50 protein-coding genes, 1 other RNA gene and 1 pseudogene are annotated in these 57,671 nt (G+C 39.7%); 12 read left to right on the forward strand and 40 right to left on the reverse strand.

Going from position 1 to position 57,671, the window contains the following annotated elements:
* Nucleotides 1-506: 506 nt before the first annotated feature.
* The gene (pepP, locus tag Q8W26_RS13285) at nt 507-1,811 is read right to left on the reverse strand and encodes a Xaa-Pro aminopeptidase (RefSeq protein WP_101213995.1); all 1,305 of its coding nucleotides are present in this window, start codon (nt 1,809-1,811) and stop codon (nt 507-509) included.
* On the reverse strand, nt 1,811-2,371 hold the full coding sequence (locus Q8W26_RS13290) for a UPF0149 family protein (RefSeq protein WP_101213994.1): 561 nt from the start codon (nt 2,369-2,371) through the stop codon (nt 1,811-1,813). The genes pepP and Q8W26_RS13290 overlap by 1 nt, the downstream gene beginning before the upstream one ends.
* A 177-nt stretch (nt 2,372-2,548) precedes the next feature.
* On the opposite strand from Q8W26_RS13290, the gene ssrS reads away from it, so the two are divergent.
* A non-coding RNA gene (gene ssrS, locus Q8W26_RS13295) (6S RNA) lies at nt 2,549-2,728 on the forward strand.
* 621 nt (nt 2,729-3,349) lie between these two features.
* On the opposite strand, the gene Q8W26_RS13300 is transcribed toward ssrS, so the two are convergent.
* On the reverse strand, nt 3,350-5,485 hold the full coding sequence (locus Q8W26_RS13300; RefSeq protein WP_101213993.1) for a TonB-dependent receptor: 2,136 nt from the start codon (nt 5,483-5,485) through the stop codon (nt 3,350-3,352).
* A gap of 285 nt (nt 5,486-5,770) precedes the next feature.
* Nucleotides 5,771-6,445 (reverse strand): DUF3365 domain-containing protein, encoded by a 675-nt coding sequence (locus Q8W26_RS13305; RefSeq protein ID WP_305473628.1) that lies wholly within the window; start codon nt 6,443-6,445, stop codon nt 5,771-5,773.
* Between the two features lie 173 nt (nt 6,446-6,618).
* Here Q8W26_RS13305 and Q8W26_RS13310 point away from each other — a divergent pair, with 173 nt between their 5' ends.
* The 3 genes from Q8W26_RS13310 to hrpB (Q8W26_RS13320) are packed head-to-tail and all read left to right on the forward strand — an operon-like array spanning nt 6,619 to nt 10,342.
* The gene (locus Q8W26_RS13310; RefSeq protein WP_101213991.1) at nt 6,619-7,221 is read left to right on the forward strand and encodes a 5-formyltetrahydrofolate cyclo-ligase; all 603 of its coding nucleotides are present in this window, start codon (nt 6,619-6,621) and stop codon (nt 7,219-7,221) included.
* On the forward strand, nt 7,221-7,877 hold the full coding sequence (locus Q8W26_RS13315; RefSeq protein WP_101213990.1) for a triacylglycerol lipase: 657 nt from the start codon (nt 7,221-7,223) through the stop codon (nt 7,875-7,877). Before Q8W26_RS13310 ends, Q8W26_RS13315 begins: the two co-directional genes overlap by 1 nt.
* 8 nt (nt 7,878-7,885) lie before the next feature.
* On the forward strand, nt 7,886-10,342 hold the full coding sequence (hrpB, locus tag Q8W26_RS13320; protein ID WP_101213989.1) for an ATP-dependent helicase HrpB: 2,457 nt from the start codon (nt 7,886-7,888) through the stop codon (nt 10,340-10,342).
* A gap of 182 nt (nt 10,343-10,524) precedes the next feature.
* On the opposite strand, the gene Q8W26_RS13325 is transcribed toward hrpB (Q8W26_RS13320), so the two are convergent.
* From Q8W26_RS13325 to Q8W26_RS13370, 10 genes are all read right to left on the reverse strand, one after another.
* Nucleotides 10,525-11,346 carry a hypothetical protein gene (locus Q8W26_RS13325; protein WP_101213988.1) on the reverse strand — a complete coding sequence of 274 codons (822 nt, stop codon included), beginning with the start codon at nt 11,344-11,346 and terminating at the stop codon, nt 10,525-10,527.
* Nucleotides 11,347-11,348: 2 nt separating this feature from the next.
* Complete coding sequence (locus tag Q8W26_RS13330) at nt 11,349-11,915, reverse strand: hypothetical protein (protein WP_101213987.1); 567 nt, start codon at nt 11,913-11,915, stop codon at nt 11,349-11,351.
* A 2-nt stretch (nt 11,916-11,917) separates the two neighbouring features.
* Complete coding sequence (locus Q8W26_RS13335; RefSeq protein WP_101213986.1) at nt 11,918-12,760, reverse strand: hypothetical protein; 843 nt, start codon at nt 12,758-12,760, stop codon at nt 11,918-11,920.
* A gap of 300 nt (nt 12,761-13,060) precedes the next feature.
* Nucleotides 13,061-13,291, reverse strand: coding sequence for a hypothetical protein (locus tag Q8W26_RS13340; RefSeq protein ID WP_101213985.1), 231 nt, complete (start codon nt 13,289-13,291; stop codon nt 13,061-13,063).
* A gap of 149 nt (nt 13,292-13,440) precedes the next feature.
* Nucleotides 13,441-15,960 (reverse strand): ATP-dependent helicase HrpB, encoded by a 2,520-nt coding sequence (hrpB, locus tag Q8W26_RS13345; protein ID WP_101213984.1) that lies wholly within the window; start codon nt 15,958-15,960, stop codon nt 13,441-13,443.
* Nucleotides 15,961-16,171: 211 nt separating this feature from the next.
* On the reverse strand, nt 16,172-16,588 hold the full coding sequence (locus tag Q8W26_RS13350; protein ID WP_101213983.1) for a hypothetical protein: 417 nt from the start codon (nt 16,586-16,588) through the stop codon (nt 16,172-16,174).
* 63 nt (nt 16,589-16,651) lie between these two features.
* On the reverse strand, nt 16,652-17,077 hold the full coding sequence (locus tag Q8W26_RS13355) for a hypothetical protein (RefSeq protein ID WP_101213982.1): 426 nt from the start codon (nt 17,075-17,077) through the stop codon (nt 16,652-16,654).
* A complete protein-coding gene (locus tag Q8W26_RS13360; RefSeq protein WP_101213981.1) occupies nt 17,074-19,122 on the reverse strand; it encodes an integrase in 2,049 nt (682 codons plus the stop codon). The genes Q8W26_RS13355 and Q8W26_RS13360 overlap by 4 nt, the downstream gene beginning before the upstream one ends.
* A complete protein-coding gene (locus Q8W26_RS13365) occupies nt 19,115-21,073 on the reverse strand; it encodes a hypothetical protein (protein ID WP_101213980.1) in 1,959 nt (652 codons plus the stop codon). The genes Q8W26_RS13360 and Q8W26_RS13365 overlap by 8 nt, the downstream gene beginning before the upstream one ends.
* Before the next feature lie 23 nt (nt 21,074-21,096).
* Nucleotides 21,097-22,518: a tyrosine-type recombinase/integrase gene (locus tag Q8W26_RS13370; RefSeq protein ID WP_305473632.1), complete on the reverse strand. Its 1,422-nt coding sequence runs from the start codon at nt 22,516-22,518 to the stop codon at nt 21,097-21,099.
* Between the two features lie 198 nt (nt 22,519-22,716).
* Between Q8W26_RS13370 and Q8W26_RS13375 the strand changes: the two genes are divergently transcribed.
* Both Q8W26_RS13375 and Q8W26_RS13380 read left to right on the forward strand, forming a co-directional pair.
* Nucleotides 22,717-23,583 carry a WYL domain-containing protein gene (locus tag Q8W26_RS13375; protein WP_305473633.1) on the forward strand — a complete coding sequence of 289 codons (867 nt, stop codon included), beginning with the start codon at nt 22,717-22,719 and terminating at the stop codon, nt 23,581-23,583.
* A gap of 319 nt (nt 23,584-23,902) precedes the next feature.
* Nucleotides 23,903-25,421: pseudogene (locus tag Q8W26_RS13380) on the forward strand (IS3 family transposase).
* 200 nt (nt 25,422-25,621) lie between these two features.
* Here the strand turns inward: Q8W26_RS13380 and Q8W26_RS13385 are convergent.
* From Q8W26_RS13385 to Q8W26_RS13405, 5 genes are all read right to left on the reverse strand, one after another.
* Nucleotides 25,622-26,278 carry a CPBP family intramembrane glutamic endopeptidase gene (locus Q8W26_RS13385; RefSeq protein WP_101213979.1) on the reverse strand — a complete coding sequence of 219 codons (657 nt, stop codon included), beginning with the start codon at nt 26,276-26,278 and terminating at the stop codon, nt 25,622-25,624.
* A gap of 47 nt (nt 26,279-26,325) precedes the next feature.
* The gene (locus tag Q8W26_RS13390) at nt 26,326-26,541 is read right to left on the reverse strand and encodes a hypothetical protein (RefSeq protein WP_101213978.1); all 216 of its coding nucleotides are present in this window, start codon (nt 26,539-26,541) and stop codon (nt 26,326-26,328) included.
* 156 nt (nt 26,542-26,697) lie between these two features.
* Complete coding sequence (gene lanM, locus Q8W26_RS13395) at nt 26,698-29,298, reverse strand: type 2 lanthipeptide synthetase LanM (protein ID WP_101213977.1); 2,601 nt, start codon at nt 29,296-29,298, stop codon at nt 26,698-26,700.
* 46 nt (nt 29,299-29,344) lie between these two features.
* The gene (locus tag Q8W26_RS13400; protein WP_101213976.1) at nt 29,345-31,480 is read right to left on the reverse strand and encodes a peptidase domain-containing ABC transporter; all 2,136 of its coding nucleotides are present in this window, start codon (nt 31,478-31,480) and stop codon (nt 29,345-29,347) included.
* Between the two features lie 26 nt (nt 31,481-31,506).
* Nucleotides 31,507-32,769 (reverse strand): HlyD family secretion protein, encoded by a 1,263-nt coding sequence (locus Q8W26_RS13405; protein WP_305473637.1) that lies wholly within the window; start codon nt 32,767-32,769, stop codon nt 31,507-31,509.
* A gap of 1,274 nt (nt 32,770-34,043) precedes the next feature.
* On the opposite strand from Q8W26_RS13405, the gene Q8W26_RS13410 reads away from it, so the two are divergent.
* Entirely contained in the window at nt 34,044-34,406 is a 363-nt protein-coding gene (locus Q8W26_RS13410; protein WP_101213975.1) for a hypothetical protein, read from the forward strand.
* A 1,167-nt stretch (nt 34,407-35,573) separates the two neighbouring features.
* Nucleotides 35,574-35,888, forward strand: a complete 315-nt coding sequence (locus tag Q8W26_RS13415) for a DUF6172 family protein (protein WP_101213973.1) — start codon at nt 35,574-35,576, stop codon at nt 35,886-35,888.
* Nucleotides 35,889-36,000: 112 nt separating this feature from the next.
* Here the strand turns inward: Q8W26_RS13415 and Q8W26_RS13420 are convergent, their stop codons facing one another.
* The 14 genes from Q8W26_RS13420 to Q8W26_RS13485 all read right to left on the reverse strand — a co-directional run bounded on the left by Q8W26_RS13420 (nt 36,001) and on the right by Q8W26_RS13485 (nt 47,440).
* Nucleotides 36,001-36,531, reverse strand: a complete 531-nt coding sequence (locus Q8W26_RS13420) for a lipocalin family protein (RefSeq protein WP_101214009.1) — start codon at nt 36,529-36,531, stop codon at nt 36,001-36,003.
* A gap of 6 nt (nt 36,532-36,537) precedes the next feature.
* A complete protein-coding gene (locus tag Q8W26_RS13425; protein WP_305473639.1) occupies nt 36,538-37,764 on the reverse strand; it encodes a cyclopropane-fatty-acyl-phospholipid synthase family protein in 1,227 nt (408 codons plus the stop codon).
* Between the two features lie 35 nt (nt 37,765-37,799).
* A complete protein-coding gene (locus Q8W26_RS13430) occupies nt 37,800-38,573 on the reverse strand; it encodes a DUF1365 domain-containing protein (RefSeq protein WP_101213972.1) in 774 nt (257 codons plus the stop codon).
* Nucleotides 38,574-38,583: 10 nt separating this feature from the next.
* Nucleotides 38,584-39,855, reverse strand: a complete 1,272-nt coding sequence (locus Q8W26_RS13435) for an NAD(P)/FAD-dependent oxidoreductase (RefSeq protein ID WP_101214007.1) — start codon at nt 39,853-39,855, stop codon at nt 38,584-38,586.
* Nucleotides 39,856-39,863: 8 nt separating this feature from the next.
* Nucleotides 39,864-40,586 carry an SDR family NAD(P)-dependent oxidoreductase gene (locus tag Q8W26_RS13440; protein ID WP_101213971.1) on the reverse strand — a complete coding sequence of 241 codons (723 nt, stop codon included), beginning with the start codon at nt 40,584-40,586 and terminating at the stop codon, nt 39,864-39,866.
* The gene (locus Q8W26_RS13445; RefSeq protein WP_101213970.1) at nt 40,586-41,044 is read right to left on the reverse strand and encodes a nuclear transport factor 2 family protein; all 459 of its coding nucleotides are present in this window, start codon (nt 41,042-41,044) and stop codon (nt 40,586-40,588) included. Before Q8W26_RS13445 ends, Q8W26_RS13440 begins: the two co-directional genes overlap by 1 nt.
* 58 nt (nt 41,045-41,102) lie before the next feature.
* A complete protein-coding gene (gene phrB / locus Q8W26_RS13450; RefSeq protein ID WP_101213969.1) occupies nt 41,103-42,497 on the reverse strand; it encodes a deoxyribodipyrimidine photo-lyase in 1,395 nt (464 codons plus the stop codon).
* Nucleotides 42,498-42,533: 36 nt separating this feature from the next.
* Nucleotides 42,534-43,493 carry a DUF1722 domain-containing protein gene (locus tag Q8W26_RS13455; RefSeq protein ID WP_101213968.1) on the reverse strand — a complete coding sequence of 320 codons (960 nt, stop codon included), beginning with the start codon at nt 43,491-43,493 and terminating at the stop codon, nt 42,534-42,536.
* Nucleotides 43,494-43,514: 21 nt separating this feature from the next.
* Nucleotides 43,515-44,198 (reverse strand): ChrR family anti-sigma-E factor, encoded by a 684-nt coding sequence (locus tag Q8W26_RS13460; RefSeq protein ID WP_101213967.1) that lies wholly within the window; start codon nt 44,196-44,198, stop codon nt 43,515-43,517.
* Nucleotides 44,191-44,823, reverse strand: a complete 633-nt coding sequence (locus Q8W26_RS13465) for a sigma-70 family RNA polymerase sigma factor (RefSeq protein WP_101213966.1) — start codon at nt 44,821-44,823, stop codon at nt 44,191-44,193. Before Q8W26_RS13465 ends, Q8W26_RS13460 begins: the two co-directional genes overlap by 8 nt.
* A 72-nt stretch (nt 44,824-44,895) precedes the next feature.
* Nucleotides 44,896-45,486 (reverse strand): LON peptidase substrate-binding domain-containing protein, encoded by a 591-nt coding sequence (locus Q8W26_RS13470; RefSeq protein WP_101213965.1) that lies wholly within the window; start codon nt 45,484-45,486, stop codon nt 44,896-44,898.
* Between the two features lie 329 nt (nt 45,487-45,815).
* The gene (locus Q8W26_RS13475; protein ID WP_101213964.1) at nt 45,816-46,379 is read right to left on the reverse strand and encodes a DUF3833 domain-containing protein; all 564 of its coding nucleotides are present in this window, start codon (nt 46,377-46,379) and stop codon (nt 45,816-45,818) included.
* Nucleotides 46,372-46,944: a chalcone isomerase family protein gene (locus Q8W26_RS13480; RefSeq protein WP_101213963.1), complete on the reverse strand. Its 573-nt coding sequence runs from the start codon at nt 46,942-46,944 to the stop codon at nt 46,372-46,374. Before Q8W26_RS13480 ends, Q8W26_RS13475 begins: the two co-directional genes overlap by 8 nt.
* Nucleotides 46,937-47,440, reverse strand: a complete 504-nt coding sequence (locus Q8W26_RS13485) for a DUF2878 domain-containing protein (RefSeq protein WP_101213962.1) — start codon at nt 47,438-47,440, stop codon at nt 46,937-46,939. Before Q8W26_RS13485 ends, Q8W26_RS13480 begins: the two co-directional genes overlap by 8 nt.
* Nucleotides 47,441-47,553: 113 nt before the next feature.
* On the opposite strand from Q8W26_RS13485, the gene Q8W26_RS13490 reads away from it, so the two are divergent.
* Together Q8W26_RS13490 and Q8W26_RS13495 are read left to right on the forward strand one after the other, a co-directional pair.
* Complete coding sequence (locus tag Q8W26_RS13490) at nt 47,554-48,279, forward strand: glutathione S-transferase family protein (protein ID WP_370694284.1); 726 nt, start codon at nt 47,554-47,556, stop codon at nt 48,277-48,279.
* 24 nt (nt 48,280-48,303) lie between these two features.
* A complete protein-coding gene (locus Q8W26_RS13495) occupies nt 48,304-48,966 on the forward strand; it encodes a hypothetical protein (RefSeq protein WP_101213961.1) in 663 nt (220 codons plus the stop codon).
* Here Q8W26_RS13495 and Q8W26_RS17940 read toward each other — a convergent pair.
* The 4 genes from Q8W26_RS17940 to Q8W26_RS13510 all read right to left on the reverse strand — a co-directional run bounded on the left by Q8W26_RS17940 (nt 48,879) and on the right by Q8W26_RS13510 (nt 50,977).
* Nucleotides 48,879-49,097 carry a type II CAAX prenyl endopeptidase Rce1 family protein gene (locus Q8W26_RS17940; RefSeq protein ID WP_153071480.1) on the reverse strand — a complete coding sequence of 73 codons (219 nt, stop codon included), beginning with the start codon at nt 49,095-49,097 and terminating at the stop codon, nt 48,879-48,881. The two genes, Q8W26_RS13495 and Q8W26_RS17940, sit on opposite strands and share 88 nt — an antisense overlap.
* Nucleotides 49,098-49,355: 258 nt before the next feature.
* Complete coding sequence (locus tag Q8W26_RS13500; RefSeq protein ID WP_101213960.1) at nt 49,356-49,643, reverse strand: hypothetical protein; 288 nt, start codon at nt 49,641-49,643, stop codon at nt 49,356-49,358.
* Between the two features lie 135 nt (nt 49,644-49,778).
* Nucleotides 49,779-50,738 carry a rhomboid family intramembrane serine protease gene (locus Q8W26_RS13505; protein ID WP_101213959.1) on the reverse strand — a complete coding sequence of 320 codons (960 nt, stop codon included), beginning with the start codon at nt 50,736-50,738 and terminating at the stop codon, nt 49,779-49,781.
* Between the two features lie 65 nt (nt 50,739-50,803).
* Nucleotides 50,804-50,977 (reverse strand): hypothetical protein, encoded by a 174-nt coding sequence (locus Q8W26_RS13510; protein WP_305473647.1) that lies wholly within the window; start codon nt 50,975-50,977, stop codon nt 50,804-50,806.
* A gap of 378 nt (nt 50,978-51,355) precedes the next feature.
* Here Q8W26_RS13510 and mrcB point away from each other — a divergent pair, with 378 nt between their 5' ends.
* Nucleotides 51,356-53,701, forward strand: a complete 2,346-nt coding sequence (mrcB, locus tag Q8W26_RS13515) for a penicillin-binding protein 1B (protein ID WP_101213958.1) — start codon at nt 51,356-51,358, stop codon at nt 53,699-53,701.
* Between the two features lie 190 nt (nt 53,702-53,891).
* Here mrcB and Q8W26_RS13520 read toward each other — a convergent pair whose 3' ends face one another.
* The 3 genes from Q8W26_RS13520 to rsgA form a co-directional block, all read right to left on the reverse strand.
* A complete protein-coding gene (locus Q8W26_RS13520; protein ID WP_101213957.1) occupies nt 53,892-54,773 on the reverse strand; it encodes a DMT family transporter in 882 nt (293 codons plus the stop codon).
* An 8-nt stretch (nt 54,774-54,781) separates the two neighbouring features.
* Nucleotides 54,782-55,660 (reverse strand): archaetidylserine decarboxylase, encoded by an 879-nt coding sequence (gene asd, locus Q8W26_RS13525; RefSeq protein ID WP_101214005.1) that lies wholly within the window; start codon nt 55,658-55,660, stop codon nt 54,782-54,784.
* Between the two features lie 79 nt (nt 55,661-55,739).
* Entirely contained in the window at nt 55,740-56,792 is a 1,053-nt protein-coding gene (rsgA, locus tag Q8W26_RS13530) for a small ribosomal subunit biogenesis GTPase RsgA (RefSeq protein WP_101213956.1), read from the reverse strand.
* Between the two features lie 202 nt (nt 56,793-56,994).
* Between rsgA and orn the strand changes: the two genes are divergently transcribed.
* On the forward strand, nt 56,995-57,549 hold the full coding sequence (gene orn / locus Q8W26_RS13535) for an oligoribonuclease (RefSeq protein ID WP_101213955.1): 555 nt from the start codon (nt 56,995-56,997) through the stop codon (nt 57,547-57,549).
* Nucleotides 57,550-57,671: the final 122 nt, after the last annotated feature.

Below are 57,671 nucleotides of genomic sequence, written 5' to 3' on the forward strand. Positions count from 1 at the left end.
CTCTACCGTAACAAAAACGAGATCCCGGCTAAAAGCATGCCGGGATGACGCATACTTGTTACTAACAGCGTCGCCCTTGTGGTGTTTTAATCCAGAGCCCTTGGTTACTTCATGAGGTTCTGGATAACAGCCTTCCAGAACGACGAACTTGGTGTCGTCCTGAACCTGTTTTATTCAGGCCTCGCTCTACCGTAACAAAAACGAGATCCCGGCTAAAAGCATGCCGGGATGACGCATACTTGTTACTAACAGCGTCGCCCTGAACGTGTTTTAATCCAGAGCCCTTGGTTACTTCATGAGGTTCTGGATAACAGCGTTCCAGAACGACGAACTTGGTGTCGTCCTGAACCTGTTTTATTCAGGCCTCGCTCTACTGTAACAAAAACGAGATCCCGGCTAAAAGCATGCCGGGATGACGCATACTAGTTACTAACAGCGTTCCAGAACGACGAACTTGGCGTCGTCCTGAACGTGTTTTATTCAGGACCTCGCTTTACAGTATCGAGTTACGCCATCACCGCTTCGATTTCATCAACGGTTTTAACCACATCTTTGGTTAATACTTCATTGCCATCAACGGTGACCAATAAGTCATCTTCGATACGAACACCAATGCCACGCCATTTTTCGTCAACGCCGCTATCTTCGCTGATGTAGATACCCGGCTCAATGGTTAACACCATGCCAGGTTCTAATACACGAGTACGTTCGCTGGTGCAGTAATCACCAACATCATGGACATCAATACCGATCCAATGGCCTAAGCCGTGCATGTAGAAGTCTTTATAAATTTCTTCTTCCATCAGTTGCTCAAAGTCACCTGAAATTACACCTAAATCCAATAAGCCTTGTGTAACAATTCGAATCACTTCATCGTTTGCGGCTTTCACTGTACTACTTGGCTTAATCAGTTTAATCGCAGCAAGTTGTGCTTCAAGCACTAGATTGTAAATTGCTTTTTGCTCCTCACTAAACTTGCCGTTCACTGGGAACGTGCGGGTAATATCAGCTGCATAGCCTTGATATTCGCAACCGGCATCGATTAACACTAAGTCACCGTCATTTAGCACTGACTCGTTTTCGGTGTAATGGAGGATACAAGCATTATCTCCGCCGCCAACAATGCTGTTATAGGCGGCAAAGCGTGCGCCACGGCTAGCGAACTCATGCATAATTTCCGCTTCAAGTTGGTATTCAAATTGACCCGGCTCGACAAACCTCATCGCACGCGTATGTGCATCACTGCTGATACGTGCCGCTTTTCGCATCACTTCAACTTCGGCGTTTTGCTTGAATAAACGCATATCATCAAGGATCAAACGTAAATCAATTTGCACACTTGGCGCGCGCCAGTTCTTTTTCATGCCTTGGCGTAACGCTGTCATGGTTTCGGTGAGCTGTTGTTCACCTCGCATTGACTCGCCATGACAACTATAAAGCGTTTCACAACCGTTGATGAATGGCGGTAATGCCGCGCTTAACTCATTAATCGACAACGCTTGGTCAATATCAAAGTTCTTAAGCGCTTGTGCCTGACCTAAACGGCGACCGTGCCAGATCTCTTGTACCTTGTCTTTATCACGGTTAAACAAAATCGTTTCTTGACCGTGATCTTTCTTGATTAATAACAACACAGCATCCGGCTCATTAAAGCCAGTCAGGTAATAAAAGTAGCTGTTTTGTCTGAAGTGGTATTCAGTATCTGCACTACGCGTTTTTTCATCGGCAGCGAAAATAACGGCTGCACTGTTCATCTCTAATTGTTCGAATAGGGCTTTGCGTCGACCGCTAAAAAATTGTTCATTTAACATTAGTGAATCTTCTTATCGTTTTTTTCAGGCTTTGGTTGTTGGCCTAACTCAGCAAAACATACCATTGAGGTCATGCGCACATATTCAGCAACTTGCTCGAAGAATTGTTCTGATTCTTCATCATCACTGATTTGAGTATCAATTTGACTGATCTGGCTTAAATCTTGTAGCGCTTCTTTAATTTCTTTTGATAGTTTCTTACCGCTTTCATTGCCAATAGCAAAACCGGCCATAAAGCTTTCGGTCCATTGCGCTAAAGCTTGTGCACGCTCAGCAAGGGGCTGTCCATCATCCGGTAATAATAGTTTAACTTGGTAGTCACCAGAGAGAAATTCATTACAGGCTTGAGCAAACAGTTGTTGCAAGCTTTGTTTTAGATCGACAGGTAACGCCAGACCATCGTTCATTAGGTCATTAAAGCCACCATACCAGCTGCCATCTTCAAGATTAACGCCACCACAAATAAGACCACAAATAATACCGTGTGATTCGCTTGCCGTTGCGCCAAGCTCAGCCATAGATAGATTTTTATTCAGTTGTTGCCATGAAATTTGCGTCATTATATTTGCCTTGTAAAACTAACGTAGTGGGTATTCTAGCAGTTGCGTCGGATGCTTAGAAATCAAAAATTTAAATTCGCTGATAAATTCAACATTTAGTCGAAGATCAGTCGTAAACGAGTAATAAAACGTCACATAGCCATTGAACATCTGTCAGCTTCTCGCATATACTGAGGTTACTTCCTGGGGTGTTCGTGAGTGTTCTGTGTTCCCGAGCCAATATACATACCAAGGGTGTTAATTCCTTTACTATTGCGCAAGCCCGGCATGCACCGGGAAGCCTGCGGTAATAATTAACTCCCGCCTTGAACCGTCTGGTTCGAGGGCCAATGTTCACAGCGGCACTTTGGGAATATTAATCTTTTCTATAGATGGCTCTACTGCTCATCAAGCAATATCAACTTCTTAGTCTCTGATTTTTCTCTACCATAAAAAAAACTCCCAGTACCATTTGATACTGAGAGCAAGCAAAACTTTTTCAATAAAATTAATTGCACTTTATTGCTTATCCAAAGCGAGATCCTGAATAAAACATTTTCAGGATGACGATGTGTGGGGCATCAGGCATAAACAACGCCGCCATTCCGGCATGCTGGTAGCCGGAATCTCATCCCTTGATAGCACATTCCTTGATAACAACACGAGATCCTGAATAAAACATTTTCAGGACGACGATGTGTGGGACATGAGACATAAGCAACGCCGCCATTCCGGCATGCTGGTAGCCGGAATCTCATCCCTTGATAACACATTCCTTGATAACACATTCCTTGAAAACAATACGAGATCCTGAATAAAACATTTTCAGGATGACGATGTGTGGGGCATCAGGCATAAGCAACGCCGTCATTCCCACAGTCTTTTGAGCGGGAATCTCATGAGATAATCAGCACCATCATCGGAGTAACAACCATCAATAGATCTCGGCTTAAACCACTACAGGGATGACACAATAGGAGAGTCCTGTTTAACACGCGACTAAAAGCTATAACTTAGCCCAGTGTAGAAGCGGCGACCTGCTGCTGGCGCATACTTTTCTTTGCCATAAGATATCGACGCTTGTTGCGCATAGTACTTATCGGTCAGGTTGGTAACTCGGCCATGCAATCTTAATTTATCACTCAATTGATAGTTAAATTTAAGGTTAGCTGTCGTGGTACCACCATACATTTTAGTGTTCTGGTCATCCATGTAGTAATCACCCATTGATTTTACTTCGATGACGCCTGTGAATTCGCTCAACACTTGTGGTGTGTAAACCAAGCGTAGGTTAGCGATATGTTCAGGGGCAAGTTTTAGCTTGTTGCCTGAGTTATCAACTTCTTTGCTATTACCGTTACGATCAACACGCCCGGCATCAATAATGTATTCATCATATTCATGTACCGATTTACTCAAGGCTAATGAGACCTCTAAGTCGTTGGTAACCTGACTGTTGATACTAAATTCAATACCTTTGTGAATCACGCGACCAGCATTGGTTTGATAAGCAAAACCTTCTTCATTGTATGCACGCACGAGAGCATCGTCTAAATCCATGTAATACATTGCGACTTGCGCATTAAAAACATCATGGTTAATCTTGTAACCCAATTCATACGTATCAGATGTTTCCACATCAACACCACCGATTAAGCTGTCAGTACTGCCTGAGCTAATGTGATACAAAGACCCTGCTGTTGGAATACGAAAGCTATTGGCATAACGGGCATACACGGAGCTTTGTTCATCGAGTAAGTAGTTAAGCGACATTTTCGGGCTAAAGTGATTAAAGCTATCTTCGCGATCCGCTAAACGGCGCTTACCGTAACCATCATCAGCAAGCGGAGCTAAAAAGTTATCAAAGTCATAGTTGTTATAGTCATAGCGACCACCGAACGCCACGGTTAACTGGTCGGTTAACTCATGTTGATATTGAAAGTATGGTGATATGCCAGTGTAAGTTGTTTCATCATCGTAGAACTGATGCCCTGCAATGAATGTGTTACCTCCCCAACCTGTAGTCGTAATGGTTTGAGGTTGGTATGACAATGACTCACCTTTAGAACGTTCAACGTCTAAGCCTACAATTAATTCTCCCTCATCGCTGGGTTCAAATGATAGGTAAGCGAGCAAGCCTAGCGTGGTCACTGTGCTTTCTTGTTTTGGCATGTTGTTATTCCACGTTGCCGTGTAGTCATTGGTGCGCTGGCGTAGATATGGGACCAAGCTAACGCGGTAATCATCTTGGGTGATTTTTTCCCATGTTGTACTTAAGCGATAGTATTTGCTGTTACGTAATGGATCTGACGCCAACACTTGATCGGTTAAACCAGATGACTTTGGATTATTTTCAAAATCATCAATCAATAAGCTTGTTGCCATCTCCTGCTCTAAGTCTGAAGCGACAAAACTCGTGGTGAGAGTTTCATCATCGCCAAGAATATACTTATGCTTTACATGAATTTCCCCACGCTCAGATGCTGTGTGGTCACGATAGCCTTCATTTGTTTGCAGCGAGCCTGAGATAGCAATCCCTTGGCTTTCATCAATTGCATTTGAGTAATAAGCTTTTGCTTTAGCATAACCGTATTCGCCTAGTGTTAAACCGATATGGCCTGACGGCGTCATGGTGACATCTTCACTTAGCGTATTAATGGTCGCAGCAATGGCACCCGAGCCGTGTAATGAAGTGCCCGCCCCTTTTATCACTTCAATACGTTTAATAGTTGAGTTAAAACTGCTCCACCACAAGGCATTGTGATTAAAGAACGCAGCTGACTGTAGCGGAATATTATCTTGTAAATACAAGTAATAACCGGAGTAGTTAATTGGCATTCGTATAGCGGCGTTATGTCCGTGGCCGCCTTGTAATTGATTAAGCATCACACCAGAAACCGTATTTAATGACTCACTGATGTGCTGCCCGTTGTCTTGATCAAGCACAGATTTACCAACAAACTCCACCGCAATCGCTTGTTCGATATCTTTTTTAGCAATTCGGCTGGCAGAAATAGTAATACGTTCAATTTCTTGTTGGCTTTTCTCAACTTGCGCTGCTAATTGTTCAGCAATAAGAGTAGTAGGTAGCATCAACGAAGAGATGCTTAAAGCGACTAGCGACATACGTGTCATAGTATAAAATCCACATCAGTAAAATATGGTGCAGAATATACGCTTGTCGCAGACACTTCGGAATGTGACATATTGTCGCAGGGAGGGATGTAAAGGTGACTACAGTGTCAGAAGTCGATACCCCAATGACGTAGCCCTGAAGGTCTTTTTATTCAGGGCTTCGCACTACACTCAACAACTGAGATCCCGACTAAAAGCATACCAAGAGGACTACTGTAGGGCTGACATCATGCGTCACTCTGAAATACTGTTATTCAACATCTCTGTTATTTCAGGAGGTCGATTTTATTCACTGGCCAAATTACGCTTAAACCAATCGGAACTTAACGGCTGACTAATAGTAAAAGCGCCGCGTATATCCCCCTCGTGATAGCCCGTGGCTTTATCTTGTGGATAGAGCATTTTTATTTTAGCAGCGACGTGAGGCTTGATATTCGAACCATGACAGGCAAGACAAGGTTTTTGGGCCGTTGGAATTGCTTTGATGTAACGCAGCGTTGGCTGCCCATTAAAGTTGACCACTTCAGCGTATTCAAGTTGAGAGAATGCGACATTTTGGGCTTTTTTCTGCTCCAACTTATTAAGCACTGCACTTTCCCATGCATCGGGAGCGTTATCTGGATTTCTAGCTTTCAAGCTTGTACGGCCCACACGCCAGCCCGTTTGTTGCTCAAATTGCTGAGCTAGCTTAGGAGCAACCTCATTACATACGTTAATGGCAGCAACAGGCCCTTGCCCCTTTAATGCTGGTTTGAGTGTTCCTTGAAGATTACCTGCAAACTCCTTAACCAATAAACGGCTGGCTTGCACACGTTGCTCAAACTCTTGCTTACTCAGTGTTATAGTTTTCTCGTTCGCCACAACTGGCTGAGCTGTCGTTAAGCCAACAGCCACCGTACTAACGATTGCAAGGCCACGTTTAGATAGCTTGGCGGTTGAAAAAATCTTTTTGAATTTCATAATCACAGCATCCATTTTTATTAACCAATAAAGATTAGATAAATCTAATTTAACATAACGCAATTAATATAGCACTTTTTTCATTGCTCGCTAATGCAATGCATTGTTCTTTATCTTAGTCGTTAAACTCTCTAAACTAGGAGCAATTATGATTTTAAAAATGCTTAATCGCTATGATCCATCGTGACCGTCAGCAGCTACGTCAGTTTATTCGTATAAAACGACAACAGTTATCCGTAATCGAGCAACAGCAAGCCAGTGAGCAGCTAGCCGCTCAATTAGTTTCACAGCTAGACTCTACCGTCAAACAGGTTGCAATCTACCTTGCCAATGACGGTGAAATCGACCCAATGCCATTTATAAAAATGCTGTGGCAATGCGATATCGAGGTTTATCTGCCCGTCGTTCATCCTTTTTGTCCCGGTTATTTGTTATTTTTGCGCTATCAAGTTGATAGTGAATTAATTAATAATAAATACGGTATTCCAGAACCACGTTTAAATGTGTCGACGGTTTGTCCAGTCAGTGAACTAGATGTTGTTTACACTCCGTTGGTTGCTTTTGATCATAAAGGCAACCGCATGGGCATGGGTGGCGGTTATTATGATAGAACGCTAGCTAATCATCAGAATGTCATCACTATAGGTTTGGCTCATGACTGCCAAGAAGTAAATCAATTACCGATTGAGCGCTGGGACGTGCCACTGAACTGTATTGTTACACCAAATAAAATCATCACCGCAACCAGCAATAACATGCTACAGGATGAACAATAATGGCAGCGAGATCGAATGAGTATGTGATCTTATTACACGGCTGGGGCCGCAGTGAAAAATCAATGTTATTAATCAGCCACCAACTAAAAAAAGCTGGTTATGGCATCGTCAACATCAATTATCCATCCAATGATAAACCCATTGCAGAGCTGGCTGATTTAGCGGTTGCACAAGGCATTGCAGAGTGTGAAGCTCGTGATGCCAAAGTCATTCATTTTGTAACGCATTCGCTTGGCGGTATTTTAGTACGTCATTACTTCGAAGATCGCGAACTAGATACACTGGGGCGAGTGGTTATGCTCGGCACACCAAACCATGGCAGTGAAGTCGTCGATGCCTATAAAAAACTGTATTTATTTAGACAGCTTGCTGGTCCCGCGGGCTTGGCCCTTGGCACCAGTGAACAAGATGTCCCGAACCAGTTAGGCGCAGTTAGTTTTGAGTTGGGCGTCATAGCAGGCTCAAAAAGTATCAACCCGTTTTTATCTTTGCTGCTACCCGGTGATGATGATGGCAAAGTCTCGGTTGAGTCGACTAAAGTGGAGGGGATGACCGACTTTATTACCCTGCCCACAACTCACCCCACCATGCTGATTAGTCCTGCGGTGATCAAGCAGGTCATTCACTTTTTACGCCACGGTAACTTTAATAATTAGGCTTTTTTGTGCAAAAACTTCCAATCAGTGATGTTCTAGAGACCTTACATCAAGCAATTAATAACACAGCTCAAGTGATCCTCCAAGCACCGCCAGGAGCTGGTAAATCGACCTTTTTACCATTACAACTTTTACTAAAAGCCGAGCAACTTCACCCCAATTTTGCGGGAAAGAAAATTCTAATGCTGGAACCGCGGCGTTTAGCGGCACGTAATATTGCGCGGTATATTGCATCACAGCTCAATGAGCCCGTAGGAAAAACCGTCGGTTATCGTGTACGTGGCGAGCATAAGGTGTCTAATGACACCCGCCTAGAGATCATTACCGAAGGGATCTTAACGCGAATGATCCAGCAGGATCCTGAACTAAGCGATGTCGCTCTGGTGATTTTTGATGAATATCACGAGCGCAGTATTCATGCTGATACGGCCCTCGCCTTATGTTTAGAAATTCAAGATGCATTACGCGATGACCTATGCTTACTGGTCATGTCTGCGACACTAAACAGTGAACAGCTCACGCAGTTATTACCCGAGGCGCAGGTGATTACTTCACAGGGGCGTTGTTATCCGGTGGATATTTACTATCGACCGCGCAACCCAAAGCTCCCTCTGCCCGGTCAAGTATCAGGGTTAATCGAACAAGCGTTACAAGACTATGACGGTAATATTTTAGTCTTTTTACCCGGCGCATCTGAAATTAATAAAGTCGCCTCACAGCTAAACCACTTACCTGCTAATACGCATGTTTGTCCTTTATATGGTCAGCTGAAACAGCAGGCTCAAGATCAAGCGATAGCGCCAACGACTAACGGTGAGCGCAAGGTGGTGTTAGCGACTAATATCGCAGAGACCTCATTAACCATTGAGGGCATTTCACTGGTTATCGATAGTGGCTTAGTTAATATGGCGAGCTTTAATCGCAATAATGGAGTCACTAAGCTAAGCAAAGAACCAATCTCGCAAGCATCGAGCGAGCAACGCGCGGGTCGTGCCGGTCGTGTTCAAGCAGGTCATTGCTGGCGCATGTGGCCACAAGAGCAACAATCGCGCTTAGCAAAATTCGATCAACCAGAAATTGAGCGCAGTGATCTATTACCGCTTGCGTTAGAGCTAGCCAAATGGGGCGTGCAAGATGTTAATCAGCTCGCTTGGTTAAACCCGCCACCAGCCCATAACCTACAACAAGCTCGTGACTTATTAATCGAGTATGACGCGATGGATAGTCACGGTCAGCTGACTAGGCATGGCGAAGCTATGTATCAATTTGGCAGCAACCCTCGCCTAGGTCACATGATGTTATGGGCCAAAGAACACGATTCAGCCTTGTGTGCCACCGCAACGCTATTAAGTGCGATGCTTGAGCAAACCAACGCATTAACCAAAGAAATAGATATTGAGAATCAGCTTAATTTTTTAGCTCACCAACGTAGCTTGAATGCGAGCCAGCAGCAAATCATTAATCAGGCTAAAAAGTATTGCCAAAACTTAGGCGTATCCTACGGTCAGTTTGATAGTGGTGAGTGCGGTTTATTACTCGCCCAAGCCTACCCTGACCGCATCGCCAAACAACGCGCTAACAGTGATAAATATCAAATGGCCAATGGCTATGGAGTTAATTTACCTGAAGGGTATCATGCAAAACACCCCTATATTGTGGTGGCAGACCTAATGAGCTTTAGCGGTAATCGACAGGCGAGCTCGCAAAATGAAGGGCGGATATTTTTAGCCGCACCTGTGGATATTGAACAATTAGAACAACGCAGCCCCGAGCATTTTAAATCACAACAACTACTGCAATGGGATGATCGCAGTGACAAAGTCATTGCCTTAACACAACTTAAATTACGCCAGCTGATAATTAAAGAGCAGCCGCTAAGTAAGCCAGATTTATCCATGCTCAATCAAGCACTCAGTGATGGCTTGCGCGCTAAAGGGCTAAGCTACCTTAATCTGTCCAAAACAGAAACCCAGTTATTACAACGCTTACAGTTTGCGCATAACAACGAGCCAGAGTTGTGGCCAGATTATAGTGAAGCGGCTTTATTGCATGAACTCAGTGAGTGGCTAGAGCCGTTTTATGATGGCGCGAAAAAGCTCACTGCATTAAAACAGATTAATTTATCCGATGCATTACTGTCGCGTCTTGATTGGCCACAGCAACAGCAACTTGCTCAGCTCTATCCAACCCACTTAACGGTGGCCAGTGGCTCCAATATTCGCCTCGATTACAGTGATGGCGAACAAGTAAAACTCTCAGTGCGGATACAAGAGCTTTTTGGCACCATGGTTAATCCAAGCGTTGGGCGAAATCAACTCCCGGTGTTAGTTGAAATGTTATCCCCGGCGCAGCGCCCGATTCAGCTGACCAAAGATTTAGTGAGCTTTTGGCACGGCAGCTATGATGAAGTCAAAAAGGATATGAAGGGGCGTTACCCGAAACTACAATGGGGTATTCAACATTGACAAGGCACAAGAGGTGATACTCGTAGTTTGACACCAAGTGCATTTTTTCAAAGTACAATTAAAAAGAAAAGAAGCTTTTGATGGCTTAGGGATTAACTTTTATCTAAGATATGCTAAAAGGTCAATGCGGCTTTATTGGGTCTCAATATAATATTCATCCCCAGTTTTGGCATGATGACCGATTAAAAATCTTCAGAGTAAATAGTTCTAAACCTTTGATACTCAGAAATATACTCCCTATTTTTATTAATGTTATTTGCTTCTCCATTTATTTCCTGATAATACTTTGAAAGTTCATTCATGCGATTGGAAGCTTCAATCCAATGACGATAACGTCGTGATTTTGTAAATGGATCCCATGCTAGACAATCAAGAGCTGCAAATAAAGGATGTGAATCGGTAAACTCCTCCAAAATATATTTCAGTAATAAGTTTCCATCATAAAAGCTTGCATGTTCGATATACCCAGAAATGAAATTCGAGTCGATTACTCCACAATCATTCATTTTCAATAACTTTTCAAAGTTTTCTGTCAGCGTTGTATACATAACTTTTCTTCGATCAATTATTCTTTTTGAGAGACTTTTCATTAGCCCACTTTCAGCAATTAAAGAAAGCTCTTCTTCATTTAGAGAATACTCTGTTAAATATAGAAAAATATCGGAGTCATCTGCAATGTTTATTATTTCTTTCAACATCCTAAATTCAATTGCTAGCGCAATACCTAATTGTTTAGTAGCCCCTTCATTAATATATTCATCAACACAATGCTCTTCAAAGCTATGTGATACGATTTTTAGGGTAACTCTTGTTTCTTTTTCTTCACTTTGCTCGAACACCTTTACCAACTCTTCGGTTGTAGGAATACCTTTAGGTTCCTTCCCATAAAGAGACTTATAAGCATCATATACGTCATACTTTGAAATATACCTTCGCGTCTTAAAAAGCCAAGATACATCATTCATGTCTTTTGTACGCGGAACCACAGGTAAGGAAATAGCCATAATTAAACCTTCAAATAATCAATTTTATTAAATACTAATTTGTCGTAATAAGTAGAGATATTGTTAAGCATGAACTTGTCAGATATTTCTATGATACCTATATAATCATCAAACCTTTGGCCTATTGATCCCCCAATAAAAAAGACTCTAATCATTGCCCCCTTACTCCAGTATATATAATATCTATCATGCATTGATTCTTTCGAGTGGATTAATTCAATACTTCCAAACAACCCATTTTTTATTAGATACTCCTTTCGGTCATTGATTTTTATTTTTCTATCTACCTTCTCCTCCTCACCACTTACAGAATTGAATTTTGATAGTATCTCTAGGTTTATCTTGCGACTTCCTCCAAATAAAGACGTGAGATTATCTAAGTCTATTGGCTTAACATAAGGATCGATAATTGATATTTTTTCTACTTCGGGCAAGTTATTTATACTGTTCTTAAAAAGGCTCACAGCATACTCAAAAGGCGCTTCACTTAACGTTTTTGGAATGCATGAATTAGAGCGGCTCACTAATAAATTACGCCTATCGGCTACCCTTTCTCTTAAACTAGACACTACTATTCACCTACATTCACGTTTAGTTCACTATACTTTGCAACCTTCGATCCGTTCTCCAAAGTTACGGTATCACCAATAACCTTTCCCTGAACTTTTATACTTCTTAAAAAACCGTGTCTGCTATTATAAATAGTCTCTCCTTGGTCAATAACTTTTACTTCGACTTCATCGGGGCTTTCATCAAAATTAACTATGACCTCGCCTTCTGAGATTTTGCCTTCTTTTACTTGAGGTTCCCTATCTTCAAAATACCCAAATAATATGTAACTTGCTTTAGTGTGAGCATAAAACTCATCATAGAATTTCACTTTTAATTTAGTAGGTAAACGCTTCTCATCAGGAGCAGGTCTATCAATGAATCGACAGTTCACAACAATACGGGTAGGCTCGTAATAGGTGTAAGTATTTATTAGCTCTGGACGACTTAGAAGGTCAAGACCAAATTTTATTTTTATTTCTTCCAGTAGTTTTTTGTGTTCATCAACCCAACACTGATATGTATTACTTGCCATTTCATGACCGACAAACATTTTTAGCTTACTGCAACGATCAATTAATGGGCTAAACATTACCTCATCAGATCGCCGAGTAATGAAATCATTATATTCGTCTGCGTAGTGGAGTGAAATATCTTTACAAATTAAGACTTTTCTTTGCTCTGGATTAGTTAAATCTATTCGCTTGTCAGACACGATGAACCTAGCTTTGTATTTTTTATTGAGGCTAATCGTTACATCCCTCGACTTATTTGAATCGAACTCTCCACAGCGCCAATTGATACACTCTCCGTAAATGATATGCTTATTACGATCATAGATAAGAAAGTATTTGTAACTATTCATAAAGCTCCTACTAGAAAATAAACGGTGTTTAATGCGTAGACCTTATAGCTGTAACCTATAGGTAAAGCTATTAGGGCTACACGCTTTAAAGCAATAATTTAGCACCAAAAAACTGGCGTAACAATTAATCTTTAATAGTTTAGTTTTAAATATAAATTTGATAAATAAGAAAAAAATATGGTGATCTTTCTAGCGAGCAAGCCTTCCTCGCTAGAGTTAACAAAGGAATTAAGTCATCAATTATTAGATTAAATCACATTAAAATTGGAGAGAACACAGTTAGGCGCGAGCTAGAAAAGATCACTCTTCAACAAAGGTTTCTGTAGCAACAAAGCCACCATCTTTATACTCACCGATAGCCACTAAATCACCATGGCTGTTGTACTTAAAAATATGATTAGGGTGTTGCTTTGAAACACCAAATCCACCATTATTTTCTTTGAGAAGCTGCTTTCTTAACTCAGCTTTCTTAATAGGGCAGTTCACTTCGGCAAAAATTGCTTCTGGGGATATGGATTTTTCATCAATCATCAGGTCGACTCCACTTACTTATTATTAGGGTAATTTTATCACAAATTTAAATGGTGCTTCGAAAATATAATATATGACTAGTACGTTGAACACTGCCCCAGATTTCATGCTGCAAGTTCATTTTCTTGCAACATCACCATAGAACATTATTAGCCGCGATAGTTGCTTGTTCTTTTGATTGAGCGACCAGGTACTTCCTCAAGTGGTTTTTCCGGCCATCGGTGTTTAGGGTATTTTCCACGCATGTCTTTTGCTACATCGAAGTATGATGACTTCCAGAAATTACCTAGATCACTGGTGGTTTGAATAGGCCTTCTTGCGGGGGAAAGAAGCTCAAAACGTAAGGGAACTTTATTTTGTGCCAATAAAGGCGACTCTAGCTGTCCGAACATTTCTTGTAATATAACCGCCACGGTTGGACCCTGGTGTTGGTCATACCTTACTGCCACTCTCTTTTTACTGGGCGTTATATAGTACTCAGGGGCCTGCTCGGCAAGAAGCTGTTGTTGGTCCCATGAAAAATTAGCGATCAGCAAGTCATAAATATTTAATTTTCTAAGTTGTTTTATTGATTTGACGTTCGATATGTATGGCAACAACCAACAGTCGAGTTGATTGATTAGGCTAACTTCTGAAATGCTCGGGAAGTCCTCTACAATGCCACTCAACCACTTAGCTCTAGAGAACCAAGAGTCACATTTATCGGACCAATTAAGAAACTTTAAACCTTCTTCACTCAATATATCTTTAATACACAGTTCAAACTCCTCTTTCGGAATTGAACTTAAAATATTATCTTCAACAACCAATGACTTGTAAGAGAGCTGTCGTCTGCCTGTTACTTTTTCTTTTTTGCTATCTAGGGAGTAATGCGTTGCTTCAGAAAGCTGCTGTTTTAAAGCATTTTTAACATCCTCAATGGAAATTGCAGCGCTTACGAATACTAAACCATCTTTATTCTTACCATCACAATCACAGACAACAAGCCAAGGTTCACCTTGAATTGAATCCGACTCTCTTAGAGTGACCCCTCTACCATTGGCTAGCAAATATCGGCTAGTTCCTTTACCACGCACCTGAGCTAAACGTTCAGGGTATGCTTTTAGAAGTAATGGACCTACATAAGCTTGTAGGTCGCTTAACGCGATAGAGTCTCCCAAATTTGAGACACCAGTCAAACGTGCAAAAGATTTAGCCAGAGTTATTGCTTGTTCCAATGCACCGAAGTTAACTTTATGGCTTGCCTTAAATGATTTTCTATTCTTCAAGTAATCGTTAAATATTAATACTCTTTCAATCACATCAGAACTATCAGCATTCACAATGATATCCCGCTCTGATAATAGCGCAGCTAAAATGCAGCTAACCTGCTTCTCATTCTGTGTATCACAACTAAGCAACATACTAGCGAGTCTAGGCTCAAGACCCAGTTTAAGGGCCTTCAATCCACGTTGAGAGATCTTATTGTTGCTACCAAATAAACCTAAAGCATAGTTAAGCTCACAAGCCACTTCGAAGTGATATTTAGGAGGCGCAGTCAACCAATTAACTGCTTCAAATGTAGTGATTCCCCACGCTGATAAATCTAAAGTGAGACTAGCTAAATTTGATGTAGTAATTTCATCTGCTTGAAAGTCGCTAAATGCATTATGTTCAGTCTCACTCCAAAGCCGAATACATCGACCGCTTTGTAACCTACCAGCACGACCAGCTCTTTGAGTTGCAGAAGCTTTTGAAATATACGAGGTCTCCAACCTAGATAACCCACTTTTTATATCAAAAGAAAGTACCTTTTCTAGTCCAGAATCTATTACGCAAGTAATGCCTTCAATCGTTAAGCTAGTTTCTGCAATATTGGTGGAAAAAATAACTCTACGATGATTATTAACTTTTTTACTTAGCACTAACTCCTGCTGTGGTAACGGTAGTCCGCCGTAGAGTGGTAAAAATTCAATATTAGAATGGTATTGCTCTTGTGCGGACTGCATACAACGCTTAATGTCTGCTTGGCCGGGTAAAAATACTAGTATATCGCCGTCCATATCGTTTTCTAATAAAGAACTAAGAGCTTTCATTACCTGCACAGATAAATGAGTTTTTGTTCGACCTAAATATTCAACTTCAACTGGGTAAGTCCTACCAGGACATCTCATTATTGGTGCTTGGCCTAAATAGCGAGAGATTTGCTCAGTGTCTATAGTTGCAGACATCACAAGTAACTTTAGATCTTCTCGGTAAGCTTCTTGTACTTCAAGCGACAACATTAAAGCTAAATCAGCATGGATAGAGCGCTCATGGAATTCATCAAAGATAATAAGACCTACACCGCTTAGTTCAGGGTCGTTTTGCAACCTGCGAGTAAGTACACCCTCTGTCACTATCTCAAGAATAGTATCTTGGGATGTTTTTCGTTCATTACGTATTTGATAACCTATTCGCTGCCCAACTTTTTCACCTAATAGCTTGGCTAGGTAAAAAGCTATCGACTTAACCGCGACTCTACGCGGTTCTAGCATGATTATCTTTTTACCATTAAGGATATTAGCTTTTAACAGACTAAGGGGCACAGCTGTTGATTTACCAGCCCCAGGCTCAGCTTGAAGAACTAAGCTTTGACCTTGCTGTAACTTAGAAGTAATTTCGGGTAAGTACTTTTCAATAGGTAACAAGTTTTAGCTGCGCTTTTCGTTGGTGTGTAATGCTGATTATATCAGACGTGTTTTCATTACGTTATAAGGGGCAAATATTTTATGGCTCAAAAGAGCCAACTATTTGAGCCATAAATCGCATTTATTGATTCATACAATGCAATACATTAACTTTCTCATCGCAAATTTTGCAAGCTATCGGCACACAAGACGTTACGTTTCAATCAAAACGTTACAAGTCTTCTCTCAAGTATTCATCAAAAGATTTACTCGACGTTCTATAAAGATTGATATACAAATTTTTATAGCAATTATAATATCTCATAACTGCTACTTTTGAGAACGGTTGTCCCCTAGTTGTAAGCAAATCATGACTATTGAGTAAATCGGCTTGTTTTTGATATGACCATTCAAGTGCATTATATTTGGCTAATAAAAAACACATCTCTCTAGCTTTTTCTTCTTTTAAATCTGTGCGTTTATAATTAGCAAGTTTACGATTGCCCGTAAGTTTTAAAAGTAGTTTGTCATTACACCGATTACAGCAAAGAAGAGTTTTAGCATCTTCCCAAACGGTAACTTCTTTCATCATCGTTTTCGATGAGTAGAAATCGTCACACAACGAGCATTCAAAATATTGTTCCATCATATCGTTACCTTTCAGTCGTAACGTTACCAGTTACAAAATTTTTAAGGATAGGGATTTGTAACTTCAAGTACTGAGCCTCGTAATATTGGTCTGCACAGCAAGCTTCTCTTTTAACTCAATTAACTCTAGCTCAACCTCTTTCAAGCGATTATACATCTGTAGTTCTCGCCCTAACGATGCTTCAAGTTTGGCTTTCTCAAGATCTAAAGCTGTCTTAGCATCTTGCGCTTTATTTTTTTCTCTGCTGATCGCCGCTCCTTTGCCCATTGTGATCTTCTTATGGTCTTTTACATGTAAGGCGATCATTGATAGTAAGGGTATGTGCAGTGGACGTTTTTTTTTCAAATAGCCACTGTCATGACCCGCTTCCTGACTGACTTTTGAAGCTGTGATGTCTTTTTGTAATAAGCCTTTAAATTTTTCAAGCCTAGGGCTTTCATCTTTAAGCCTCTCAAAGGCGTCATAGCACTTTTTCAATTCTGGATTCATATTAGCTCCTCAGTCTCATTGTGTGACATTCTATGTTTCTTGTATTTCACAAGTGCAGCAAGCTCCGCCGACATGATTTGATGCTCACCTTCACCTTCCTCAAAGTAACTTAACTGCTCCTTTAGTTCCTCGATCTGTGAATCAACCTTTGATGCTTTAATAATTGCTTCGTCACAAGGTAAGCATTCAGTTATTACACCAAGCATCGCACTATCACATTTACCAACTTTCATGCAGCCACCCAGTAACGTATTGCGATAACTAAGTTCACCTTTATCAACTCGCCTGAGGGTCTCCGCTCGTACTTCTTCAATCAATATTTCGCCATCACGCAGTTTGCCACGTTGACGCTCAATATAGCCGCCTGTTTTGCCATGCAATTGCTGCTTACTATTCAATACATCATCAACAAGCATATCCGCCACGCTGGTTACCACCCCAGCTTGGCATTCCCAAATGATATGCTCGCTCGGTAAGTCAAACTCTTTGGTTTCTTTGTTATAAAAGCCAAAGATAGTTTTAATATTTTCGAAATTGCGTGAATAATATCGTGCCATCGCCAACGTCAAGTGCTTAAATTGACGTTTCAGTGTAGGTAACTTTACAAAACCCGAACTAGCGGCATAGAAAGCGAGAGAGCGTCTAAATTGATGGCTCCGTATCGGCCAAATACTTCCTATTTGAAACTCCTCATCCAGATGGAAATCTCGTGAGGGATCTGAAGCCTGTAATTCATTAAAGTCTTCTTGTAAAATCGTCAACTCTTTAATCCAAGACTTTTTATCTTTAATTTTTTTAAAATCTACAATGCTAACTTGCGCTCCAGGTTTTGAAATAACCGACGGATTTAAAAATAGATCACACCCCTTAGTCTCTACGCCATATAGCTTTGCTAACCCCCTAGCTATCAATTGTAATATTCGGATAGCCTTAACTGCTTCTGGTGCTGCATACCAGGATTCAGATTCCCGATATCCAGTAAATTTAGTTGTAGTCGAGATTAATTTTACTATACGCTTTTTAACTATCGTCACTCCTTCATCATCTTTAAACTCTTCTGTAATCGTTTTATTACAAAGGCATTGATAAGACAATCTCATTACTTCTTGATCACGCATCCCCGTATACAAGTGGAGAACTAAGCGCATCCGGTATTGAATCATCTTTAGCGCAGTGATTAACTTTGAGGCATTATCAACATAAAAATCGTCGATAAAGTTACTATCAAGTCCATAAGACAATAACGCCTCCTGCATATTAGGTCGCAGGTCTCTTAGGCGTACCTTTTTACCTTTTTGCGTCGAATATGCTCGTCCATAGTTGCAATCATTGAATTCACTCAAGAAGTTAGCCAACTTATCAAACTTTCCATCCAAAAATTCAACGTCATTGGTTAATTGCGAAATTAATGCCAAATAGAGGCGTGTAGGTATAACTGGAGTTTGCTGACTCTTTTTAACGCTAATCCTTAGCCTGGATACAGCAGCAAAACCAACTTTATCTTGTCCGATATAACTAAGACGTTTGCAGATAGCACGAGCTCGTACTTTAAAACTTTTACCACTTTTTACCGTTAAAAAATTTGCAAGGTAATTCTTATTGGTAAATAGATCTTTGAGGGTAATGATACCAATAAATTGGTTTTTATTGAGCGAAATACAAAATTCAATTGCATTGCGAAATATCGAGTAATAGTTTCCTAAAGTAGACGCCGTTAGCGTTCCAGCATGCCCTCCTTGAGAAAAAAACTGAATACAAAACAGGAGATATTTCGCCTCATCTACTAACATTCTTCGTTCCGCTTTAAATTCTCCTTGGAGCAATTTATCAAACCGGAATCTACTTATTTTTACTGCACTTAACCGATAAGGATTATAATTCCAGATATCTTGTCCATAGACGGCAGTCGCTTTGCCGTCTTTATCTCGACATAGTACAAAACTAGGAGAGGGATGCCGTCCTTCAGTACAAAAATAGGAGTCCGGAGGCGTACCAAATTTAGATTTTTTACCATCAAATACGCGACAATCATTCACATTATCCATTAATTATCACCCCCATCTGTTCGTAACGCTGTAATCGATATTCCCAGAAAGGTGTTAGCAAACCACTCCCCATTACTTCTTGTTTAATATTCTCGATAACTGACTGAATATTTTTATATTTCTTTTCCATTAGTTGCAATACCAGATGAATACGCATACTAAGCTCCAATAACAACGCATCTGAGTGACTATAATCTGTTGCCATATTTCTTACTGCATTAATGACATAAAGTAAGCTATATAGCTTTCGAATATCTTCTTCGTCCGCATGGCATACATAATGTTCACAGTACAAACACCCTATTTGACTATTGCAGTCTGGCGAAATCGGTGTCTCGATTTGCATTGGTTGTGGATGCTTAAAATCATCACAATGGCCTGATGCAGTACTAATGCTTCCTGAATCATTTTCGTTAACTAACTTGATAGTAATGCGTTGCGAAGCAGCATTCGCTGACTCCCAAAATAGGGCAAATTCTTCCTGTTGTTTATTTGGATTAGAAACTGCGTAATAATTATGATTGGTCTTGAGGCTATGGTTTAATGAATTGGCTATGACTCGTTGTGCAATATCAATCTCATTCCACACTACGGTTTTATATTTACGCACCTTCCGGGCCGTAATTGCTTCAAATGATATCGGTAAGAACTTACCACTAAGGCTTCGGTAATACTTGTACACATAGTCAGCCTTCATTTTCTGATATTTCTTTGTACCCTCACTATTCCTTTTCATGGTAAAAAAAAGAAAGCGGCAATCCTCTCCATCCAATACCCAGTTTCTGAGCTGAATATACTCTTTAAAAATCTCTAGCCCTTTTCGATTGCCCAAGCTATAAACCACTTCACGCCCAGCAGCACGCATCTTGATTGCGCGAAAATCATTCTTAAGCAGGTCTTTTTCTAATGTAAAGCTGGCATCGTACTCAAGCTGAACAAGCTCAGAAGGATAAATCCCAGTCATCAACACAAATACCTGCATGTAGCTATTCAACGCTAAAGAAGCGTAGTTTAAGCGATTGACATCCCTTACATTAGAATTAATCGCAATTAAGTTAGCTTTAGAAGACTCAATTTCTTTAGTTGCACTCCCTATCCCGATCCTGCGGGGACATTTCGCCATATACTCCTCAGGTGTCGAAATCCGGCCGGCTTCATAGTGATAGGAATAATTTTTAGTGTTTGTATAAGGTGTTACACAAGCATTAGCGTTACTTGGGAACACATAACATTCATAATCACTCATATTAAGCAAATAAGGGAATGCTTTATTCTTCATAATAAAGCTTGAAAACCCCCTAGCTAGATGTAAAAACGTTCGAGTGGCAAACCTCACATTGCGTTCATCAGGAGCAACCCCTCCATTGTTCTTATATTTGATTAAAGGTATTTCACGAATAATTACCTGAGCAACTTCATGCCCCCAAAGAAGACTTAGTAATTTAATTATTTCATGTTGGTATTCATTTGCCGCTTTAGGAGTTAGTTGATTTAGATCGACGGATTTAATTTGATGATTGAGTTCCGATACATAAGCGCAGTAACCTTGTCTTGCTACAGTTTGCGTATTTGAAAAAAGACTATATCCGTTATCATCTAGCCAAGTTATTATTCTGATAAAGTGACTCAAATGAAAATATACTGTTTTATCAGTATTTCCCGTAGTTGCAACATAGTCATGCAGTACAATTAACAACTTTCGCCTGGCCAGCATAAAACTGCTTTCGTCAACGTAGTAAGGTAAGCCTGCTAAATACGTGTTCCTTTGAGGCTGGCGAGTTGTATAGGCTAATGCACCGAGATCTAATGGATTTACTCTTGTTTTTCTATCTAATTGCAACCGGACTTTTTCCGGATGCAAAAAGTCTTCAGATATTTGCTTGCGTGTTACCACTATAGTGTCGCGGAGAGTCAGCTTTTCTCGCTCTTGGGCAATACCTACCCCTTTCATGAAGAATCCTTATTTTCGTACATCTAAAAAGTGATACCTTCGAAAAGTCGCTCTTCGTAGGCTTCTTGAGCGGCCATTTTTTCATTGATATTAGTAAACAACTTCAAATAATTTTCTGTCGTCTCTCTTTTGGTATGATGTAGACGTTGCTGAACCCTAGTAATCTCATTACCGAGCTTTAATTTTCCATCTGCAACAAGAGAAACCAAGTACTCGTGATACATCAAAGCGTATGTGGCTCTTAGCCAGTGAAATGTGAAATCCTTGGGAAAATCGGATGAAACAAATTTGAGTAGTTTTTGCTTTAAATAATTAGTATGCTCGCCTTTTGGACGGGATTTTACTTGACGGTAACGCGGATCATTCTTTGCCATATAATGGCAATTTCCGTGCGTGCTGATAAACAAGTACATGTCATCTTCATTTAAGATGTCGCCATGCTTCAGGCTAAAAAGGCTTCGCCGTTCTTTAGCTAATTTTGAATTTGCATAAACCTTTAACTGATCAGCTAAATCCCTCGGGAAATACAATGTTTGAGATTTCCCAAATTTGGTATCTATTCCTGTTCTAGGTCCAGCTTTTAATCTATAACTGCCATCGCTAGTTAAATTGGCCTCGTTTAACAGCTTTAGATGCTTAACTCGCATCGTAAAAACACTCTGTTTACGAGCACCGGTGTTGAGAGTAATAGAATGAATCAAGCGTTCATCAACTGAAAACTTCCTACTCAACACATCAATGAACTCGTCGCACTGCTCATTTGTTAACGGCCTAAGGTCCTCACCATCATCTCTAACATAACCAAGAGGAACTTCTTTTGCTTGGTTATTTACTCTTACTGTTTGAGATCTTATTTCGACTTTTTTACTATAGCCATTGCTAAATCTTATGAAAGCCTCTCTTGCACTTTCAACTAGGGTAATATCAATATTGAAGCCTGGAATTTCGGTAATAAATTTATAAAAATCATAGACAACCAAAGTTCGTTTATTTAAGTTTTTTCGTGATACTGCATCTTTAGATAATAGATCTTGGAAATACCTGTAAGATGGCCTACTGCCTGGTCGGCCAGCGCTAAAATCTAAATAATCAAGACCTTCATCTTCACAAAACAGTTTGTAATCAAGCAGCATAGACGCTCTGATACGCAGCTCATCTGTCGTTTCATAGCCAGTAAGTTTATCAATCGACTGACGATAAAAGAACAAATTACCTTCATACCATGGAGTACCATCGGCATTGAATAAAAATGGAATGTGGTATACCGAATCATCAGGGATAGTTAAAGAATATTCTTTTCCGATGTAATAGGACTCATCTTTATCACTCTTCTCCAACGGCACTCGTATTGGGTGGCTCTCTAAATTTGAAATAGTTGTTAACTCTCCGGCGTTATAGTCTAGTCGCCTTAATGTTATTGACCGCTCTTTCTTTCGCTTATCCATAATTACCTATCTTCATTTTCCACTCTAGCCAACCACACGTGATATCATAATGATACTATCAATATGATGAGTTATAGCTTAATAAGGATGTAATTTCAACCTTAAGTGAATTAAAATGGTATTATCTTTTTGATTGCATCATGTGTGGTGTGAGCGTATATTGCCAGAACATTAATTATTGATATATTAAGTAGAACCGTGCTTGATGAAATGAATTACGCACAGCGGGAACGCTTGGCCTATATAGACTTTTGCTTGGAATACCACGGCCAGATAGGCCGTGCAGACTTAATCCAAAGATTTAAAACCGGCTTAGCTTCTTGCTCAAGGGACTTATCCCTTTATCGTGAATTAGCCCCTAACAATGCTGTGTTAACACACGAAACCAAGAAATATTTACGTTCAAATAATTTTCTGCCTATTTTTAATCATGACCCAGACTCAGTATTGCAGGCCTTGTCCAGAGGGTTTGGCGATGGTATTTCTCAAGAGGTTGAAACGTCCAACATTTGTTTTAATGCAATAGGGCTCATTAACCCTCAACCTGAAATAGTCGGCGCTTTAATGAGAGCTATACACGGTGGCTCTACGATTAGTTGCAAATATGAGTCATTAACCTCAGGGGCAACACAAAGAACGCTAATTCCTCATGCCATTGTTAACAACGGTCACCGTTGGCACGTGCGAGCTTATGATAGAAAAACAAAGAGTTTCAGAGACTTCGTCTGCACTAGGTTTAGCAAAGTGGACCTTGTTGAAAATAAGATGAAAGAAACAGAACTAGCCAAATCTGACGATGAATGGGATAAAATCCTAGAGCTCAAAATTGTGGTACATCCCAGTATTAAACACAACCGAGCTATAGAGATGGATTATGGTATGACAAACGGCGTGCTGAAATTAGAAGTTAGAGCCGCACTGGTTGGTTACTTACTCCGCCAGTGGAATGTGGATTGTTCTGAGCACGCATCGATTTCAGGTGCTGAATATCAACTCTATTTACAAAATAAACAAACTCTTTTGGGTACTAAAAACTTAACAATAGCACCTAGATATCACGAATAAAAAACCGATTGGTCAACCAGAATTGCGGATAGGGTAATACAGTCAACCACTCTGATTGCACTAGACAACCAATTTTGAAGCGATACATTTGCGCTTAACTCAGAAAAACTTATAAAAATTTCAATGCAACACTCGGCATGTTCCTGTGCCCTATTGTATAGTTCATTTTTAAAGTCAAAGATATCTTGTCTAGATGTATCATCAGAGTACAAATAATAAAAAGATCTTCCTTGGCTTCTTTTACATATTCCCCCTGTGTCAGGATAGTTGTCGCCTCAAATAATCTTATAAATAAACAGGGAGCGGTAAGTTAAAGTCAGTGGATTACCAACGGTATTCAAGTTCATTTAAAGAAGCCATTTTAAATAAACTCAGTCAAAGCGGCTTATCAGTACGAAAATTTGCCCTGCAAGAAGGCATTAATGTTTCAACCCTGTATAGTTGGAAGAAGCAATTTAAAGTATCAGGGTTTAATGTGTCAAAAGTGAGTTCGCCAGATAACTGGTCAAGTGAAGAGAAGTTCGCTGTTGTTTTAGAAACCTCAACATTGTCGGAAGTTGAGTTAAGTGAATATTGCCGAGCTAATGGCCTATACCCAGAACAAATCAAGTCCTGGAAACAAGCGTGTATCGCAGGGAACACAACAAAATCGGACAAACGAACGAAACAAACACCAGAGCAAAAGGCAGACAAAAAGCGTATTAAAGAGCTAGAACGCGAGCTACGCAGGAAAGAAAAGGCCTTGGCTGAAAGTGCGGCATTGCTCGTGTTAGGAAAAAAGTTCGATGCCTATTGGGAGGGAAAAGAGGACAGTTAATTACGCTGACCGATAGGCAAAAGCATGCAGATTTAATCAATGAAGCCGTCGCGTCAGGAGCAAGGCAAGATGAAGCCTGCAAGATGGTCGGCTTATCGATAAGAACGTTGCAGCGTTGGCGTGTGGGCGGTGAAATTAGCGACGATAAAAGACCGACAGCAACGAGGCCAGCGCCGCTAAACAAGCTAAATTCACAAGAACGGCAGGCTGTTATTGACGTGTGTAATGAAGAGGAGTTTGCTTCTTTACCGCCAAGCCAAATCGTCCCTATATTGGCAGATAGAGGGGAGTATATTGCTTGTGAGTCGACTTTTTATCGCATATTGAAAGCTGAAAACATGCTGACTCATCGAGGCAAAGCAAAGCCTAGGAATAGCCACCCGAAACCGACTAGTTTTACGGCTAAAAAGGCGAATGAGGTTTGGAGCTGGGATATCAGTTATATGCCAACAAGAGTGATTGGACAGCATTATTATCTTTACATGATTGAAGATATTTACAGCCGTAAAATCGTTGGTTGGGAAGTCCATGAGTGCGAGACAGGAGAGCTGGCAGCAGAGCTTCTCGAACGTAGTGTGTGGAGTGAAAAGTGCCGAAAGCAAGACTTGGTATTGCACTCCGATAATGGCGCACCAATGAAGAGTTTAACAATGCGAGCAAAAATGTATGACCTAGGTGTTGTAACCTCTCGCAGTCGGCCTAGGGTAAGTAATGACAATCCTTATTCAGAGTCACTATTTAGGACGGTTAAGTACCATCCACGCTGGCCAAGTGAAGGCTTTGAGTCTTTAGAGAAAGCGCGAGAGTGGGTTAAAAGCTTTACTGACTGGTACAACAACGAACATCGTCATAGTCGAATTCGGTTTGTAACGCCAAATCAACGGCATGAAGGGCTTGATACTGAGGTATTAATCAACGAAAGAGAAATGAACACCCAGAACGGTGGTCAAAAAGCGAAAGAAACTGGCAGCCAGTGGGTGTTGTGGAGCTAAACCCAGAACAACACAAGCAAGCCGCTTAACATTTTAGGCGACAACTACCTTGAAAAACGCCGTGGCTTGCAGCAGCGAAAATGACGCTAGCTTGGTTGTAGTCGTCAAGTTTAACCCGGTTTGGCTGTTCGGGTCTTTCTAATTAGCTGGCGAAACATGCGGTTCAACCTGCCAGCCAATGTCCCTTTAGGCGCTGATGTTTAGCTTCTCGTTTACGATAATTTTATTACTATGCTTTTTTAGAGCAGAATTTATCGAAATGATCATATGATTTTTTTAAAGTATTATTTATATTTTGGCTCAAATAAATACTACCGTTCTTGAATAAGTTAAGGTTTAAGCAGCATATAACTATACAAGTGATGAATACAGAAAAAATCAGTGACGTTGCGCCTAGAGGCCCTAAACTGGTCAAAAATTCTGTATAACCGTCTATGTAATAATTTAAAGTATCTGAATTTTCGTTCCAATCTAGCACTGTTAAAGCTGAGTTATGTAACATGTGAACGAGAATTGGCATCCACAGGCTTTTGCTTGCATATGCCAAATAGCAATATAATAACGAAATTAAAAATATTCCTGGAATGGCAAGTGTTGGGTGCAATATGGAAAAAGTCACACTGATGATAACTGCGATAGTGACTGGTTTGTTAATGCGAAAACGAAATAAAATCAACAGAAATATACCACGAAATAATACTTCTTCTATAACAGGGGCAACTACCATTACCAAAAAAGCTGATGCTGCTAAATCATCAGCTCTTGAATCAAGTTCTTCGGCATAAGGTTTGTCAAGATTTAATCCCTCAATTAATAAAACATAGTTGATGGACATTAACAATTGGAGCGCTGTTATAATGCCCACAGTAAGTATAAGATTTTTCATAATATTTAACCTTTTAAAGGGCCCAAGGGCCCTTATTGTGTGACAGGTTACGCTGACATACAGATATGGTCACATGAATCATGTTCAGTACACTGATATGTATCAGCAGAAGTAACAGTTTCGGTCACAGCACAGAGCCAGCGTGACCACTTCTGTCTACCTCCGTTTACACTAGTGAGTTCTTCAGTTGTTAATTCAACAACTTCACTGCCTGCTTTATTTTCAATAGTGCGGTTTTTTGGGTTTCTTTGATTAATATTCAAAATGATATCCTTATAAAATGTAGTTATTAATTGTAGTAAAACTCCCTCACACATCTCTGTGCAAGAACATACACACAACACAAAACTTTGTTGTATTATGCATAATTTATTGTCGCCAACTCATACTTTTTGAGCAGTGAATTGGCGAGAAACTTTTTAGTTTAAAAAAAGTGGTGAACTGTAATCATTAAACTCTTTGGCATACTTGATTAAATATTCGGATGTCACCCCGTTGAACAGCCCAACAGAATACAACCCTTTATAGTTCCCGGTTACAAACTTTTCTTGGTCGTTATATTTGACTGCTTGGAGTGAAATATTCTGAATATTTTGGTGTGCTTGCAATTCACCGATTATCATATTAGCTCCATTTAATCCATGACAAAGACTGCTATCACTCACATGCACTTTAAGTTCGTTTGCTAAGACAGTTGAATTCAACAAAGCAAGAACTTCGGTGTTGTTTTCTTGGTCTTCTAACGCCACTTTTATTCGACTTAGAATCCCTTTGCACCAGGAGCCATTTGCTGGTATTTTTTGTTCAGATAATATGTAGTCTACTACTCTATTCAGTAAAGGTTCATGCCCCGGAATCTCAATGCCCGTCTTATTTTTAAATAAAGCACTACAATATAGTAACGAACTCAAACCATGTGAGAACGACAAGTCTTGATTATTTAAATGGAGGTTATAAAGTTTAGTAAGTTTTTCATGGATAACATTGTCGTCATAAGTCTTGGAGTTTAATAAAGCAGCAATTGTACCTGTGACACCGCGGACAAAGTCCACCTCTTCGGTGTTGAGAATTTCAGGTGTAATTTGGCTACAAAGCTGTGATAGTTGACTTTTGTAATATGGTTCAGAAGTTAATTTATTAAGTCTATTTAAATACCAAATATACCCACCTAAACCTGTTATACCATGTAACATAACGGTTGTTTCTTTAATATTTTTGATAAATGCATCAGAAGAGATTTTTTGACTTTTTCGTAGAATAGCTAATTCATTGGTGTATTGCTCGTTAGTTACTTGTAGTTTTTCGTTAAGTTCTAGCGCATAGTGGATTCCAGTATTTCCGTCAAATAAATTTTCTCCCACCGTTTGTAGAATAACATAGGTATCTTTGGTTGATAATTGAGGCCACTGAATATTTTCAGGATAAAAATTATTATTACTTTTTAATATATTAGGTATATCTGATTTACCAATCAGCTCGTGCACCCTATTATTACTTTCAAGCTTCAGTTGAGATAGACTAAGCCGTATTAAATGCTGCTGATAGTTGATATGTTTAGTGTTTGATAAGTTATCTAACTTTTCAAAAAAAGAATCTTTTCCTGTTATAGCTATATCTGAATTTTGGCTATTACTAGATATTATGTATTTATCATTCACACCTACTCTAAAGAATGGAACGTCTCCATTTATTAACTGCTCAATCTCACTTTTGTACACATCGTTGGTGAAGCAATCAATAGCCGGTATTTTTTTAAATAAATTGCTTCGCGTATTCTCTTTGAAAAAATAATCAGGGTGATAGGATAGGGACAAAAATTTTACATAGGTTTGTGTATTTCGCAGTACTAGTCTTGATGAAAGGTTAGGCTCAAGTCTATAGAATAAACTTTTTATGTTATCTTTATTTTCATTAACAATATGTATTGTTTCTCTAAATCCCGCTAGTACATCTTCAATAAAATCATAAGGGCAAGATTCTTTGTTATTAATTATAGGAAGGAGCGTCTGATTGTTCTCTATAACATTTTTGTACTTTATTGTGACATCATCATCTGAGAAATAAGCGACTTTGTCGTGAAAATCCATATCTTTTGATTTTAAAGGGCTTTTATCACTATAATGACCCTCTTCGTTTACTGATATTCTTGGGAGGAGGCCTATGGCATTAACGTCCATTGGTGGTATATCTGTGTCATACCTGTACTCAGGAAGCAAGAGAACTTCTAAGTCTATGATAAATGGGGTGGAGCCCATCAGTATAATGTTTTCGTAATGCATATCGCTTGCATTAATTGTGTAGCATAATGCGATTAGTTTGCCGTAGCGAAAATAGAAGTTCTTTACATCACTAACTAGAACTTCCTCTTGTGCTTTTTTTTCTATGAATTTGTGCCAAGAGTAGTCCGTTTTATCTATAAAAGAGTATGGGTTGTTTGTTTGTTCGAAATAATTAATAACGGTTAGTAGTTCGACAAAAAATAGGTCATTTATAGCTGCTCTAGGCTTGTATACTAACTTCCCGCAATTTGTTTCAATCATGCAAGTTGTTTGACCATTATTGTGCCTGTCACCAACAGATGATATGTGGGTTATCTTAATTTCCATATTCTTTAATGCAAATAATTGCTCACTAATTACAGCACTATCTTCTTTAAATCGTTTTAAGACTTTTATTACGAGTAATTCGAACTGGTGAATTAGCCGATCTACAAATTTAGGTAACTCTGGGAAATTTTCTTGAATTATCCTTTTTAACTCAACAGTGTTATTACAAGATACAAACGAATCTAATGTACCGCTTTGTTCATGTTTGTAAATTTCAAATTCCTGTATTAACGTTCTAGTATAAACACGTGAAAAAAATGAAAAATATTGGTGCTTCATGCACGCTGTGAATTCTTTTCTTTCGGTGATACTTAATAGTTTTTCCTTATCTAGCGTTTGCATGAAGCTAGACAGTTTTTCGTCCTGCTCTTGACTAAATACGTTGACTAATTTAATTCTATTATTATCTTTCATTTCCTTTTCACCTTATTTGGACGTCCTTAAACTTGGGTAATCATTATTATGCTTTGTGAGCATCGAGCTTTACGGATTCAAGCTGGCCTCCACAAAGCACGTAGACTTTATTTGCTCTATTTATTGTTTCAGGTCTGTGTGCGACAATAACCCGGGTCATTTTAAGCTGGCATATTAGTTTTGATATTCTTGCTTCATTATTGATGTCCAAGTGACTAGTTGCTTCATCCATAAATAAGACTGTTGGGGATTTATAAAGCGCCCTAGCTAATAGTATTCGTTGTTTTTGCCCTCCCGATAGGTTTGACCCCATATCTCCGACAAGGGCATTATAACCCATGCTCATTTTGTCTATATCTTGATTAATAGCAGCAAGTTGTGCGCATTTCTCAATTTGTAGATAGTTGGGTTGAGGATCAAAAAAACTGATGTTATCAGCAACGGAGCCGGCTAATAATGTGTCTTCTTGCATCACAGCAGCAACTCTAGATCTGTATTCTTTTAGCCCAATGTGTGTTATGTCATAACCATCGATCAATATTTCCCCTGAAGTTGGACACAATAAACCGAGCATTATTTTAACTAAAGTTGTCTTTCCGGACCCTGATTCGCCAGTTATCGCTATCGAATCCCCTGCATTTATAGTTAGGTTTATATTATGTAAAATGTCGCATTCATCTTTTGCATGGCTAAAACACACATCCTTCAATATGAGTTGGCCCTTTAACTTTTGTGATGTTAGTGAAATGAGTGTATTACCTTCACGATTTTCTTCTTGTGGGTGTAAAGCAATATCAGAGATACGTTCGAGGTGAAGGCGCATTACCTTGAATTGAATCATTTGCTCTACTAAATTGGAGTATCGCTCAGTGAATTGTCTTTTATAGGCTATGAACGCTAGCATCATGCCAATTGATAAGTTTCCTTCCATTATAATTATCGCAGCAAAATAAATGACAATGGTGTTCTCTAAACCAAACAACAATTTATTAAATGAATCAAAACTTATTCGTAATTTTCCTAAACGAATATCAGAATTAATGACTTCTGCATAACGATTTTGCCATATTTCTTGTCGCTGAGTTTCATTACCAAAAAGCTTAATAGTTTGAATGCCCCTAACATTTTCTAAAAAGTTAGATTGTTCTTTCGCTTTGTTTTGTATTGACTCTTCAGTTGCCTGATGTAATGGGCGATACAGGGCCAAACGTACAAAAACATAAAATATGCTAGCAGCTAATACTATCGCAGCTAGTTTGAAGCTATATAGGAACATCATTACCAATAAAGTTAGAGACATGATTCCATCTACCGTCGCCTCTACTAAACCTGTGGTAATACGTTCTCTGACTTGATCCATTGAGCTAAATCTAGAAGTGATGTCACCAATATGTCGAGATTCAAAATAGTGCATTGGCAACTTGAGCGTATGATTTAACAAGTTAACACCCATTTGCATATTTAGCAGACTAGATAAACGTAAAATTAACCAACTTCTTAAGGCTGTCGTCAATACACTAAAAATACTTAATAACGCAAAGCCAATAGCTAACACAATTAACAGTGACTGATCTCTGCTTATTAATACTTCATCTACCACCCATTGCATATAATATGGTGAGGATAGAGCGAAGAGTTGTAATATTATTGACAGGGCAAATAACTTCAATAAAGCGGTTTTTAATCCAGAAATTTTGCTCCAAAGCTGTGACAGCTTCATTTGCTGCTTTTCATTCTTTTTTTCGAATTTTACTGTAGGAGTAAGTTCGAGTGAAACTCCAGTATAATGTTTACTAAAATCGTGTACTGATAAAGTACGCTTGCCTACTGCGGGATCGTTTATTGAATAAGTTGTATTACTAACCTTTGTTAGTACAACAAAATGGTCCATATCCCAATGTAAAATGCAGGGAAGGTTTAGCTTATTTACATCTCCTAGAGGACATTTTAGCGCTCGGCTTGCCAAACCTAAGCTATCGCCTAATTCAATGAGTTGCTGAAAGTTCATTCCATTTAAGTTCGTTGAAAATCGTTTACGCATGGCGGGCATGTCAAGTTGGTGACCATAAAAAGAGGCTACCATTGCCATAGATGCTAATCCGCACTCTGCGATTTCTGACTGCAATATTAACGGTACACGTTTGGCCCCAGTAAACTCTAATAAACTCGCGCTATTTTCCATAGTCTGATTCTCCGTTACATGAGGCATTAGTTAATTTTTCCATTTAAACTATAGATTGGGTCGAGCATCCATTGTAATAAGGTACGACGATCGAGGATGATGTCAGCCTCGAATAACATTCCGCTTTTTAAATTAAACTCTTTGCCATACCCAGTAATTTGCTGTTTGCTCAACCTAGCTTGTAGTCTGTATATAGGTTCTGTTAATTGAATTGGGAAATTAGCTTCACTTTGGGTAATTATCGATTGATCAATTTGTGTTATTTTGCTTTTAAGATAACCAAATCGTTGATGAGGAAAAGCTTGAAAACGCAACCTGGCAATATCCCCAATCTGCACAAAGCCGGCACTACGAGTAGGCAATAAAAGTTCGGCTATCAACTCAGCGCCTTGAGGTAGTAGAGTTAATAAGAGACGAGTGGAATTTAGAGTTTCACCCTCAACGACCTGTATGGCTGTGACCACCCCTGAGTGTGTTGCTTCAATCACGTAGTTGTAATTATTCTTCGTTTCACTAAACTGACGACTCAAATCTGACTGACGTCGTTTAATGTCGCGGTGTTTAAGTTGATATTGCTCAGGAATATTTTTGTATTCGAAGGCTAGTTGCTGTATATCATACTGCTGTAGTAATAACACTCGCTCCAGAGATTCAACTTCTTGTCTAATGTTAAGGTGGTTCTCTTGTTTCTTCTGAAACTCTAGTTCAGATATAAATCCTTTGTCATGTAGTTTTGTATATTGGATTTGCTGTTGCTCTAGCAATTGGAGTTTTTCATTAAGTAAAGCTTTCTGATTCTTTATTATCGTTTGGGAGTTTTCCAATATATTTATTCGCTGTGTAATACGAGATAGCTCCTGTGATTCTATGCGTAAGTATTGTTCCGCCTCTTCCACTAATAAATCTTGTTGTATGTTGATTTCTTCGATTAATTTATCACCAAGTTCTTCCCCCGTACTCATACTTTGCCGAGTAACTATACTAACCAAAGGTGAACCTTTCTCTACAAAATCACCTTCAGAAATATATATTTTCTTGATTGTTCCAGTGCGATTGGAGTAACTTTTTATTAAGCCTTTGTCTGGGCGGAGGTAACCTTGAACCGTTTCTTTTCTAGAGTAGTGAGCACTTGAAATAAACATCAGAGAAGAAGCAACAATGGCTACAATGATAAGTGTGGCGATTGTAATTGATAATGGTTGAGCTAATATTACAGAGCCAGTTAATCGTTGCGATTGCTCAGCTATTACTTCTTTCCTGAAAAGGTCAGTCTCAATTCCTTTTGACAAACTACATCTCCATGTTTTAGGGGGGGGTACGCAAATCCATAAGCGTTAATGGTGTTGAAATATCCAGCAATCAATAACTTGTGTCAATAGAAATTATTAAAAGTTGATTTTATGCTTATAATTCCACTACTCCCTTAGTAGCTTACAAGTAAGCGCTTTAGACAATACAAAAGATAGTCTAAAAGACACTGTTCCATTGTCTTTCACGGTGATTGCTGTAAATGATTAGATGTTGGGATTGTTATTATAAAAAACGTCACGACATAACAGTGAACTACGACTAATTGACTAGGCACTTTCTAGCCGTTCGTAGTGTTTCTAACTATATTCTCCAGGTGATAACAGTCATTGGAGTTATATCTCCGTTTTGTGATGTAAGCATTTCAACGTAATTAGATATATCTAATTACGTTGAGTAAATTTATTCTTGTTTAAACTTTAAGAAAAAACCTTAAAAAACAGCACTATAATAGCAACACCTTCTATAATTCATTCTGCTTTCTAATCCGTGAAAGCACAGTAATGATTCCCAACTACGGATTGTACATTGTATATTTTTCTCGCAGTGTTTTGTTGCTTACTCAACGCTTACGTCTAAGCAATTGAAACAATTATTTTCAATTGCGAGTATTTAGTGGCTAAAAATGAGCTATCTAAAATTGGTTAATTTCGGCATGCCTGAAAAGTCTATACGTGGAGTGACCTTTCCCTCCCCCCCGAATTCGTAGGCATTTGATATTTAGAATAATGAAATAAAAAGAGATGCTATGAACAAAAATAAATATCCCTTTGTAAAATAAACGTATGGTTCGCCCCCAGTTTCCTTGACACTTTCTAGGAAACTGAGGGCGAACCAGTATCAAGCCTTTACAAAGATAACTTTACGCGTTCCTTTACATAGCTACTATCATCCTTTGAAACATTTACATTAACTGCAAGACTGTAAATCTAATGGTCGTTTAATTTACATCAGATATGATCTGATTATTTGAGTTAACCATATATTGAGAGTGAATATTTTTATTTAGAATTAACTGTTAGTAACATTCAAGTATGCGACAAGCAAAGACTAAATGCTGCTCAATCAGGCTTACGGGTATATCAACGCGCATTATTAAAAGGTAAGATTGCTCTTGTTATATAAGAACTTTCAAGGTCGTGATGGCGGCCAGTGACCACAAAAACGAAGCGAAAGCCCATCCTTAATTAGATTGCTACTTATTTCTGATGTATCGAAAATGCTGTGGATTTTTCGGTGCTTTTGGAGATTCGTAGTGCCTGAAGAAAATTCTCAATCCGTAAAGATATTAAAGAAGCAAGCAAGAAGGTTAGCCAACCTTACAGGCTGCAAACTAAATCAAGCTCAAAGAACCATTGCCATAGACTTTTATAATTATAAGTCGTGGGACCTTTTGAAAAGAGCAGCCGATTCAGGCTCACTTACGGAGGAGTCAAAACAATTAATTGAGTTATCTAATCCAGTTGAAGTAGCAATCACAATCCAATCGAACTGGGATAGATGGAACATAACAATAAGTGCAATCGAATACTTGAAGAGCTTTGATACTCAAACAGTAGTTTCGACTTTACTCAATATTCCAGAAAATGATCTAAAGAAAATTATCGACAATCTTTAGATTTAATTGAAATACTATTAAACTAGTCGCTATCTTAAAGTTTTATATTTTTTGGCTGTGCGGACAGCCTGTGCCTACCCAAGATACGACGAAGCCGAGCATCCGTGACAATTTGTAATGATTAATAGCAACAAGGCGTTTGGTGGGCCTTTGATTGCCTGGAGATTATTATGCATTGTTCTTTCTGTAGCGTTAGGCATTCTGCCGATTTATTATCACTAAACATTAGTCTAGCTTCTTCTCAAAGTTCCCCTATAACTTGCTCTGAATGTAACTCTTTGATGAATGAAGTGTATGACACAGTATACTTTTATTCAGGACATTCAGTATGCGACATTGCGGAAATTCATCAATTGGAAGTCCAGAAGGTTATCGACTTTTTATCTTGTATTGATGGGGAAAGCTCCGAATTTCCCTCACAGTTTAAAAACACCCAACTACTAGCAAAGCCCCTTCATCTACTACAGGTAACGCCTTTTGGAAGCTTAAGTCTTCAAAAGGAGTCACAATTACGAGGGGTGTTAAAAACATACATAGAACATTTTGAATGTATCAGTTTGGCGGAACTGTCAAGTGAGTGTTTTATTGAACACCATGAGATGCTCAATTTGTTTACTTCTCTAATAGACAGCCTTAATGGATATACTAAAGAGGAGCTCATATTGATACCCGATGAAGACCTATTTGAAATAATAAAAATAAGTAATTATTGGACTAACTTCAAGCAGACTAACATTATTAGCTTAGTGCCAAAATAAGATTAGAAATCAGCTGATACCTTAACTATTAGAAACACTTATGAACAAGACTCGAACTGTTAAACGAGCTAGATATGGAATAATGTGTCAATCTACTAGTTAAGTATGTCAATATTAGGGCTCTTTTTGTCAAACTACATGGGCCATATCAACTGTCAATCATGATTCATTATTTTTCACCTAAACATGTTGTTATAGAAGACTTAATTGAGCGTCAATATACTATACAACCTATTATTACAAATCATTACTGGCCGGAAGACCCTAGCATCGCCCAGCCAACCACCCGAACGAAAAAGAAGATGAATCAATCATAAATTCGGTATAATGAGCTTTAGACATCAACCTTTCCTGAAGGCTGAATGTAATCGCAGTATTCATAAAATTTAAATAAGTAGAATCGTAATAGATGAAAAAGACCTTTGTATTATCCCACCCTAAATTAAACCTCGCCCGTTTGGTGGAGTCGATTAAATATGACATCAAAAAGTACATCAAGCGTGAGCGTAATAAGAAGTTACCCGAAGGTGTCGATTATTGGGACTTTGATTGTAAATATGGTGTGGACGAAACTCAGGCTGAGCCTATTCATATCTCAACAATTAACAAGCATATCGATGAAGCTGAGCGGTTGGAGCTTGAATCATTCTATATCGAAATTATGGTTAAACCGGCTGTACGTAACCGCATAGTACGAGAAGAAGCTGAAGACCACCAAGAATAGCCTTAAAATAAATCGCTTCAGATCTTCACTGAAGCGATTGACTAAATACTTTCATCGCTTAACGTCTTCCCCTTCCAGTCTCGTCGTTTTCTCGGCCTTCATTCATCTAATCTTACTTATCCGACAAGGGTAAGGGGTGCGCTGGATAAATAAGTTTATCCACGTCAAAGCCTAACGCCGACGCTTGAGTGATAAATTGTTGCATCACTTTAGGAGGTGGTGTTGTAGTACGAGATAAAAACCATAAATACGAGGTATCCGGCCCGGAAACAAAGGCGTGTTGGTAGTCATCATCAAGACCAAAGATAATATAAGAACCATAAAAGGGCCTAAAAAATGAAACTTTGAGATAACCAATATCGCTAGTTTCAACAAACTTAGCCACCCCTGTTGCTTGTTGCCATTGCTTATCTGCTGTTGAAAAACCTCGATTAATCACTTCAACATCACCGTTTTGCTTTATTGTGTATTGTGCAGTAATTTGTTCAAGGCCACGCTCGAATGAATGATCAAGTCGTGCAATCTCAAACCATTTTCCTTGATACTTCTCAAGGTTGAAGTTCTTTACCGGACTCACCCCATCGGGAAGCCCAGTACAACCAACAAGACTGACTAAAAACAACAGTGACATTAATGCTTTAATCATCATCTATTTCCTTGCTACAAGGTGAACCGTACTGGTCGAGCGCTCTAAAAATGCCCCTTCACAGTAAGCGAGATAATATAACCACAGACGTTTAAAAGTCTCGTCATAACCAAGCGTTACCAACTCTGGCCAAGCGGCTAGAAACTTCTCGCGCCAATGAGCGAGGGTTTTAGCATAATCCAGGCCAATGTCATCTATACTTTCAATCACTAATTCACTGTGCTGTGTTAGGTGATTATTAAGCACATTGATTGAGGGTAGAAAACCGCCAGGGAAAATATAACGCTGAATGAAATCAACATTATTTTTATAATAGTCAAAGCGTTGGTCAGCGATGGTAATTGATTGAATTAACAATTTTCCGCCTTTAACCAATCGGTCGTTACACTGTTTAAAAAAGCTTGGTAAAAACTCGTAGCCAACAGCTTCAATCATTTCAATCGATACTACCTTGTCAAAGTGACCAGTGAGTTCACGGTAATCTTTTTTGAGCAAAGTGATTTGTTCTTTCAAGCCTAATTTTTCAATACGCTCCTTGGCATAAGCATGCTGCGCATCAGAAATTGTTGTTGTGGTCACGCGGCAACCATAACGCTGAGCAGCAAAAATGGCTAAACCACCCCACCCCGTGCCTATTTCCAGCAGGTGATCCGACTCTTTTAATGACAGGCGCTGACAAATGGTTTCTAGCTTATGAAGCTGCGCTTGGTCCAGTGTTGCTTCTTCGGTAGGGTAGATAGCGGATGAGTACATCATTTGAGGATCTAAAAAGCGCTGATAAAGCTCATTGCCTAAATCGTAGTGGGCTAAAATATTTCGTTTTGACCCTGATTGTGTATTTCTGTTTTGCCAATGACTAATGACATTCTTGAATCGATTAAGTAAGGTTCTTTTCGCTTCTAAACGGTCTGTTTCTTGTTGGGCTTTAGCAAAAATTCGGATAACTTGAGTTAAATTTCCACTCGTCCACTTCCCTGCAATATATGCTTCAGCGGCACCGATACTGCCCCCTTTAATAAAATCGCGATACATAGTGATATCATGCACATGGATTTTTGCTTTAATTTGAGTCGAATCCGAGTTTTCAGGAAGAAAGGTATGGGTTGTGCCTTCAACAATTTCCAACTGACCGTAAGGTAGGTTAGCTAACACCGAATGCACCATGGCTCTGCTGCGCTTGTCTATCCAACTAGCGGTATTTAATACATTGATTGTTTGTGCTTGTTCCATAATAAATTCCTAATATTCTTATGATACCTGAATGATTAACTTGCTTTTTGATAGCCAATAAAGGGAACGCGTTTTATCAATAACTTTAATGCTTGCCAATAGATGCTAGCGACCACTTTTAGGGTCATCAATGGCAGTTGGCACCATACGCGAAAGAGGTTTTTCCGAGTAAACGCTTGTTGCTTCATGACCAAGCTAGCATCAAATAGTTTTGTCATTGATGCGTCGCCAACCTCTGCCCGTTTATTTTCAATTTTAACCATTAATTTACCATCCGGTGATGGCGGTTTAACTTGCCAAAAATACGCCATGTTTAAGTCCATAAAAGGTGACACTTGAAATACTTTATCCGTCACTTTTTCTTTATCATCACTGCGTAAGTCGACTAAATAATAATGCCGCTCATTCCAAGGGGTGTTGCTCACTTCAGCCAACATCTGGCTGCATTGATTATTGCTGTCATAACAAAAGTAAAAGTTGACTGGGCTAAAATAAATCCCAAAACATCTGACTTGAACCAGCATGACAATTTTTGCGATATCCTTGTGCCCTTGGAGTTGCTGCACTTTATTCTTAATACGTTGACTTAACGAAAAAGGTTCACCGTTAACATAATCTTTTTCAACAAAACGTAATGGATGGAATAAGTTAAACCCAAACAAGCCTAACCCCTTTGTTGCTCCTTCAACATCATCCACGTCCAAGCCCAACATATATAATGAGTAATCAAAGCGATGCTTTTTAGGGGTAAAGCGCTGGTGAAATACACGCCCGACATAAATCTGACTATTAGCAAATAGGGCTGACATAATGACCTCTCTATCCCTTTGGTCGTTGTGCTAAGAAGCAGTCAAAGCGTTCGGCCACTTCAACAGCGCTACGAACACCGTCTTCATGAAACCCATTGTGCCAGTATGCACCTGCGAAATGGGTACGATTGTGACCACAAATTAACGATCGTTTTTGCTGCGCCTTAATCGATTGCTCGGAAAATATTGGGTGATGATAAGTAAATTCCCGTAAAATACTGTCTGGGTTTATCGCCTCCTTCTGATTTAACGTAACACAGAAAGTATCATTGCTTTCAATTCCTTGTAGAATATTCATATTGTATGTGACACTGGCGGCTTTAGCCCGGTCTTCACTCAGTTGATAATTCCAGCTCGCCCACGCTTTTTTACGCACTGGCAATAAACTATCATCAGTATGAAGAACCACTGAATTAGTGCTGTAAGGCATGGCAGAAAGCACTTGTTGTTCATCCTCACTTGCATCTCTTAGTAAACCTAGTGCTTGGTCCGAATGACAAGCTAATACAACCTCATCAAATATTTGCGTTGAACCGTCGTTAAAGCTGAGGGTGACACTGTCGGCTTGACGCTCAATATGGCTAATATCTGCATTTAAATGAATATTGTCTTTGAACGGCTGACACAATGGGGCTAAATAGCTACGCGATCCTTGAGGGATCACATACCATTGCGGGCGGTCCGCAATATTCAATAGGCCGTGGTTATGGAAAAACTGCACAAAGAATCGAAATTCAAAGCCTTCCATTTCGGTCAACGAGCTTGACCAAATTGCCGCTCCCATGGGTAAGATATAATGCTCAGCAAAGAAGTCACTAAAGCCATTGTCTTTTAAAAAAGCCCCTAACGTATAATCGACCTTATAACTGTTTTGACTAAATATCGCCTTGCAAGCTTTGTTAAACCTTAGTATCTCTTTGACCAACATCCAAAATTTAGGGTTTAAGATATTACGGCGCTGAGCGAATAGTGTATTTAAATTGTGTCCGTTATATTCTAAACCAGTGTTGCAGTTATGCACTGAAAAGCTCATCTCTGTCGCTTGTTTTCCAATACCAATCTCAGATAAAAGCGCCAAAAAATTAGGATAGGTTTTGTTATTAAACACGATAAAGCCAGTATCTATCGCATAAGTGCGACCAGACTTTTCAACATCAACGGTGGCGGTGTGTCCGCCGATATAATCATTTTTTTCAAACACACTGACCTGATACTTTTTTGAGAGCAGATAAGCCGTTGTTAGTCCCGAAATTCCAGAGCCAATGATGGCAATTTTCTTCATGGATTGTGTCATGGGTTATTCCTAATAATTAATTTTTGCCAAAGCCCCGCAGGGAGTATTGAAAAGAACTTTAAAAGCCAAGTTAACCGCTTGGGGAAATGGAGATACGCTTTGCGTTGGTTCACGCCCTTCACTATGCGCTTAGCCGCCTCTTGGCTGGTGATCATAAATGGCATATCAAAGGTGTTTTTATCGGTTAAAGGAGTACTAACAAAGCCTGGGTGAACTAAGGTCACACCGATATCGTGTTCAAGTAAGTCTAGGCGCAGGCTATTGGCCAAGTAATCCGCCCCAGCTTTTGAAGCGCCATAAGCCTCGCTACGAGGAAAAGGTAAAATAGTCGCGCTAGAGCTCACAAACACAACTTGCCCTCCGCGCTTTACCTTAGGTAGAAAGGCTGCCAACAAGGTTCCGAGCGCGGTTAGATTAGTGGCAATGATTGCGCTAAACGCCTGATGGTCAAACTTGATCACATCGTCGATGTAGCGGCAATCGCCCGCGTTTAAGATTAAAATATCAAGCGTTGCAACCTCACTCGCAACCTGTGCGACTGCATCAGAGTCTGTGATATCAAATAAGCATTGCTGATACACTCGAGTGTCCAGTGCTGCCATTTTTTGCTGACTTCGTCCACAAGCTATCACTTTATCACTCTTAGCAAGGTATTCATCTACTAAGGCCGCTCCGATACCCGATGTTGCTCCGGTAATTAACACCATATTATCAGCCATTACTTCACCGCCTTAGCTTTTATCCATTGAATAACTCGACCAATGACAGGTAGTTGCTCATAAAGCATCGCGCCTACGTCGAGATAGTCTTGATGATGAATGACTTTATTATTTTTACCTTTGATACGAGACGTTCCTGTAACAACCACCTCTCGCCCACCATTTAGTGAGCGGTGTGTATACGTCATCTGCCAATAGAGCGCCGCTTGATCACCATCAACAATGGCATCTGTGATAAGAAAGTCACATTGAGATAAGTTCTGATAAAGGTTTGAAAAATACTGCTGTAGGTTATCTAGACCATTAACTTGATGAATTGGATCAAGGAAAGTGACATCCTTATGGTAAATAGACCCGAGCAACTCCAGATTATCGGTTGAGAGGACTTGATAAACATCAATAAAATTTTTTAACCAAAAAGGCCACTCTGCTTGTTGGTTTATTCTTCTCGGAGTCATTGTATCTACCTACCCTACACATTAAGTCCATTATCATTGTGAGAAAAACGCTAAGTCACTATTTATAAAAAGCGAGTGCGTTTAACCTAGCTTCTTTATGCTCGACAATCGCTGGCCAATAGGCTGTTAAATTGTACTTTTCTAAATAAGCATGTGGAAAGTGTATCGCCTTATTAGGGATATCTTTCAGTTCTGGTAAATACATACGAATGAAATCTCCATTAGGATCAAATCTTTCGCTCTGTCTTATCGGATTAAAAATGCGAAAATAAGGTTGAGCATCACACCCTGTGCTTGCAGCCCATTGCCAGCCACCATTATTGGCTGCTAAATCACCATCGATAAGCTGCTCCATAAAGTATTGCTCTCCCCAGCGCCAATCAATTAATAAATGCTTGGTTAGAAAGCTTGCTACCACCATTCTTAAACGATTATGCATCCAACCGGTTTGATTAAGTTGCCGCATAGCAGCATCAACCAAAGGATACCCCGTCCTTCCACATTTCCACGCTTGGAAATGCGCAGCATTATTATGCCACTGAGTATGCTGATATTTTTGATTAAAGGATTGATGCTTACACAGTCGTGGCTCATGAAATAACAGGTGTCGATAAAATTCACGCCAAATCAGTTCATTTAACCACGCGAAATTAGCGCTGTCGGGGGCCGACAATATGTCAGGGTCTGTGTTGAGTAGCTGCATTAACACATAACGTGGACTGATGAGGCCTGCGGCTAGATAGGGAGAAAGACCAGAAGTGCCTTTTACAGACGGAATATCTCGTTGCGCACTGTAATTAGCTAACTTGTCATTGAAAAATGTCGGCATTACAGTCTGCTCAACTGTAGGCGCTAATGGCCACGCATTGGATTGCCCCTCACTTAAGCTATCTACATTCGATGAGTCGCTGGCAAGTAAGCTTGTTGGCATCGCTGTCGATTGTGTCTTACCAAGATACTCAAATCCCTGTTGATTTAGGTGTTTTAGCCAAGCTCGCTTAAAAGGAGTGAACACTTTAAACATCTGTCCAGCTTGATTAAGGATGCGCCCTTTGGGCACAATAACATCAGCTTCAAACAAACGTAAATTGACACCAGCTTGTGCTATTGTCCAATCGCGTTGCTGCTCATTAAATTCAACTTCACTATTAGCAACGACTTCATCAATCCCGTCTTTTTGTGCTGCACTAATGATGTACTGCACTTGATCGGAAAAAGTATCAAGATGAACTAATGTCAGCTCAATCCCCAAGGTAGCTAATTCATCAACTAAGGCAGAGGCGTGCCTGATGATCAAATCCATTTTTATCGCTGACCAATGATGTTGCTGCCATTGCTTTTTTGAAATAAAAAAAACAGCCTTCCCAGGTTTTTTAGCGTGCTGTACGCTTAAAAAATAATGTAAGGCTGGATTATCATGAGTTCGTAAATCATTTCTAAACCACAGTAACAAGAGTACTCCTTGGGGATCTATATCGTTTAGATAGAACTAATACGCGTATCTTAATCTCAACCTGTCTGGGTACGGTGATAAATAGGACTGTTGAGCTAAATATGCTTTGGGGTATTGCAATAAGTAATGCTTAATCAATGTCAGCGGTGCCATTAAAGGGACGAGCCCTTGGCGATAGGCATTGATTTGTTCACACAGCTCTTGTCGTTCATTAGCCCCAAGGTGTTTAGAGAAGTAGCCTTGAATGTGCGATAGTGTATTAGCATGTTTTTTTCTTGTCGCAATAATTTTTAACGCCGTCATTAGACCTAAAATATATTGCTGCGCAACGTCCTCTAGGGCCATATCAGAACGAGCCAGTAAGCGCCCTAAGTTTTTATAGGCCACTAAATCATGACTCATTACAGTGTATTTATATTGGCTGTGAAAGGTGGTGAGCTTGTGTTTGGTTAATCCCGACGCATTAAGGTTTTGCCAGTGTTTGTAAGCGTAAACACGTGCGACGAAATTTTCTCGAATAAGTGGATCGTTTAAGCGTCCATTCTCTTCACACGGTAGTAACGGATTAGCCTCCATAATTTCTTTAGCAAAGGTGCCCACGCCATTTGACACTAACGAGTTCCCCTCGCTGTTATAAATCTTGACCCGCTCCATGCCACAACTTGGACTTTTTGCACAAAAAACATAACCACTTAAATGCTTGGTCATTGACGCCACTTTTTTTCCATAAGCTTTGAGTGCCTCAGTGACATCACCTGTACCATCAGGGCGAGCAACTTTGATTATATCATCTTGCTTAATTTGCCTAATTGTCGGTCTTGGGATCGGTAAACCGATAGCTACTTCTGGGCAAAATGATTGATAAGTCACATGCTGACCAAAATCATTAATACAGAAATTCGATGGTTTACTACTGCGATCAAATCGCACTTTTTCACCCACTAAGCACGCACTAATACCAATTTTTAAATCTTTTTTGTTCACTTGGTGAATCATAGTCAATTCCTTAAAAAATCGTTAATAGATAAACGTGCCTATTGGGTTTAACAACTTATTAATACCCTGAGTAAAACGCAGTGCGTCATTAGCCACGGTGTAGCATAAACAGCCCTCTGTGGAGATCGGGTTATGTTGATGACGACCATCAAGCATAATGAAATCTCCTTTAACGTATTTACCTTGTTCATCTTCAAATGAACCATCTAGGAGTAACGTTAATTCGAACCCTTTGTGAGTATGCTCTGGCACACCACCACCGGGCTCAATGTGAAGTAAACTGGTATGAATCTCTTCTTCATTTAGTTGTACGCGCGCCCGAGAAAGTTTGCCAATATTGGTACTCTTGCCTACGACCATATTGTTTAACGCTAACGGTAATGGATAAGTTTTATTATTAAATGTTATCGTTTTTTCCACTGGCGCTTTTAACTCTTCTCGCGCTGTTGAGGCTGTAATGTCACCGATCATTTGCTCAAAATCGAAGGTTTCACTATCAAAATCATGATCATCACGTTCAGTTGTAACTGATGGTGAAAAATCGGCTTCAAGGACAGATGCCGCCTCATCGGTTAACAGCGCAATTTGCTGTTGGCAGTGTGAGCACATTTGCGCATGCATCGCGATTCCCGCGGACAGGGATGCTGGTAAGTCTCCTGCAACGTATGATTTTAATAACTCAAAAGTAGGGTGATGTTTAATCATGATCTTCTCCTAACTGCACTTTGAGTTTGGAAAGCGCTAAACGTAATCGAGATTTAATGGTACCAAGGGGTAGATTTAATTGCTGCGCCAATTGCTCTTGCGACATTTCCATCAAGTAGAAGCCCTTGACCACAGCTTGTTGTGGCGCAGGTAACTCTTCAATAGCGCTGAGTAAGTTCTGGTTTTCTAAGTGATCATCATATATTTCTTCATCGCTGGCTTGCCCTTCCGCTAGCGGCCAGATGTCATCACTTAAGTTGTCTTCCTTGTTTCCTTTGATTTTACGCAGCATATCAAAGGTGACGTTACGCATGATGGTATAAATCCATGTTGTCGCAGCCCCTTTGTCAGCGTTGAACAGGTGGGCTTTACGCCACACGTTACTCATGGTTTCTTGAACGACTTCGTTTGCTTGCGCTTCATTGGGAAACTTACTGCGGGCAATGCGTAATATTTTAGGTGCAAAAAGCTTAAACAAATGCGTGAACGCTTGCTTGTCTCTTTGTTCTGCTACGCTGTTCAGCCATTGGCAAAGCTGTGGGTGATCTATTTCATCATTCATCTTAATAGATTTAACACTAGCGTCTTTGCATGGCAAGTTTGTTTGTATCACTTTACACACCATTGAATTATCCACTTGAGTATTAATACGGTTGTAAAGAACATAAGATCACTTAATTTTAAATTTATTGTGATTTTATTTATAAACAATTGATTCAATAAATTCTTTTGTCTGCTCTAGATTGTTCATATGGATGAATGAGTTTTTAACCTTCAAGCTAATAGGTAAGAGTTCAAGCCATCGTGCAACCACCCAATGGGCACATCTCAGCTCTTTCACGCGGTATAAGTCACTGAGTATCTCGTGTTGCGAAATGATGCTATCAAGTACACTACCTAGCGTTGAGATTGGTAAACTAGTCTGATGAAACTGTGACCAATGAGAGAACTTGGTCATCATTGCAAGGGACAAGCCCTGCTCATCAACTTTTTCTTGGCCAATATGCACTAATGACTGGCAATAGATATCAATTTCCAAAATACCATCCGGCCCTTGATTGAAGTCTTTTATCTCGACTAAGCTCCCCCACTTAACATGAGAGAGCCCCTGTTCAGGTGACGTGAGTTGGATGACGAAACCGCCTAGCTCTGAAGCCATACTGACCATTGATAAATATTTAGCTTCAAATATTCGCAAGCGCATTCTGCCATGAGGTAGAAGAAATACAGGCAATGGAAATATTGGTAAATTAAAATTATTCATTGTCGCTTCTTGTTTGTCATTCATACACAGTCATACGCTATCAACGCTTGGTGCGATCAGTGTGAGTTCAAATAAAACCGACTGAATGAACTAATTTAATCATTAGCGTTTGTATTTCACACACTCAAAGTGACAAAGGAGTGCCTTAATGAGCTCTCTCATTTGGGCAACACAGAGTTTATTGGTCGACAGCTCGAGGCTGCAGCTCCTACCTGAGCGTTAATCAAAAAGGCTTAATTTCACCACAAACAATAATGGTGTGTATGGGTAAGGTGCCGATAGCAAGGCGCAAAATAAAACGGATAAGTAAAGATAGTGAACACAATACAATGCCCTCAATTGAGGGCTTACGATTAAATAACTGAGCGTTTACAGCGCTTATTTTGCTGTTCCTTATCAAAAAACAAGGTGACATCCGCCACTTTAACGCCAAACTTATGCATCGATGTTTTGTTCATCACCCGATACTCATCTAGCTGATACATCCAATCATCCATCGCGACTTTGTACGTTGTCTCATCGAGTGTTAACAACAGATCGTAGTTAAATTGAAAGGCGAATCCTTGGTGGACCCCTTTGGCCACACCGTCAACATCACCGGCAGTGCCAGAATAACTACCATCTTCTAATTTGGTTAATTGCCAATTTCGGTAGCTCACCTCACCGTCATTAAAATAAAACACTTCTGCTAAGGTGCCTTGGTTTTCTTGCCATGTACCAACAATTTCAACACAAAAGCGCCGATTCACTTTATTGGTATAGTCTTGAACCATTCCCCACCCTGTCACCGACTGATTAAAGTAAGTCTTGATATCAAAGGGCTGCTGAACGGATTCATAATCGCCAATATCTGTAGAGCACCCTAATGCACTCACACTTAATAGTAATACACCCACATTCCGTTTAAATTTAATCATTATTATCTCCTAATAATTCTGCGCGAAGTTTAGGCTGACTTGTATTCTCTGATAACCAAATATCAATAAACAATTGACCAAACTGGGCATCATTTATCGCCCCGACACGCTTGCCGTTAAAGAAGAACGTGCTGCGCTGTTCGGTCATTAGTAAAGCTAAATTGTCACCATCGACAATATCAGGCCAAATCGTTTTTAGTGGTGCTAAATAAGGAGTATAAACTTCAGGTGATATATTGAGGTGTTGCCACTGCTCTACAGTACGTTTTATTAAGTCATCACTCGAAATATCAGCCTGATAGTTGATCTGATATACCAGCATTTCTTTCTGTGCGCTTATTGGGTAACGACCCGAAGTGGTTAGTAGCCGGCTTTGATATAAATCCCAAAATAGAATTGAAAATGTTGTTTCACCTAATTCGATAAATGGTGCTGAGTCCAGCGCTTCATCGAGAGATTGATAGTCACTTAACATTGCCCCTTGTTCAGATGGTTGTTCTTGATTTGCCCACCCCAATGAGTGACTAGCAATAAATAATAGTACAGCGGTTATCCCTTTAAACATGATGATACTCCTTCTCGAATATTCGTGATTTGATATAGAAAAAACTCACCATCAACAGCCCCCATACTACGCTCAATAAAGCATAGGTTTGGATGAGGGGCAAACCAAACTCAACCGCATTCAATTGATAGCCAGCAATATAACTCAATGGCGCAAGCAGGCCAGTAAGCACTTGAAATAGTATTGAACGCTCAAGAAATTTAAGGCTATGGCAAAGTGTCGCTGAGAAACAAAACCACAACGTGATTAGCCAAAATGGCAAAAGGTTAGCTCCATCAAAAATAAAAATATGACTTAACTGCAAAGCAGAATCGACACAGATACCAATGATGCTGATAGTTGCTATCAACCTTGCTTCCTTAGCAGGTGCAGTTGATATCCACATTAAGTGACAACACAGCCATACGAGAGCGATAGGAATAAATAAATTCCCCCAAAAAACTAAGCCGAACCACATCAGATTAAAACCAAGTAAATTAAGCAGCAACAAAACCATACCTAAGTTTGCAATGAACGTTAGTAAGTAATACGAATCAAATAGCGATTAGGTTCAAAAAACATGTGAATTTATTTAAATGAAGAGGCTGTAAATATTAAGCAGTTCGACCCATGTTGTTGTACTATGATGCGATTAAACAAAGAGCTGATTGCACACTTAAACAGGAGTTCCCGTTGTATCAATTATATTACTACCCATGTAACGCCAGCATGGCACCGCATTTTATGCTGGAAGCATTACGCACGAAATATCAGATTGAATTTGAGCTCCTTAAAGTAGACCGTAAAAATAACGCACAAAAGTCAGCGCAATACTTAGCGTTAAACCCTGCGGGGCGCATCCCGACCCTAATCGATAGAGAGCAGGCTATTTTTGAAAGCCCAGCTATTTGCATTCACTTGGCTGAACAGCATCCGCAAGCGAAGCTAATCCCTGCCATTGGTACTAGCGAACGTGCTAAGTTTATGCAATGGATGATGTATTTAACTAATACATTACAAGCCGAATTAATGGTCTATTTCTACCCAGAAAAACACTCAACAGATGTGACTCACGCAGCGGCAATTAAACAAGCTCAAGACCAACGGGTTAGTGATATTCTGGCGTTACTCGATAATGAATTAGCGAACTCCACTTACCTCGTGGGTGATAGCATCAGCGCCTGTGACTACTTCCTGTTTATGCTCGCTGTGTGGGCTGATGAGATCACCAAGCCACCATTAGAATTTACTCATCTTGCTCGTTATTTACGTCAGTTAGCTAAGCAGCCTGAAATTATTAAGGCGTGCGAGACTGAAGGAGTGAGTTTGGCGCTTTATCAAGAGAATAAAGCATAGAATCATTAAATTGGATGGATAACCATGGCCCGTTTTGTTAATAAGTATTCGATTCTGACTACCGTCGGCTTACTTTTTCTTAGTTTCTTTTTCTTCATCAGTTTGTTGGGTGAAAATCATAAAATAGATAATCAAATAAAAGATTACCTTACCCAAATTCAAGCAGGAAATTATACTAAGTTATGTCTGCCGATTGCTTCTCATCAAACGGATACCCAAGCGTTAAATGAGCTACCCTGTCAAAATAAGAACTTCCTTTTACTGATTAGTTTATTAGAAAGCTTCTCACTATTAGACACTTCCAACTATGAAATCACCGTGAAACGCCATAACTTTTGGGTTCCTTTCATTTCAGACAGCCGTGTATCTGTCGGGGTAAGCCTATCCACCAAACAAGATAGAACGTTAACATCGGTACTAACGAGCCCTGAGCATCATTACATAGATAACCTATTCTCTGTAAAACGAGAAGGCTCTGGCTGGAAAATCGACGCTATCAGAATTAACCACGAACAATTCATCAATATAGTCCAGAACAACCAAACCTCTCTCGATTTTGAGAAATTTATCAGCCAGACAGAAGACGGCTTTAGACTTCATCACAATGTCATAAAAAAAGCGGATATGTCAGCAAAAGAGAAACATGTATTACGATTTAATTTAGAAAAAGTTGCTTCGTTGCTATGAAAAACAATCATGGGAAAAGCCACACTAATAGAAACGGCAAGGGTGATTGGTTTATTGATGTGATAACGAAATAACAGTAACAAAAATAGCCCACGGAAGATAACTTCTTCGAATATTGCCCCCATAATCATTACAGGAAAGGGGATGCCAGGAGTGACTCCCTCCTTAAATCGAGCTCATTTGAATAGAGGGGCATTAAGATTAAACCCACCTAATGAATGACAAAAAACTTACCCCCATTAATAGTTCGAGTGAAAGTAATACGTATAAAGAAAAAAACACCCCCTTCATTTTTCTAGGCCCCAATTTAAGGGCGTTGAAGCCCTTTCGTTATACTTAGTTAGATAAAGAAAGTTAATCAAAACCTTAATTAGCTTCCTGTACTATCATTAATTACTTTCGTCGCCTTTTTCTGACCAATACAACCTTTCAACAGCTATACATTGAAATTGAAAAAATACTAGGCCGCCAACTCCACCAAAAATTGCTATTAACCAAGGGTTGTCAATTTTTAATATATATTGAGCAAACATCAGTAATAGAAAAATACAAAAGAACCCCATATAAGGCCAACCTGTTTTAAAGGTTTTTCCATAGAGTTTTTTGTATACGAGTTTTTTTTCAGAATTTGACATTCCTTCTTCAAGGTGGAGCTGCTTATATGAACGATAAAACATAATCGAGCCTTTTATTTGCTTTACTTTCTAACTCACAAGAAACTGCACTCTTTAATACTGATAGAACCTCAGAAAAGAGAATTCATTACTTTCAATAAAATGACGTAGGTAATTCAATTTAAAAAATTAGTTTTCCTACTTTTTTGTCAAAGTAGTCAGACAGGAATTCCCTTTTAACTTATATATAAAAATACCAATCAAGAAACCGCTTAAATGTGCGGAATGGCTCGCATCATTTGATAAAATACTTAGCGACAATTCACTAAAAGCTAATATTGAGAGAAGAGAAATAATTATATTAAAATATTTTTTTTCATAATAATAACTAATTGCATAGGCTAGGAGTGTATACGCCCCACCTGATAAACCTAGTAATGCATCGAACGGAGTATGGTAAAAATGATTAACAGAAAAAGTTACTACATGAGAGCCAACAGCCCCTACATAAAATACGTAGAAAGTTAATAACGTCTTACGCATTGGAACCATTGAAGCGATGAGTATAGTCAATATGGTATTTACTAACCAGTGCTGAATGTCACTATGAAATAATGGGCCTAATAGAAATCTCCATAAAGAACTGATGCCAATTTCTGGATAATAATTTCCAAAAGAAATCACTAGTGTTTCAAAGTCACCTAGCAGCCTTGATAAATAAAACTGTGTAAGAATAATAAAAATTAAAAAGGGTGCGAAGGTTAGAAGAACGCTCGGAAAGGACTTTTTAAGTTCAAACAGAAACTCCACTTTTTGCTTGCAGTTATCAATACTCTTGGTACTTAAGCCCATATCCATTAATGCTATACTCAACAACATTACAAACAAAGTAATATGTGCAGTAGGCTGTGTAATGTCTCTAAAAAGAAATACAAAAGAAACTAATAGCATTGTAAAAAGTAGAAGAATAAAACTTTTCTTTACAGAATTTTTATAAGACTTAAAAAAACTATTTCCCAATGTAGAGTGGTGTGTAGGCAGGACAAAACTTCCGTTATCATCTTGGATAAGCCAGCCTTCAATAGGCCTCCATTCTTTAATAAATAATTCCACTGATTCCAGCTTTTGGGGAGTAGTATTATATCGTTTCACATTCATGCAATTAACCTAAACTTATGACTAAATGAGTACTACAGCAAACAGCCGTAGTACCACCGACTAACTTAGTCTTCCATCAGTGCAACACATGCAAGGACAGCAGCTGTAGCTATTAATCCCACACCAGTCATTCCGACAGCAAATGCAGCACCGGCAATAGCAGCTTCTGCAATTGCACCTTTCTCTGCACTCAACCCGCCATTAACCTGATCCATTTCACTCACACTTAATTCACGCATAATATTGTTCTCCATATCACCGATAAACTATCGGTATGTTTTTCATTATTTAGTTGATTGTATTAATGCAAAAACCAACCATTCCTTTTTACTTCATGCGGCGACAACCTCACTGCGCTGCCGCAAACTTAAGCTAGTCAACAAAATTGCATTGTGCAAATTTTATTCACAATTATTTTTATCACTTATTGTTTAGTAACAAAAAAGAACTAACATTAGCTTCGGTGAGGTGATTGTTTTAATATGGCATAGGTAGTGGTAATAAGGTTTTAAGCCAAGACAGCTAAGGTTAAGCCATCATTGATACACTATATTATTTGTACATATTTCCTAAAATAAGCGTCGTAACGCCCACTTAAATTAGAACAACTTCAATTAATGACTAAAAAAACTGATGACAAGCCAACGGCTGAAGAAAAAAAGAGCAAAGCAACGAAAAGCAAAACAGCTAAATCTTGGCGTAAGAAGCTATTAGTCTTAAGTGCTAAGCTGTTGCTAGTGATGTTTGCGGTTATTGGCGGCTATGGTATTTACCTTGATGGTAAAATTGAACAAAAGTTTTCTCATGACCACTGGGATATTCCAGCCAAAGTGTATGCTCAGTCATTAAGCCTTAAGCCAAGACAAGCGATAGCGCGTAATCAGGTCATTAATGAACTTGAAGAGTTAAATTATCGACGTGTTAGTAACCCAAGCTCTCCCGGTGAGTACTCAGTTTCAAAGACAAAAATCGATATCAATCGACGTGCCTTTAATTATGTTGACGGCCCCCACCCCGCTAAACGTGTAATGCTCAACTTCAAGGGCAGCTACCTTTCATCAATTACCACCCGAAACAATAAAGAGTCATTAACGCAATTTAATATTGAGCCTAAACTATTACAGCGTATTCGCAACAGCAGTAAAGAAGATCGATTATTTGTACCTCGAGAAGAGTTTCCTGAACTCCTTATTGCAGCGCTAATTCATATTGAAGATCGTAAGTTCTATCAACATAAAGGTATCGCTCCGCTATCAATTATTCGCGCCATGGTTGCCAATATAAAAGCTGGCCGTACTGTTCAAGGTGGTTCAACGTTAACTCAACAGCTAGTGAAGAATGTTTTTCTTACTCGTGAGCGTTCATTGTGGCGAAAGGTCAAAGAAGCTTATTACTCAATTTTAATCGAGTTTAAATATTCAAAGGATGAGTTACTTGAAATATACCTTAATGAGGTTTTCCTTGGACAAAATGGTGCGTTAAGTGTCAATGGTTTTGGCTTGGCTAGTGAATTCTATTTCGCCCGCCCAATCAATGAATTAACACCAGATCAAATCGCATTACTTGTCGCGATGATCAAAGGTCCTAGCTATTATAACCCTAAGCGTTATCAAGAGCGTGCGTTAAAACGCCGTAATTTAATTTTACGTCAACTCTTAAGTGAAGATTATATTTCAATCGCTCAGTATAAAAAGGCCGTTGACGCTAAACTCGGTTTAAAAAATAGTGTTGCTAAAAACGGTGAGTTTCATGGATTTATGTCGCTGGTTCGCCGCGAGTTAGCAACTCGTTTCACCCAAGACTTTTCTAAGAGCTCAGGGATTTCTATTTTCACCACCTTAGACAGTAGTGCACAGCGTTTTGCTCAGCAAAGCTTAACAAAACGAATTAAGCTGCTCGAGAAGTCAAAAAAGACCAATGATTTAGAAGGCGCAATGATTGTTGCCAATTATAAAACAGGGGAAATTAAAGCGATTGTTGAGGGGAAAAATAAAAACTTTGCTGGCTTTAATCGTGCTCTCAATGCAGTACGCCCTATAGGATCTTTAATTAAACCTTTTGTGTTAGCCACAGCCCTTGAGGATGCCGCGCGTTATAATCTAGCGACCCCACTTAAGGATAAGCCAATTTCCCTTAAAGACGGCGAAGGTAATACTTGGAAGCCGCTCAATTACGATAAAAAATATCGTGAACAGACCAACTTATTCGATGCCTTAACTCATTCTTATAACATTCCTTTTGTAAATCTTGGTATGGACGTGGGCCTTGATAATATCTCTTATACCTTAAATCGTGCAGGCTGGAATAATGAAGTTAAGTTGTTACCATCGATGCTACTTGGTGCACTCGAGTCAAGCCCATGGCAAATGACTCAGCTGTATCAAAGCCTAGCTAACCAAGGCGAAAAGCTCACACTACACGCGGTGATTGCTGTCACCAACGACAGTAACGACACGTTTTATGGGTATAATAAAATCCCCGTGCAAGCCATTAGTCCTCCAGCCGCCTATTTAACAAAATATGCTATGGCACAAGTTACAAAAACAGGCACAGCAAAATCTTTAACTTGGCGTAATAAAGGCAAACGATTAGCTGGTAAAACGGGAACAACCGATGACTTACGGGATAGCTGGTATGCGGGGTTTGATAATAATGAAGCTACCGTGGTATGGCTTGGCCGTGATGATAATAAACCGACAGGCTTAACGGGGAGTTCCGGTGCTTTAACCGTCTATAGTGACTTTGTAAAACAGCGTGGCGGCGTTTCACTTTCGCTAAAACAGCCAACACAAATCACCACGGGTTACTTTAATAGTTTCAGTGGTGTCGCTAGTGCTAAAGGCTGTCGTGATGCTGTCACGATGCCTGTATTAGCTGCAGCATGGCAAGGTGGGCATGGTTGTAATACACCTAAGAAGAAGCAATCTGTATTTAGTGATTTCTTTGATAGTTTTACAGAATAGTAGCGCGGCATTGAGTAAAGCGAGATCCTGACTAAAAGCATGTCAGGACGACGAAGTGGTGGCATGTCAAGACGTCACAGTGGTGGCATATCAGGACGTCACAGTGGTGGCATGTCAGGACGTCACAGTGGTGGTATGTCAAGACGTTACAATGGTGGCATGTCAGGGTGACAAAGTAACGAAGAGTAGCTTACCGATTCTTCGTTACTAATATCGTTTCTAATACCGCAGCGGCGACGATTAATGCGCCACCAATATAGACCATGCTACTAGGCCATTGCCCTAAAATGAGAGCTGCCAGTGCCACACCATAGAGAGGTTGCAAACAGGAGATTAAGCCTGCGGTTTTAGCCGAGAGTTGCCTAAAGCAATGTGCTAAAAACGCATGGGGCGCGGCAGTAAAAATAACCGATAACACCACTAATAGGCCCAGCTCACCAACAGCACCGTCGTGCCATACACCCGTCATTTCTAGCGGGTTAAAATCAACAAATGACACCAACATCAATGACACAACCAAGGTTTGGTAGAACATGGCTTGGGTGCCTTTATAATGACTGAAATACTGTTTATGCAGCACATTGCGCAGCGCAAATAAAAAGCCAGACACCACCCCAATCACCACACCAAGTGTTGTATCATTTTGCATAGAAAGTTCAGGAACAAGCAGTAATACCCCGATAAAAACGGCGATAGCGCAGAGTATGTCACGACGGTGGGCACGGGTTTTATTAAACAGTGGTTCTAGAAATACGGTGACCACGGGATAACAAAAAAATGCCAACATCCCAACGGCAACTCCCGCCAATTGCATTGCATAAAAATAAGTGACCCAGTGTAAACCAATCAGCACGCCTAGTATTAAAGCGACTTTATAGTCTGTGGCATTGTTTAGTAATAAGTTGTCACGCTGAAACTTGATCATCACGGCTAATGCACAAGCAGCTAAACCACTACGGAACATAGTAATATCAAGTGCAGACCAAGGGAGAAGGTGTGAAAATAACGCAGTACCGCCAAAAAGCAGTACTGCGAAATGAAGTTGAACTAAGCTTTTACTTTGCTCGTTCACTCAGACAATTAACTTGCTGAATCAGTTGATTCGTCAGAGGCTTGCTCTGTTAAATCCTGTGCAGCTTCAACGTTTGATGCTACCGATTGCTTGGTTGCTTTTAATTGAGCCATTGGCTGACCTAATCGTGTCACCACTTCTGGCTCAAGATAAGGTTCGAACTGCTCAAGCATTTGATCACCGAACAACATCACCACTGTACTACCTAGTTTAAAGCGCCCCATTTCATCACCCTTTTTGAAGGTGATAGCTTCATCACCATCAGCAGGATAATCCCAGCTATCTAATTGGTTGCTTGGTGGTGTCACTGTGCCGTGCCATGTAGTTTCAATGCTAGCCACAATTGTTGCACCAACTAACACCATCGCCATCGGGCCAAACTCAGTATCAAAAATCGCAGCAACACGCTCATTACGAGCAAATAGCCCAGGAACATTTTGTGCTGTTAGCGGGTTAACAGAAAATAAGTCACCTGGCACATATACCATTTCACGCAATGTGGCATCCATTGGCATGTGAATACGGTGGTAATCTTTTGGCGCTAAATAGATTGTCGCAAAGTGCCCGTTGGCAAATGGTTTAGCACGCTCTTTATCGCCGCCAAGCAAAGTAAAGGCAGAATAATCATGGCCTTTAGCTTGAATAATACGCCCGGCTTTTGTTGGGCCTAACTGGCTTACACAACCATCAACGGGTAATACAACATCGGTGTCACTAATTGGACGTAAGCCCGGCTTTAGTGCGCGAGTAAAGAAATCGTTAAAGGTACGATATTCTTTAGCACTTTCACGCTCAGCTTCTGACATATCGATGCCATATTGCTTAATAAACCAGTTGATAAAACCCGTTGTGATGCCGCCACATTCTTTTGCTGCAAAACGCCCCATCAAGCGTGATATTCCATGCTTAGGTAAACAATATTGGCTAACAATTTTAAACTTATCGGTAAAACTCACGGATACTTCCTTAATTAGAACCGCCTGGGTGGCGATTTGGTTTATTATTTTCTAGTGAATCGAGAATACGATGATAATTTTCAAAGCGCTCGAAATCAATTTTTTCATCTTCTACAGCTTGAGCCAAGATACAACCGGGGTCATCTCGGTGTTTACAGTCTCTAAACTTACAGCCGCCGAGAAAGTCTCTAAACTCAATAAAACACCACGCAATACGCTCTGGGTCTAGATGCCACAAGCCAAACTCACGCACACCTGGGCTATCAATTAAATCACCACCGTGTTCAAAATGAAGTAGTTTTGCAGTGGTAGTCGTGTGCATCCCCAAACCTGATGTGTCAGAGATATCACCCACTTGTAGCTCAGCATTAGGCATCAGGGCATTAATTAACGATGATTTACCAACACCCGATTGACCAACAAAAATGCTGACCTTATCTTTGAGCATTTGATTTAATTTTTCAACACCTTCTCCCGTATGACTCGACAGCATGATTACTTCGTAACCAATTTGGCGATACGGTTCTAGCATTTCATCAAGTAATGCCATGCCTTCATCATCCAATAAATCAATTTTATTTAAAACAATGATTGGTTTGATTTCAACGTCTTCAGAGGCTACTAGATAGCGGTCTACGATTTGAGTGGAAAAGGCAGGAGCAACAGAAGAAACAATAAAGATTTGATCGATATTAGCGGCAACAACCTTAATGCCGTCATAGAAGTCAGGGCGAGTTAATTCACTAACACGCTCATGAACTGCTTCAACGACCCCGCTAATACCAGATAAAACCTCATTACCTTTACGCCAAACAACCTTGTCACCAGTAACTAGCGAGCCTGCGGTGCGGCGGATGTTACAACGAAAGACTTGTCCTTCGTTATCTTCAATATCAGCATGTTGGCCATAACGACTAATTACCAAGCCCGTTTCTTGAGTACCAAGCTGGTCAGCCTGCCACTGGACTTGTTGCTCTTTCTTCTTCGATGACGATATACGTTTTTTTTGATTGGAGCTAACGCGGCGCTGTTGCCCCTTCGTTAATTTCTTTTGTTTAGCCAAAGGTTTCTTCTAAATGTGTCTTGAATGAGTAAAGATTGTCTTAATCATACTATGTACAGCACAAAATAACATAGATAAAGGCGATTATTGAATGGTAGATTGAGCAAAACTAACCCGTATCAATAAATAATAAGAGAGATTAGCGCTTACTCTCAATACACTGATATACTATCAGCATTAAAAATTAGCCAAGAAGTTCTTTATGCAATCATCACAGAAAAATAAGCACAACCTCGTTTGGGTCGATTTAGAAATGACAGGGTTAAACCCTGACACTGACCGCGTGATAGAGATTGCAACCATCGTGACTGATAGTGAATTAAATACACTCGCTGAAGGGCCAGTATTAGCCATCCACCAGCCTCAATCGGCTCTTGATGCGATGGACGAGTGGAATACTACTCATCATAACGCCTCTGGATTAGTCAAACGTGTTCAAGAAAGTACAATCTCAGAACAAGACGCGATTGAACAAACGATTGCCTTTCTAACGCCATGGGTTGGACAGGGTGAATCTCCAATGTGTGGTAATAGTATCGGCCAAGACCGCCGTTTTATGGCGCGTCACATGCCTGAACTAGAGGCCTTCTTTCACTATCGTAATATTGATGTGAGCACAATAAAAGAGTTAGCGCGCCGTTGGGAGCCCGAAATGCTCAAAGGTTTTTCAAAGCAAGGTACTCATAAAGCCTTAGACGACATTAGAGAGTCCATTGCTGAGCTGCGTTATTACCGCGAGCATTTTTTTAAGCAATAACGATTTTTTTGTCAATTTAGCGCATAAAAATGACAGTTTTTAAGCAATCGAGCCGCTAAGCGAAAAAAACACTTGCAGCTTAGCTCAATTTACTTATAATGCGCTTCACTTTCTTAGGCACC

Source organism: Psychrobium sp. 1_MG-2023, assembly GCF_030689115.1.
Taxonomy (GTDB): domain Bacteria; phylum Pseudomonadota; class Gammaproteobacteria; order Enterobacterales; family Psychrobiaceae; genus Psychrobium.

Coding starts and splice junctions, on each gene's coding strand:
- pepP (WP_101213995.1), bottom strand. CDS start 1,811: ATGTTAAATGAACAATTTTTTAGCGGTCGACGCAAAGCCCTATTCGAA.
- Q8W26_RS13290 (WP_101213994.1), bottom strand. CDS start 2,371: ATGACGCAAATTTCATGGCAACAACTGAATAAAAATCTATCTATGGCT.
- Q8W26_RS13300 (WP_101213993.1), bottom strand. CDS start 5,485: ATGACACGTATGTCGCTAGTCGCTTTAAGCATCTCTTCGTTGATGCTA.
- Q8W26_RS13305 (WP_305473628.1), bottom strand. CDS start 6,445: ATGAAATTCAAAAAGATTTTTTCAACCGCCAAGCTATCTAAACGTGGC.
- Q8W26_RS13310 (WP_101213991.1), top strand. CDS start 6,619: ATGATCCATCGTGACCGTCAGCAGCTACGTCAGTTTATTCGTATAAAA.
- Q8W26_RS13315 (WP_101213990.1), top strand. CDS start 7,221: ATGGCAGCGAGATCGAATGAGTATGTGATCTTATTACACGGCTGGGGC.
- Q8W26_RS13325 (WP_101213988.1), bottom strand. CDS start 11,346: ATGGCTATTTCCTTACCTGTGGTTCCGCGTACAAAAGACATGAATGAT.
- Q8W26_RS13335 (WP_101213986.1), bottom strand. CDS start 12,760: ATGAATAGTTACAAATACTTTCTTATCTATGATCGTAATAAGCATATC.
- Q8W26_RS13340 (WP_101213985.1), bottom strand. CDS start 13,291: ATGATTGATGAAAAATCCATATCCCCAGAAGCAATTTTTGCCGAAGTG.
- Q8W26_RS13350 (WP_101213983.1), bottom strand. CDS start 16,588: ATGATGGAACAATATTTTGAATGCTCGTTGTGTGACGATTTCTACTCA.
- Q8W26_RS13355 (WP_101213982.1), bottom strand. CDS start 17,077: ATGAATCCAGAATTGAAAAAGTGCTATGACGCCTTTGAGAGGCTTAAA.
- Q8W26_RS13360 (WP_101213981.1), bottom strand. CDS start 19,122: ATGGATAATGTGAATGATTGTCGCGTATTTGATGGTAAAAAATCTAAA.
- Q8W26_RS13365 (WP_101213980.1), bottom strand. CDS start 21,073: ATGAAAGGGGTAGGTATTGCCCAAGAGCGAGAAAAGCTGACTCTCCGC.
- Q8W26_RS13370 (WP_305473632.1), bottom strand. CDS start 22,518: ATGGATAAGCGAAAGAAAGAGCGGTCAATAACATTAAGGCGACTAGAC.
- Q8W26_RS13385 (WP_101213979.1), bottom strand. CDS start 26,278: ATGAAAAATCTTATACTTACTGTGGGCATTATAACAGCGCTCCAATTG.
- lanM (WP_101213977.1), bottom strand. CDS start 29,298: ATGAAAGATAATAATAGAATTAAATTAGTCAACGTATTTAGTCAAGAG.
- Q8W26_RS13400 (WP_101213976.1), bottom strand. CDS start 31,480: ATGGAAAATAGCGCGAGTTTATTAGAGTTTACTGGGGCCAAACGTGTA.
- Q8W26_RS13415 (WP_101213973.1), top strand. CDS start 35,574: ATGAAAAAGACCTTTGTATTATCCCACCCTAAATTAAACCTCGCCCGT.
- Q8W26_RS13425 (WP_305473639.1), bottom strand. CDS start 37,764: ATGGAACAAGCACAAACAATCAATGTATTAAATACCGCTAGTTGGATA.
- Q8W26_RS13430 (WP_101213972.1), bottom strand. CDS start 38,573: ATGTCAGCCCTATTTGCTAATAGTCAGATTTATGTCGGGCGTGTATTT.
- Q8W26_RS13435 (WP_101214007.1), bottom strand. CDS start 39,855: ATGAAGAAAATTGCCATCATTGGCTCTGGAATTTCGGGACTAACAACG.
- Q8W26_RS13440 (WP_101213971.1), bottom strand. CDS start 40,586: ATGGCTGATAATATGGTGTTAATTACCGGAGCAACATCGGGTATCGGA.
- Q8W26_RS13445 (WP_101213970.1), bottom strand. CDS start 41,044: ATGACTCCGAGAAGAATAAACCAACAAGCAGAGTGGCCTTTTTGGTTA.
- Q8W26_RS13455 (WP_101213968.1), bottom strand. CDS start 43,493: ATGATTCACCAAGTGAACAAAAAAGATTTAAAAATTGGTATTAGTGCG.
- Q8W26_RS13460 (WP_101213967.1), bottom strand. CDS start 44,198: ATGATTAAACATCACCCTACTTTTGAGTTATTAAAATCATACGTTGCA.
- Q8W26_RS13465 (WP_101213966.1), bottom strand. CDS start 44,823: ATGGTGTGTAAAGTGATACAAACAAACTTGCCATGCAAAGACGCTAGT.
- Q8W26_RS13470 (WP_101213965.1), bottom strand. CDS start 45,486: ATGAATGACAAACAAGAAGCGACAATGAATAATTTTAATTTACCAATA.
- Q8W26_RS13475 (WP_101213964.1), bottom strand. CDS start 46,379: ATGATTAAATTTAAACGGAATGTGGGTGTATTACTATTAAGTGTGAGT.
- Q8W26_RS13480 (WP_101213963.1), bottom strand. CDS start 46,944: ATGTTTAAAGGGATAACCGCTGTACTATTATTTATTGCTAGTCACTCA.
- Q8W26_RS13485 (WP_101213962.1), bottom strand. CDS start 47,440: ATGGTTTTGTTGCTGCTTAATTTACTTGGTTTTAATCTGATGTGGTTC.
- Q8W26_RS13490 (WP_370694284.1), top strand. CDS start 47,554: ATGTTGTTGTACTATGATGCGATTAAACAAAGAGCTGATTGCACACTT.
- Q8W26_RS13495 (WP_101213961.1), top strand. CDS start 48,304: ATGGCCCGTTTTGTTAATAAGTATTCGATTCTGACTACCGTCGGCTTA.
- Q8W26_RS17940 (WP_153071480.1), bottom strand. CDS start 49,097: ATGATTATGGGGGCAATATTCGAAGAAGTTATCTTCCGTGGGCTATTT.
- Q8W26_RS13500 (WP_101213960.1), bottom strand. CDS start 49,643: ATGTTTTATCGTTCATATAAGCAGCTCCACCTTGAAGAAGGAATGTCA.
- Q8W26_RS13505 (WP_101213959.1), bottom strand. CDS start 50,738: ATGAATGTGAAACGATATAATACTACTCCCCAAAAGCTGGAATCAGTG.
- Q8W26_RS13510 (WP_305473647.1), bottom strand. CDS start 50,977: ATGCGTGAATTAAGTGTGAGTGAAATGGATCAGGTTAATGGCGGGTTG.
- mrcB (WP_101213958.1), top strand. CDS start 51,356: ATGACTAAAAAAACTGATGACAAGCCAACGGCTGAAGAAAAAAAGAGC.
- asd (WP_101214005.1), bottom strand. CDS start 55,660: ATGGGGCGTTTTGCAGCAAAAGAATGTGGCGGCATCACAACGGGTTTT.
- orn (WP_101213955.1), top strand. CDS start 56,995: ATGCAATCATCACAGAAAAATAAGCACAACCTCGTTTGGGTCGATTTA.